The 57,671-nt window shown below is 60.7% G+C and carries 48 protein-coding genes and 3 tRNA genes (1 of these 51 running past the window's edge); 36 read left to right on the top strand and 15 right to left on the bottom strand.

Translation table 11 applies throughout. The features are described 5' to 3' along the window. From dnaK to ACZYR5_RS28020, 7 genes are all read left to right on the top strand, one after another. Positions 1 to 154, top strand: the final stretch of a protein-coding gene (gene dnaK, locus ACZYR5_RS28050; protein WP_489092450.1) for a molecular chaperone DnaK. It extends 1,763 nt beyond the left edge of the window; 154 of the gene's 1,917 nt are visible here — the last part of the coding sequence; its start codon lies off the left edge, out of view; its stop codon occupies positions 152 to 154. A 318-nt stretch (positions 155 to 472) separates the two neighbouring features. Further along, positions 473 to 1,597, top strand: coding sequence for a molecular chaperone DnaJ (gene dnaJ, locus ACZYR5_RS28045; RefSeq protein ID WP_489092449.1), 1,125 nt, complete (start codon positions 473 to 475; stop codon positions 1,595 to 1,597). Between the two features lie 10 nt (positions 1,598 to 1,607). After that, the gene (gene dapB / locus ACZYR5_RS28040) at positions 1,608 to 2,414 is read left to right on the top strand and encodes a 4-hydroxy-tetrahydrodipicolinate reductase (RefSeq protein ID WP_489092448.1); all 807 of its coding nucleotides are present in this window, start codon (positions 1,608 to 1,610) and stop codon (positions 2,412 to 2,414) included. A 260-nt stretch (positions 2,415 to 2,674) separates the two neighbouring features. Further along, positions 2,675 to 3,811, top strand: a complete 1,137-nt coding sequence (gene carA / locus ACZYR5_RS28035; protein WP_489092447.1) for a glutamine-hydrolyzing carbamoyl-phosphate synthase small subunit — start codon at positions 2,675 to 2,677, stop codon at positions 3,809 to 3,811. Positions 3,812 to 3,926: 115 nt separating this feature from the next. Beyond that, positions 3,927 to 7,148: a carbamoyl-phosphate synthase large subunit gene (carB, locus tag ACZYR5_RS28030; RefSeq protein WP_489092446.1), complete on the top strand. Its 3,222-nt coding sequence runs from the start codon at positions 3,927 to 3,929 to the stop codon at positions 7,146 to 7,148. Further along, positions 7,145 to 7,621, top strand: coding sequence for a transcription elongation factor GreA (gene greA, locus ACZYR5_RS28025; protein ID WP_003221530.1), 477 nt, complete (start codon positions 7,145 to 7,147; stop codon positions 7,619 to 7,621). Before carB ends, greA begins: the two co-directional genes overlap by 4 nt. Positions 7,622 to 7,649: 28 nt before the next feature. Continuing rightward, positions 7,650 to 8,054 (top strand): MFS transporter, encoded by a 405-nt coding sequence (locus ACZYR5_RS28020; protein WP_489092531.1) that lies wholly within the window; start codon positions 7,650 to 7,652, stop codon positions 8,052 to 8,054. 9 nt (positions 8,055 to 8,063) lie between these two features. On the opposite strand, the gene ACZYR5_RS28015 is transcribed toward ACZYR5_RS28020, so the two are convergent. After that, a complete protein-coding gene (locus ACZYR5_RS28015) occupies positions 8,064 to 8,372 on the bottom strand; it encodes a YhbY family RNA-binding protein (RefSeq protein WP_007942889.1) in 309 nt (102 codons plus the stop codon). A 101-nt stretch (positions 8,373 to 8,473) separates the two neighbouring features. On the opposite strand from ACZYR5_RS28015, the gene rlmE reads away from it, so the two are divergent. The 18 genes from rlmE (at position 8,474) to ACZYR5_RS27925 (ending at position 27,047) form a co-directional block, all read left to right on the top strand. Further along, a complete protein-coding gene (rlmE, locus tag ACZYR5_RS28010) occupies positions 8,474 to 9,103 on the top strand; it encodes a 23S rRNA (uridine(2552)-2'-O)-methyltransferase RlmE (RefSeq protein ID WP_489092445.1) in 630 nt (209 codons plus the stop codon). A 202-nt stretch (positions 9,104 to 9,305) separates the two neighbouring features. Further along, positions 9,306 to 11,216, top strand: coding sequence for an ATP-dependent zinc metalloprotease FtsH (ftsH, locus tag ACZYR5_RS28005; protein ID WP_489092444.1), 1,911 nt, complete (start codon positions 9,306 to 9,308; stop codon positions 11,214 to 11,216). Positions 11,217 to 11,224: 8 nt separating this feature from the next. Next, positions 11,225 to 12,076, top strand: a complete 852-nt coding sequence (gene folP, locus ACZYR5_RS28000) for a dihydropteroate synthase (RefSeq protein WP_489092443.1) — start codon at positions 11,225 to 11,227, stop codon at positions 12,074 to 12,076. A 16-nt stretch (positions 12,077 to 12,092) separates the two neighbouring features. Then, positions 12,093 to 13,430, top strand: coding sequence for a phosphoglucosamine mutase (gene glmM, locus ACZYR5_RS27995; protein ID WP_489092442.1), 1,338 nt, complete (start codon positions 12,093 to 12,095; stop codon positions 13,428 to 13,430). Between the two features lie 66 nt (positions 13,431 to 13,496). Further along, positions 13,497 to 14,252 carry a triose-phosphate isomerase gene (tpiA, locus tag ACZYR5_RS27990; RefSeq protein WP_489092441.1) on the top strand — a complete coding sequence of 252 codons (756 nt, stop codon included), beginning with the start codon at positions 13,497 to 13,499 and terminating at the stop codon, positions 14,250 to 14,252. A 4-nt stretch (positions 14,253 to 14,256) separates the two neighbouring features. Further along, positions 14,257 to 14,640 carry a preprotein translocase subunit SecG gene (secG, locus tag ACZYR5_RS27985; protein ID WP_489092440.1) on the top strand — a complete coding sequence of 128 codons (384 nt, stop codon included), beginning with the start codon at positions 14,257 to 14,259 and terminating at the stop codon, positions 14,638 to 14,640. A gap of 22 nt (positions 14,641 to 14,662) precedes the next feature. Then, positions 14,663 to 14,748, top strand: a tRNA-Leu gene (locus ACZYR5_RS27980). A gap of 97 nt (positions 14,749 to 14,845) precedes the next feature. Beyond that, positions 14,846 to 14,922, top strand: a tRNA-Met gene (locus tag ACZYR5_RS27975). A 137-nt stretch (positions 14,923 to 15,059) separates the two neighbouring features. Beyond that, positions 15,060 to 15,518, top strand: a complete 459-nt coding sequence (rimP, locus tag ACZYR5_RS27970) for a ribosome maturation factor RimP (protein ID WP_489092439.1) — start codon at positions 15,060 to 15,062, stop codon at positions 15,516 to 15,518. Between the two features lie 59 nt (positions 15,519 to 15,577). Beyond that, a complete protein-coding gene (nusA, locus tag ACZYR5_RS27965) occupies positions 15,578 to 17,059 on the top strand; it encodes a transcription termination factor NusA (RefSeq protein WP_489092438.1) in 1,482 nt (493 codons plus the stop codon). A 26-nt stretch (positions 17,060 to 17,085) separates the two neighbouring features. Then, a complete protein-coding gene (gene infB / locus ACZYR5_RS27960) occupies positions 17,086 to 19,605 on the top strand; it encodes a translation initiation factor IF-2 (RefSeq protein WP_489092437.1) in 2,520 nt (839 codons plus the stop codon). Between the two features lie 159 nt (positions 19,606 to 19,764). Continuing rightward, the gene (rbfA, locus tag ACZYR5_RS27955) at positions 19,765 to 20,166 is read left to right on the top strand and encodes a 30S ribosome-binding factor RbfA (RefSeq protein ID WP_489092436.1); all 402 of its coding nucleotides are present in this window, start codon (positions 19,765 to 19,767) and stop codon (positions 20,164 to 20,166) included. Between the two features lie 3 nt (positions 20,167 to 20,169). Next, complete coding sequence (gene truB, locus ACZYR5_RS27950; RefSeq protein ID WP_489092435.1) at positions 20,170 to 21,087, top strand: tRNA pseudouridine(55) synthase TruB; 918 nt, start codon at positions 20,170 to 20,172, stop codon at positions 21,085 to 21,087. Between the two features lie 143 nt (positions 21,088 to 21,230). After that, positions 21,231 to 21,500 carry a 30S ribosomal protein S15 gene (gene rpsO / locus ACZYR5_RS27945; RefSeq protein ID WP_003197723.1) on the top strand — a complete coding sequence of 90 codons (270 nt, stop codon included), beginning with the start codon at positions 21,231 to 21,233 and terminating at the stop codon, positions 21,498 to 21,500. Between the two features lie 195 nt (positions 21,501 to 21,695). Beyond that, complete coding sequence (gene pnp, locus ACZYR5_RS27940; protein ID WP_489092434.1) at positions 21,696 to 23,801, top strand: polyribonucleotide nucleotidyltransferase; 2,106 nt, start codon at positions 21,696 to 21,698, stop codon at positions 23,799 to 23,801. A gap of 138 nt (positions 23,802 to 23,939) precedes the next feature. Continuing rightward, a tRNA-Thr gene (locus ACZYR5_RS27935) sits at positions 23,940 to 24,015 on the top strand. A 516-nt stretch (positions 24,016 to 24,531) separates the two neighbouring features. Further along, positions 24,532 to 26,340: a hypothetical protein gene (locus ACZYR5_RS27930; protein WP_489092433.1), complete on the top strand. Its 1,809-nt coding sequence runs from the start codon at positions 24,532 to 24,534 to the stop codon at positions 26,338 to 26,340. Between the two features lie 401 nt (positions 26,341 to 26,741). After that, complete coding sequence (locus ACZYR5_RS27925; RefSeq protein ID WP_489092432.1) at positions 26,742 to 27,047, top strand: DUF6388 family protein; 306 nt, start codon at positions 26,742 to 26,744, stop codon at positions 27,045 to 27,047. Between the two features lie 88 nt (positions 27,048 to 27,135). Here the strand turns inward: ACZYR5_RS27925 and nadC are convergent, their stop codons facing one another. Continuing rightward, on the bottom strand, positions 27,136 to 27,984 hold the full coding sequence (gene nadC / locus ACZYR5_RS27920; RefSeq protein WP_489092431.1) for a carboxylating nicotinate-nucleotide diphosphorylase: 849 nt from the start codon (positions 27,982 to 27,984) through the stop codon (positions 27,136 to 27,138). 107 nt (positions 27,985 to 28,091) lie between these two features. Between nadC and ampD the strand changes: the two genes are divergently transcribed. The 4 genes from ampD to ACZYR5_RS27900 all read left to right on the top strand — a co-directional run bounded on the left by ampD (position 28,092) and on the right by ACZYR5_RS27900 (position 32,244). Further along, on the top strand, positions 28,092 to 28,652 hold the full coding sequence (gene ampD, locus ACZYR5_RS27915) for a 1,6-anhydro-N-acetylmuramyl-L-alanine amidase AmpD (protein WP_489092430.1): 561 nt from the start codon (positions 28,092 to 28,094) through the stop codon (positions 28,650 to 28,652). Next, positions 28,649 to 29,485, top strand: a complete 837-nt coding sequence (ampE, locus tag ACZYR5_RS27910) for a regulatory signaling modulator protein AmpE (protein ID WP_489092429.1) — start codon at positions 28,649 to 28,651, stop codon at positions 29,483 to 29,485. Before ampD ends, ampE begins: the two co-directional genes overlap by 4 nt. Positions 29,486 to 29,665: 180 nt before the next feature. Next, positions 29,666 to 31,696, top strand: coding sequence for a methyl-accepting chemotaxis protein (locus tag ACZYR5_RS27905; RefSeq protein ID WP_489092428.1), 2,031 nt, complete (start codon positions 29,666 to 29,668; stop codon positions 31,694 to 31,696). Positions 31,697 to 31,842: 146 nt separating this feature from the next. Continuing rightward, positions 31,843 to 32,244 carry a hypothetical protein gene (locus ACZYR5_RS27900; RefSeq protein WP_489092427.1) on the top strand — a complete coding sequence of 134 codons (402 nt, stop codon included), beginning with the start codon at positions 31,843 to 31,845 and terminating at the stop codon, positions 32,242 to 32,244. Here the strand turns inward: ACZYR5_RS27900 and ACZYR5_RS27895 are convergent. Both ACZYR5_RS27895 and cra read right to left on the bottom strand, forming a co-directional pair. Next, positions 32,234 to 33,010: a TatD family hydrolase gene (locus ACZYR5_RS27895; protein WP_489092426.1), complete on the bottom strand. Its 777-nt coding sequence runs from the start codon at positions 33,008 to 33,010 to the stop codon at positions 32,234 to 32,236. The genes ACZYR5_RS27900 and ACZYR5_RS27895 overlap by 11 nt on opposite strands. A 3-nt stretch (positions 33,011 to 33,013) precedes the next feature. Further along, complete coding sequence (gene cra, locus ACZYR5_RS27890; protein ID WP_489092425.1) at positions 33,014 to 34,009, bottom strand: catabolite repressor/activator; 996 nt, start codon at positions 34,007 to 34,009, stop codon at positions 33,014 to 33,016. A gap of 301 nt (positions 34,010 to 34,310) precedes the next feature. Here cra and ptsP point away from each other — a divergent pair, with 301 nt between their 5' ends. Genes ptsP through ACZYR5_RS27875 form a run of 3 tightly spaced genes read left to right on the top strand, consistent with a single transcriptional unit; the run spans position 34,311 to position 39,864 of the window. Further along, positions 34,311 to 37,172 carry a phosphoenolpyruvate--protein phosphotransferase gene (gene ptsP / locus ACZYR5_RS27885; protein ID WP_489092424.1) on the top strand — a complete coding sequence of 954 codons (2,862 nt, stop codon included), beginning with the start codon at positions 34,311 to 34,313 and terminating at the stop codon, positions 37,170 to 37,172. Further along, the gene (pfkB, locus tag ACZYR5_RS27880; RefSeq protein ID WP_489092423.1) at positions 37,172 to 38,113 is read left to right on the top strand and encodes a 1-phosphofructokinase; all 942 of its coding nucleotides are present in this window, start codon (positions 37,172 to 37,174) and stop codon (positions 38,111 to 38,113) included. Before ptsP ends, pfkB begins: the two co-directional genes overlap by 1 nt. Before the next feature lie 11 nt (positions 38,114 to 38,124). Further along, positions 38,125 to 39,864 (top strand): PTS fructose-like transporter subunit IIB, encoded by a 1,740-nt coding sequence (locus tag ACZYR5_RS27875; protein ID WP_489092422.1) that lies wholly within the window; start codon positions 38,125 to 38,127, stop codon positions 39,862 to 39,864. 110 nt (positions 39,865 to 39,974) lie between these two features. On the opposite strand, the gene ACZYR5_RS27870 is transcribed toward ACZYR5_RS27875, so the two are convergent. Both ACZYR5_RS27870 and ACZYR5_RS27865 read right to left on the bottom strand, forming a co-directional pair. Continuing rightward, the gene (locus ACZYR5_RS27870; RefSeq protein ID WP_489092421.1) at positions 39,975 to 42,506 is read right to left on the bottom strand and encodes a PepSY domain-containing protein; all 2,532 of its coding nucleotides are present in this window, start codon (positions 42,504 to 42,506) and stop codon (positions 39,975 to 39,977) included. Positions 42,507 to 42,637: 131 nt separating this feature from the next. Beyond that, positions 42,638 to 44,953 (bottom strand): TonB-dependent receptor, encoded by a 2,316-nt coding sequence (locus ACZYR5_RS27865; RefSeq protein WP_489092420.1) that lies wholly within the window; start codon positions 44,951 to 44,953, stop codon positions 42,638 to 42,640. 207 nt (positions 44,954 to 45,160) lie between these two features. Here ACZYR5_RS27865 and ACZYR5_RS27860 point away from each other — a divergent pair, with 207 nt between their 5' ends. Further along, complete coding sequence (locus tag ACZYR5_RS27860; protein ID WP_105754829.1) at positions 45,161 to 45,841, top strand: Fe2+-dependent dioxygenase; 681 nt, start codon at positions 45,161 to 45,163, stop codon at positions 45,839 to 45,841. Beyond that, a complete protein-coding gene (locus tag ACZYR5_RS27855) occupies positions 45,842 to 46,600 on the top strand; it encodes a tetratricopeptide repeat protein (protein ID WP_489092419.1) in 759 nt (252 codons plus the stop codon). 72 nt (positions 46,601 to 46,672) lie between these two features. Here the strand turns inward: ACZYR5_RS27855 and ACZYR5_RS27850 are convergent, their stop codons facing one another. The 5 genes from ACZYR5_RS27850 to ACZYR5_RS27830 all read right to left on the bottom strand — a co-directional run bounded on the left by ACZYR5_RS27850 (position 46,673) and on the right by ACZYR5_RS27830 (position 51,963). After that, positions 46,673 to 47,836 (bottom strand): type III PLP-dependent enzyme, encoded by a 1,164-nt coding sequence (locus ACZYR5_RS27850; protein WP_489092418.1) that lies wholly within the window; start codon positions 47,834 to 47,836, stop codon positions 46,673 to 46,675. Between the two features lie 643 nt (positions 47,837 to 48,479). Beyond that, a complete protein-coding gene (locus ACZYR5_RS27845; protein ID WP_489092417.1) occupies positions 48,480 to 49,637 on the bottom strand; it encodes an osmoprotectant ABC transporter ATP-binding protein OsmV in 1,158 nt (385 codons plus the stop codon). Then, complete coding sequence (locus ACZYR5_RS27840) at positions 49,634 to 50,287, bottom strand: ABC transporter permease (RefSeq protein WP_489092416.1); 654 nt, start codon at positions 50,285 to 50,287, stop codon at positions 49,634 to 49,636. The genes ACZYR5_RS27845 and ACZYR5_RS27840 overlap by 4 nt, the downstream gene beginning before the upstream one ends. A gap of 12 nt (positions 50,288 to 50,299) precedes the next feature. After that, positions 50,300 to 51,193 (bottom strand): glycine betaine ABC transporter substrate-binding protein, encoded by an 894-nt coding sequence (locus ACZYR5_RS27835; protein ID WP_489092415.1) that lies wholly within the window; start codon positions 51,191 to 51,193, stop codon positions 50,300 to 50,302. A gap of 20 nt (positions 51,194 to 51,213) precedes the next feature. After that, positions 51,214 to 51,963: an ABC transporter permease gene (locus ACZYR5_RS27830; protein ID WP_489092530.1), complete on the bottom strand. Its 750-nt coding sequence runs from the start codon at positions 51,961 to 51,963 to the stop codon at positions 51,214 to 51,216. 296 nt (positions 51,964 to 52,259) lie between these two features. Here ACZYR5_RS27830 and ACZYR5_RS27825 point away from each other — a divergent pair, with 296 nt between their 5' ends. Next, the gene (locus ACZYR5_RS27825; protein ID WP_489092414.1) at positions 52,260 to 53,843 is read left to right on the top strand and encodes a peptide chain release factor 3; all 1,584 of its coding nucleotides are present in this window, start codon (positions 52,260 to 52,262) and stop codon (positions 53,841 to 53,843) included. Between the two features lie 199 nt (positions 53,844 to 54,042). Here ACZYR5_RS27825 and ACZYR5_RS27820 read toward each other — a convergent pair whose 3' ends face one another. Continuing rightward, positions 54,043 to 54,444, bottom strand: a complete 402-nt coding sequence (locus ACZYR5_RS27820; RefSeq protein ID WP_489092413.1) for a nuclear transport factor 2 family protein — start codon at positions 54,442 to 54,444, stop codon at positions 54,043 to 54,045. A gap of 140 nt (positions 54,445 to 54,584) precedes the next feature. Here ACZYR5_RS27820 and ACZYR5_RS27815 point away from each other — a divergent pair, with 140 nt between their 5' ends. Next, positions 54,585 to 54,842, top strand: coding sequence for a hypothetical protein (locus ACZYR5_RS27815; RefSeq protein ID WP_489092412.1), 258 nt, complete (start codon positions 54,585 to 54,587; stop codon positions 54,840 to 54,842). A 205-nt stretch (positions 54,843 to 55,047) separates the two neighbouring features. Here the strand turns inward: ACZYR5_RS27815 and ACZYR5_RS27810 are convergent, their stop codons facing one another. From ACZYR5_RS27810 to ACZYR5_RS27800, 3 genes are all read right to left on the bottom strand, one after another. Further along, positions 55,048 to 56,028, bottom strand: a complete 981-nt coding sequence (locus tag ACZYR5_RS27810; protein ID WP_489092411.1) for a peptide ABC transporter ATP-binding protein — start codon at positions 56,026 to 56,028, stop codon at positions 55,048 to 55,050. Next, entirely contained in the window at positions 56,028 to 56,996 is a 969-nt protein-coding gene (locus ACZYR5_RS27805; protein WP_105755057.1) for an ABC transporter ATP-binding protein, read from the bottom strand. Before ACZYR5_RS27805 ends, ACZYR5_RS27810 begins: the two co-directional genes overlap by 1 nt. A 10-nt stretch (positions 56,997 to 57,006) precedes the next feature. Further along, the coding region (locus tag ACZYR5_RS27800; RefSeq protein WP_489092410.1) for an ABC transporter permease subunit at positions 57,007 to 57,671 on the bottom strand (665 nt) is incomplete at its 5' end.

Raw genomic sequence — 57,671 nt, 5'->3', positions numbered from 1 at the left:
TGAAGAGCTGTCGAAAGTCTCCGCTCCAGTGGCGCAGAAGATGTACGCCGAACAGGCTCAGCCAGCTGAAGGCGCAGCCGCGCAAGGTGAGTCGGCTCAGAAGGCGGATGACGTTGTCGACGCCGAGTTTGAAGAAGTCAAAGACCAGAAGTAAGTAGTTGGTCGGCCGGTTGACTGCCTTTGTGCGGTGACTGGTAGGATGTCGCCGCGCGGGAGCTTGCTCCCGCGTTGGCGTGTCTGGAGTAGACGAATTTTTACAGCATGCGACAGTGTTCGGGTGCTGGCGGTGCGCTCGGGAATGCTCCTGCTTCCCGGCTCATGAGTACCGCACCTGCAGGGCGCTGACCCTGCAGCCATCAAAGACCAGGATCGTTGAATTGACGTGAGTTGGGTCCGGGCCTGTATTGGGGCTCAACGAGTTTGGCAAGGCTCAGGAGGGGTTTGCCGGACGTCCTTAAGAGTGCAAAGACTTATGGCAAAGCGTGACTATTACGAAGTGTTGGGTGTTGAGCGTGGCTCAAGCGAAGCAGACCTGAAGAAGGCCTACCGCCGCCTGGCGATGAAGCACCACCCGGACCGTAATCCTGACGACAAAGCGTCGGAAGAATTGTTCAAGGAGGCCAACGAGGCCTACGAAGTATTGTCCGATTCCAGCAAGCGCGCGGCGTACGACCAGTACGGTCACGCCGGTGTCGACCCAAGCATGGGTGGCGGCGGTGCCGGTTTTGGCGGGCAGAACTTCTCCGATATCTTCGGTGATGTGTTCAGCGATTTCTTCGGTGGCGGTCGCGGCGGTTCCCGTGGCGGCGCCCAGCGCGGCAGTGACCTGCGCTACACCCTGGAGCTGAACCTGGAGGAAGCGGTGCGCGGCACCACGGTAAATATCCGTGTGCCGACCCTGGTCAACTGCAATCCATGCGACGGTTCGGGTGCGAAGAAAGGCTCTTCGCCAGTGACCTGCCCGACCTGTGGCGGCATCGGTCAGGTGCGCATGCAGCAAGGCTTCTTCTCGGTGCAGCAGACCTGCCCGCGCTGCCATGGCCAGGGCAAGATCATTTCCGACCCGTGCAACTCCTGCAACGGCGAAGGGCGTGTCGAAGAGTACAAGACCCTGTCGGTGAAAGTGCCGGCTGGCGTCGATACCGGCGATCGTATCCGCCTGTCGGGCGAAGGCGAAGCGGGCACCCAGGGTGGGCCGACCGGCGACCTGTACGTGGTGATCAACGTGCGTGAGCACGCGATCTTCCAGCGCGACGGCAAGCACCTGTTCTGCGAAGTGCCAATCAGCTTCGTTGACGCGGCATTGGGTGGCGAGCTGGAAATTCCGACCCTGGATGGTCGGGTCAAACTGAAAATTCCTGAAGGCACTCAGACCGGCAAGCAGTTCCGTGTTCGCGGCAAAGGCGTTGCGCCGGTGCGTGGCGGCGGTGCGGGCGATCTGATGTGCCGCGTCGCGGTCGAGACGCCGGTCAACCTCAGCCGTCGTCAGCGCGAATTGCTGGAAGAATTCCGCAGCTCGCTGGCGGACGATAACAGCCACTCGCCGAAAACCACCGGCTGGTTCGAAGGCGTGAAGCGTTTCTTCGGCGACCTGTAAGGAAACTGGTATGCGACGTATAGCTGTGATGGGCGCCGCCGGGCGCATGGGCAAGATTCTGGTGGAGGCGGTGCAGCAACGCGCGCCGCTGACCGGCCTGACCGCGGCCATTGTGCGCCCCGGCAGCACCTTGATTGGCGTCGATGCCGGTGAGCTGGCCTCGCTGGGCCGTATCGGCGTGCCGCTGGTGGGTAACCTGGAAGCGGTGGCGGAGGAGTTCGATGTGTTGATCGACTTCACCCTGCCGGAAGTCATGCTGAAAAACCTCGCGTTCTGCCGCAAGGCGGGCAAGGCCATGGTCATTGGTACCACTGGCCTGGATGCCGCGCAGAAGCAGTTGCTGGCGGATGCGGGCAAGGACATTCCGATCGTCTTCGCCGCCAACTTCAGTGTCGGCGTCAACCTGTCGCTGAAGTTGCTCGACATGGCGGCGCGGGTCCTGGGTGACGAGGCGGATGTGGAAATCATCGAGGCTCATCACCGGCACAAGATCGATGCGCCGTCGGGTACTGCGCTGCGCATGGGCGAGGTCATTGCCGATGCCCTGGGGCGTGATCTGCAAGAGGTCGCGGTCTATGGTCGCGAAGGGCATACCGGCGCACGTGATCGCCAGACCATCGGCTTTGCCACGGTTCGCGGTGGTGATGTGGTGGGTGATCACACGGTGCTGTTCGCCTGTGAGGGCGAGCGCCTGGAAGTGACGCACAAAGCGTCGAGTCGCATGACCTTCGCCAAGGGTGCGGTGCGTGCAGCCCTGTGGCTGGATGCGCGCGAACCAGGCCTGTATGACATGCAAGACGTGCTCGAATTGCGGTAAGATGCGCCCGAAATCGGGCTCGAGCTCAGTGTTCGAGCCCGTTTTTACCTCGCCAAGCGACGACCTGTCGCATTCTCCGGCCTTTCAGGCTCATTGGCGGTAGACCAAAAGGCCCTTTTTCTGTAAGCTACAGCTTTAGTGTGTCCACTAAAAGCGCGCAGAATAATTCAGTGAAAAAAGCGGGGTGACGTGTCCATACGTCACTCCGCTTTTTTACAACCTGCGATCGCCCCTTCAGGCTTTATTTACGGGAGGTCTTCTTGACTAAGCCAGCCATACTCGCCCTTGCTGATGGCAGCATTTTTCGTGGCGAAGCCATTGGAGCCGACGGCCAGACCGTTGGAGAGGTGGTGTTCAACACCGCCATGACCGGCTATCAGGAAATCCTTACCGATCCTTCCTACGCCCAGCAAATCGTTACCCTGACTTACCCGCACATCGGCAACACCGGCACCACGCCGGAAGACGCCGAGTCCAACCGTGTGTGGTCTGCCGGCCTGGTCATCCGTGACCTGCCACTGGTTGCGAGCAACTGGCGTAACACGATGTCCCTGTCCGACTACCTGAAAGCCAACAACGTGGTGGCTATCGCCGGTATCGACACCCGCCGCCTGACGCGCATCCTGCGTGAGAAAGGCGCGCAGAACGGCTGCATCATGGCCGGTGACAACATTTCCGAAGAAGCGGCCATTGCAGCGGCGCGCGGCTTCCCGGGCTTGAAGGGCATGGACCTGGCGAAAGTCGTCAGCACCAAAGAGCAATACGAGTGGCGCTCGACTGTCTGGGATCTGAAGACCGACAGCCACGCCACCATCGATGCCAGCGAACTGCCGCACCACGTCGTGGCCTACGACTACGGCGTCAAGGCCAACATCCTGCGCATGCTGGTCGAGCGCGGTTGCCGCGTGACCGTGGTGCCGGCGCAGACGCCTGCTGCCGACGTGCTGGCGCTGAATCCGGACGGCGTGTTCCTGTCCAACGGCCCAGGTGACCCTGAGCCTTGCGACTACGCGATCCAGGCCATCAAGGAAGTGCTCGAGACCGAGATTCCGGTGTTCGGCATCTGCCTGGGTCACCAACTGCTGGCCCTGGCGTCCGGCGCCAAGACCCTGAAAATGGGTCACGGCCACCACGGTGCCAACCACCCGGTGCAGGACCTGGACTCCGGTGTGGTGATGATCACCAGCCAGAACCACGGTTTTGCCGTGGACGAAGAAACCCTGCCGGCCAACGTACGGGCGATCCACAAATCGCTGTTCGACGGCACCCTGCAAGGTATCGAGCGTACCGACAAGAGCGCCTTCAGCTTCCAGGGTCACCCTGAAGCCAGCCCTGGCCCGAACGACGTGGCGCCTCTGTTCGATCGCTTCATCAACGAGATGGCCAAGCGACGCTGATCGCTGGCCTTGATGGAATGAAGCTTGAGGGCGGTCCCGACAACGGCGGCCCCCTCAAGTCAAAGATTGAACAAGACGGCTTGCCGACTGACCTGCGGATTTGAGTGACAAACCCATGCCAAAACGTACAGACATTAAAAGCATCCTGATTCTCGGCGCTGGCCCGATCGTGATCGGCCAGGCCTGCGAATTCGACTACTCCGGCGCCCAGGCTTGCAAAGCCCTGCGCGAAGAGGGTTACCGCGTCATCCTGGTGAACTCCAACCCGGCCACCATCATGACCGACCCGGCCATGGCCGACGCCACCTACATCGAACCGATCAAGTGGCAGACCGTTGCCAAGATCATCGAGAAAGAGCGTCCGGACGCACTGCTGCCGACCATGGGTGGCCAGACCGCTCTGAACTGCGCCCTGGACCTGGAGCGCGAAGGCGTCCTGGAGAAGTTCGGCGTAGAGATGATCGGTGCCAACGCCGACACCATCGACAAGGCTGAAGACCGTTCGCGTTTCGACAAGGCGATGAAATCCATCGGCCTGGCGTGCCCGCGTTCCGGTATCGCCCACAGCATGGAAGAAGCCAACGCGGTCCTCGAGACCCTGGGCTTCCCGTGCATCATCCGTCCGTCCTTCACCATGGGCGGCACCGGTGGCGGCATCGCCTACAACCGTGAAGAATTCGAAGAAATCTGCTCCCGCGGCCTCGACCTGTCGCCGACCAAAGAGCTGCTGATCGACGAATCGCTGATCGGCTGGAAAGAATATGAAATGGAAGTTGTCCGCGACAAAAAGGACAACTGCATCATTGTCTGCTCGATCGAAAACTTCGACCCGATGGGCGTGCACACCGGTGACTCGATCACCGTGGCTCCGGCACAGACCCTGACCGACAAGGAATACCAGATCCTGCGTAACGCCTCGCTGGCGGTACTGCGCGAGATCGGCGTCGAGACTGGCGGTTCCAACGTGCAGTTCGGTATCTGCCCGGACACCGGCCGCATGGTCGTGATCGAGATGAACCCGCGGGTTTCCCGCTCCTCGGCCCTGGCTTCGAAAGCCACCGGCTTCCCGATCGCCAAGGTCGCGGCCAAGCTGGCTGTGGGTTACACCCTGGATGAGCTGTCGAACGACATCACCGGCGGCAAGACCCCGGCGTCCTTCGAGCCGTCGATCGACTACGTCGTGACCAAGCTGCCACGTTTCGCCTTCGAGAAATTCGCCAAGGCTGACGCGCGCCTGACCACCCAGATGAAATCGGTGGGCGAAGTCATGGCCATCGGCCGGACCTTCCAGGAATCCCTGCAGAAAGCGCTGCGTGGCTTGGAAGTGGGCGTTTGCGGCCTGGATGAGAAGCTCGATCTGAAAAACCCGGAAAGCATGAGCGTGCTCAAGCGCGAACTGACCGTGCCGGGCGCCGAGCGTATCTGGTACGTGGCGGATGCCTTCCGTGCCGGCATGACGGTCGAGCAGATCTTCGGCATGAACATGATCGACCCTTGGTTCCTGGTGCAGATCGAAGACCTGATCAAGGAAGAAGAGAAGGTCAAGACCCTGGGTCTGTCGGCCATCGACCGCGACCTGATGTTCCGCCTCAAGCGCAAGGGTTTCTCCGACCAGCGTCTGGCCAAGCTCCTGGGTGTGACCGAGAAGAGCCTGCGTGCTCACCGTCACAAGCTGGAAATCTTCCCGGTCTACAAGCGCGTCGACACCTGCGCGGCCGAGTTCGCCACTGACACCGCTTACCTGTACTCGACCTACGAGGAAGAGTGCGAAGCGGCGCCATCGGGTCGCGACAAGATCATGATCCTGGGTGGCGGTCCTAACCGTATTGGCCAGGGCATCGAGTTCGACTACTGCTGCGTACACGCGGCACTGGCGCTGCGCGACGACGGTTACGAGACCATCATGGTCAACTGCAACCCGGAAACCGTCTCCACCGACTACGACACCTCCGATCGCCTGTACTTCGAACCAGTAACCCTGGAAGACGTGCTGGAAATCGTCCGCGTCGAGAAGCCGAAAGGCGTGATCGTTCAGTACGGTGGCCAGACTCCGCTGAAACTGGCGCGTGCCCTGGAAGCCGCTGGCGTGCCGATCATCGGTACCAGCCCTGACGCGATCGACCGTGCCGAAGACCGTGAGCGCTTCCAGCAGATGGTTCAGCGCCTGAACCTGCGTCAGCCGCCAAACGCCACTGTGCGCAGCGAAGACGAAGCGATTCGTGCCGCCAGCAAGATCGGTTACCCGCTGGTGGTGCGTCCGTCCTATGTACTGGGCGGCCGTGCGATGGAAATCGTTTACGAAGAAGAAGAGCTCAAGCGCTACCTGCGTGAAGCGGTGCAAGTGTCCAACGACAGCCCGGTGCTGCTGGACCACTTCCTCAACTGCGCCATCGAAATGGACGTGGATGCGGTCTGCGACGGCAAGGACGTAGTGATCGGCGCAATCATGCAGCACATCGAGCAGGCCGGTGTTCACTCCGGTGACTCCGCATGCTCGCTGCCGCCGTACTCGCTGCCGGCGCACATCCAGGACGAGATGCGTGAACAGGTCAAGAAAATGGCCCTGGAGCTCGGCGTTGTCGGTCTGATGAACGTGCAGTTGGCACTGCAGGGCGAAGACATCTACGTCATCGAAGTCAACCCGCGCGCTTCCCGTACCGTACCGTTCGTATCCAAGTGCATCGGTGTTTCCCTGGCAATGATCGCTGCCCGCGTGATGGCCGGTAAAACCCTGCAGGAGCTGGGCTTCACCAAGGAAATCATCCCGAACTTCTACAGTGTGAAAGAGGCGGTGTTCCCATTCGCCAAATTCCCTGGCGTTGACCCGATCCTCGGCCCAGAGATGAAGTCGACCGGTGAAGTGATGGGCGTGGGCGACACCTTCGGTGAAGCATTCGCCAAGGCCCAGATGGGCGCCAGCGAAGTGCTGCCGACCGGCGGTACTGCGTTCATCAGCGTTCGCGATGATGACAAGCCGCTGGTTGCCGGTGTTGCGCGTGACCTGATCAACCTCGGCTTCGAAGTGGTTGCGACCGCGGGTACCGCCAAGCTGATCGAAGCTGCCGGCCTGAAAGTACGTCGTGTGAACAAGGTGACCGAAGGTCGTCCGCACGTGGTCGACATGATCAAGAATGACGAAGTCACCCTGATCATCAACACCACTGAAGGCCGTCAGTCGATCGCCGACTCCTATTCCATTCGTCGCAACGCCTTGCAGCACAAGATCTACTGCACCACCACCATTGCTGCTGGCGAAGCGATCTGCGAAGCGCTGAAGTTCGGCCCCGAGAAGACCGTGCGCCGCTTGCAGGATCTGCATGCAGGATTGAAGGCATGATCAAATACCCAATGACCGTCCAGGGCGCCAAAGCCCTGGAAGAGGAGCACGCCCATCTGACCAAGGTCGTTCGTCCGAAGCTCAGTCAGGACATCGGAACGGCCCGCGAGTTGGGTGACTTGAAGGAAAACGCCGAATACCACGCTGCTCGCGAGCAGCAGGGTATGGTCGAGGCGCGGATTCGTGACATTGAAGGCCGGATTCAGAATCAGGTCATCATCGATGTCACGACCATTCCTCATACCGGCAAGGTGATCTTCGGCACCACCGTCGAAATCGCCAACGTCGAGACTGATGAAAGCGTCACTTACCACATCGTGGGTGAGGATGAAGCTGACTTCAAACTCGGCAAGATTTCCGTCGGCTCCCCCCTGGCCCGTGCCTTGATCGGCAAGGAAGAGGGTGATGTGGTTGCGGTGAAAACGCCAAGCGGCGTTATCGAGTACGAGATTGTTGAAGTCCGCCATATCTGAAGGCTGGCGCTCGCTGCGTGCGGGCGCGATGCTTTGGCAGCTGGCCCAGATGTTGTGGGTCGGCGGCCTGTGGCTGCTGCATATCGGTCTGCTGCCGGTGCTGGGTCGAATTGGCCTGGCGCCGCTGCTGATCGACGAAATTTCAAGCATGCTGAGTGCGCTGCTGGTCGGTTTTTCAGCGGCGTGCGTGGTGTCTCAAATCCTGGTGCTGGTTCAGGCCAAGGGCCTTGTCAGTCTATGGCGCGATATTCGCGGGCAACTGCTGTTGATGGCGCTGTACGCAAGCACGATGTATTTCGTGGTGCGTGTCCAGTGGCCCGAGGCGCAGCAATGGGCACTGTTCAGCTATCTGGTGCTGGGTTTTTCCGGTTTGCTGCTGGTGTTGCAGCCGGTCCCGGGATGGGGTGGCAGGGTGCGCGAAGCACACCCTTGACCCGTTTCATCACTTGAAGCGGTGGACGTTCGACAGTTGCTTGTTTACGCTGAAGTTCTTGCGATAAATCAGTGCCATCTTGCCGATGACCTGAACCAGGTCCGCTTTGCCGACCTTGCACAGTTCGGCAATGGACGCCAGGCGCGATTCACGGTCGAGGATGTTGAGCTTGATCTTGATCAGCTCGTGATCCGCCAAGGCGCGTTCAAGCTCGGCTAATACACCTTCAGTCAAGCCGTTGTCTGCCACAATCAGAACTGGTTTCAGATGGTGGCCAATGGATTTGTACTGTTTCTTCTGCTCTTGAGTGAGCGGCATAATCTGACCCTTTCGTCTGGATTCTGTAAAATGGCGGCCATTTTACCCGAGGGCTCGTTGATCCGCCCAACTAATCACGACCCTAATCATCGAGGTGCCCAGTGGCGCGTTCCAAGACAAGCCTTGGTTGGCTGAAAAGACATGTCAACGATCCCTATGTGAAGCAGGCGCAGAAGGATGGCTACCGCTCGCGTGCGAGTTACAAGCTCCTGGAGATCCAGGAGAAATACAAACTGATCCGCCCAGGCATGAGCGTTGTCGACCTGGGGGCGGCCCCGGGTGGCTGGTCGCAGGTCACCAGTCGGCTGATCGGTGGTCAGGGGCGCCTGATTGCTTCGGATATCCTGGAAATGGACAGCATCCCGGATGTGACTTTCATCCAGGGTGATTTCACCGAGGACGCCGTGCTCGGGCAAATCCTCGAGGCCGTCGGTAATTCGCAGGTGGACCTTGTGATTTCCGATATGGCCCCCAATATGAGTGGTACGCCTGAGGTGGACATGCCAAAAGCCATGTTCCTCTGCGAGCTGGCGCTTGATTTGGCGGAGCGGATTCTCAAGCCGGGTGGCAATTTTGTGATCAAGATCTTTCAGGGCGAAGGCTTCGATGTCTACCTGAAGGATGCGCGCAAGAAGTTCGACAAGATCCAGATGATCAAGCCGGATTCTTCTCGTGGCAGTTCTCGCGAGCAATACATGCTGGCTTGGGGCTACCGCCGCGAAAGCGAGTAAGGCGAGGTTTTTTGGCGGGGCGATAGGTTTTTCATATTTCGCCTCGCGTGCATAAGCGAATATTGTGTAGGAAGTGTTTCACAAAGGGTTACAGACGGCGCCTGCCAGAGCTGTACGTAATGTAGTAAGTTAGGCCGGTGAATATCATGCGAAGCGCGCGCCAGTTGCGGAGCTTGCTTCAGAGGGTAGTTAATTGAACGATATGGCAAAGAATCTTATCCTGTGGTTGATCATCGCCGCGGTCCTGGTGACCGTGATGAACAACTTCTCCAGCCCTAACGAGCCGCAGACCCTCAACTATTCCGACTTCATCCAGCAGGTCAAGGATGGCAAGGTCGAGCGCGTAGCCGTTGATGGCTATGTCATTACTGGCAAGCGCACTGATGGCGACAGCTTCAAGACCATTCGTCCGGCGATCCAGGACAACGGTCTGATCGGCGACCTCGTGGACAATCACGTCGTTGTCGAAGGCAAGCAGCCTGAACAGCAAAGCATCTGGACTCAACTGCTGGTTGCCAGCTTCCCGATCCTGGTGATTATCGCCGTGTTCATGTTCTTCATGCGCCAGATGCAGGGTGGTGCTGGGGGCAAGGGCGGGCCGATGAGCTTCGGCAAGAGCAAGGCGCGCCTGCTCTCCGAAGATCAGGTGAAGACGACCTTGTCTGACGTCGCCGGTTGCGACGAGGCCAAGGAAGAGGTGGGTGAGTTGGTCGAGTTCCTGCGCGATCCGGGCAAATTCCAGCGCCTGGGTGGCCGCATTCCTCGCGGCGTGCTGATGGTCGGCCCGCCAGGTACCGGTAAAACCCTGTTGGCCAAGGCGATTGCCGGCGAAGCCAAAGTGCCTTTCTTCACCATCTCCGGTTCCGACTTTGTCGAAATGTTCGTCGGTGTCGGTGCCAGCCGTGTTCGTGACATGTTCGAACAGGCGAAAAAACACGCACCTTGCATCATCTTCATCGATGAAATCGACGCCGTCGGTCGTCATCGTGGCGCTGGCATGGGCGGTGGTCACGACGAGCGTGAGCAGACCCTCAACCAGTTGCTGGTAGAGATGGACGGCTTCGAAATGAATGACGGCATCATCGTCATCGCCGCGACCAACCGTCCGGATGTGCTGGACCCAGCATTGCTGCGTCCGGGCCGCTTCGACCGTCAGGTGGTCGTAGGTCTTCCGGATATCCGTGGTCGTGAGCAGATCCTCAAGGTTCACATGCGCAAAGTGCCAATGGGTGACGACGTTGCTCCAGCGGTCATCGCTCGTGGTACCCCTGGCTTCTCCGGTGCCGACCTGGCCAACCTGGTCAACGAGGCCTCGCTGTTCGCTGCCCGTGCCGGCAAGCGTATTGTCGAGATGAAGGAATTCGAACTGGCCAAGGACAAGATCATGATGGGCGCCGAGCGCAAATCCATGGTCATGTCCGAGAAAGAAAAACAGAACACCGCGTATCACGAAGCTGGTCACGCGATTGTCGGCCGAGTGGTGCCTGAGCACGATCCGGTCTACAAGGTCTCGATCATCCCGCGCGGTCGTGCGCTGGGTGTGACCATGTTCCTGCCTGAAGAAGATCGCTACAGCCTGTCCAAGCGTGCGTTGATCAGCCAGATCTGCTCGCTGTACGGTGGTCGTATCGCGGAAGAAATGACCCTGGGCTTCGATGGTGTCACCACCGGTGCCTCGAACGACATCATGCGCGCCAGCCAGATTGCGCGGAACATGGTGACCAAGTGGGGTCTTTCGGAAAAACTCGGACCATTGATGTACGCCGAGGAAGAAGGCGAGGTGTTCCTGGGTCGTGGCGGCGGTGGTCAACACGCCAGCTTCTCCGGCGAGACGGCCAAGCTGATCGACTCCGAAGTGCGCAGTATCATTGACCAGTGCTACGGCACGGCCAAGCAGATCCTCACGGACAATCGCGACAAGCTGGATGCAATGGCCGATGCGCTGATGAAGTACGAAACCATCGATGCCGAGCAAATCGATGACATCATGGCGGGTCGTCCGCCACGTGAGCCGCGTGACTGGTCGGGTGGTACGGGTACTTCCAGTACTCCGCCAGTGGTACAGGATGAGCGTCCGCAAACCCCTATCGGTGGCCCGGCTGCCGACGTATAAGGCTTGAAATGAACTCTGTTCAGTCCTCGACCCGGTTGCCTTGCGGCAACCGGGTTCTTGATTTGGCCCGTGCGCATGTCATGGGTATTCTCAATGTCACTCCCGATTCGTTCTCTGATGGTGGTCGTTTCAGTCAGCTTGATGCTGCCCTGAAACACGCCGAGGCGATGGTGTCCGCTGGCGCGACCCTGATTGATGTCGGGGGTGAGTCGACCCGGCCAGGTGCTCGAGCGGTCTCGCCGCTGGAGGAGCTGGAGCGCGTGGCGCCGATCGTCGAGCGGATCCATCGTGAACTTGATGTCATTATCTCGGTCGATACTTCCACGCCGGCGGTCATGCGTGAAACGGCGCGATTGGGTGCGGGCTTGATCAACGATGTTCGCTCTCTGCGTCGCGACGGTGCGCTGGATGCTGCTGCCGCCACCGGCCTGCCGGTGTGCCTGATGCACATGCTCGGCGAACCGGGCGATATGCAGGACAATCCCCACTATGCTGATGTAACACGCGAGGTCGGCGAGTTTCTTGCCGAGCGCGTTGCGCAGTGTGCTGCCGTGGGTATTCCCGCAGAGCGGATTATCCTCGATCCGGGGTTTGGCTTTGCGAAAACCCTGCAACACAACCTGAGCTTGTTCAAACACATGGAAGACCTGCATCAGCTTGGTCGTCCGCTGCTGGTAGGGGTGTCGCGCAAAAGCATGATTGGCCATGCGTTGAATCGCCCGGTTGGCGAGCGATTGCATGGAGGCCTGGCACTTGCCGCCCTGGCGTTGACCAAGGGTGCGCGCATCCTGCGGGTGCATGACGTGGCCGAAACAGTGGACGTAGTACGGATGATCGCAGCAGTAGAATCAGCCGAATAAGAATGATGGAGCACTTATGACTAAGAAATATTTTGGCACCGACGGCATTCGTGGTCGGGTCGGTACCTACCCAATCACTCCTGACTTCATGCTCAAGCTCGGTTGGGCTGCGGGCATGGCGTTCCGCAAGATGGGCGCCTGCAAGGTGCTGGTGGGCAAGGACACGCGTATTTCCGGCTATATGTTCGAGTCGGCTCTTGAGGCGGGTCTGACGTCTGCGGGTGCAGATGTGATGCTGCTCGGGCCAATGCCTACGCCTGCAATTGCCTACCTGACACGCACCTTCCACGCGGAAGCGGGCATTGTCATCAGCGCCTCGCATAACCCCCATGACGACAACGGCATCAAGTTCTTTTCCGGCCAGGGCACCAAGCTGCCGGACGAAATCGAGCTGATGATCGAAGAACTGCTGGATACCCCGATGACAGTGGTTGAGTCGAGCAAGATCGGTAAGGTGTCGCGGATCAACGATGCGTCGGGTCGTTACATCGAATTCTGCAAGAGCAGCGTGCCCACCGGCACCAGCTTTGCCGGGCAGAAAATCGTCATCGATTGCGCCCATGGCGCTGTCTACAAGGTCGCACCCAGTGTCTTTCGCGAGTTGGGGGCCGAGGTTGTCGTACTCTCCGCGCAGCCCAATGGCCTGAATATCAACGACAACTGTGGTTCGACCCATATGGGTCAGTTGCAGGCCGCGGTCCTGGCCGAGCAGGCCGATCTGGGTATCGCTTTCGATGGCGACGGCGATCGGGTGCTGATGGTTGATCATACCGGCGCCATCGTCGACGGTGACGAGTTGCTGTTCATCATTGCTCGCGACTTGCACGAGCGCGGCTCCCTGCAGGGCGGGGTGGTGGGCACCCTGATGAGTAACCTGGGCCTGGAGCTGGCGCTCGAGGACCTGAAGATTCCGTTTGTGCGGGCCAATGTGGGCGATCGTTACGTGATTGCCGATTTGCTGGAGCGCAATTGGAAGGTCGGCGGTGAGAACTCCGGTCACATCGTTTGCTTCAACCACACCACCACCGGTGACGCGATCATTGCGGCACTGCAGGTGCTGATGGCATTGAAAGATCGTGGCGAAGGGTTGGCCCAGGCGCGCCAGGCCTTGCGCAAATGCCCGCAGGTGTTGATCAACGTGCGCTTTGCAGGTGGTGTCAATCCTGTCGAGCATGCGTCAGTCAAGGAAGCCAGTGAGCGGGTGACCAAGGCCATGGCGGGACGTGGTCGGGTCTTGCTGCGCAAGTCCGGAACAGAGCCGTTGGTGCGGGTAATGGTCGAAGGTGAGGACGAAACTGTGGTTCGCGGCTACGCCGAAGAGCTGGCAAAACTGGTTGCTGAAGTTTCTGTTTGATTTCAGCTTGCCAGCGCAGATGTGGTTGGGTAACATCTGCGCCCACTTTGACCGACGAGGTAAAGCATGCGTCGCCCTATGGTAGCTGGTAACTGGAAGATGCACGGTACCCGCGCCAGCGTCGCTGAGCTGATCGACGGCCTACGTGACTTGGCCTTGCCGAGCGGTGTTGATGTCGCGGTATTCCCGCCTTTGTTGCATATCGGCCAAGTGGCTGATGGCTTGAAAGGCAAGTCGATTTCGATCGGCGCGCAGAATTCTGCGGTGGAATACGGGCAAGGCGCACTGACCGGTGAGGTCTCGCCAACTCAGTTGGTGGATGCAGGTTGTTCCCTGGTGCTTGTCGGGCACTCCGAGCGCCGCCAGATAATCGGCGAGCAGGACGAAGTGCTGATTCGCAAGTTTGCAGCGGCACAGGCAAGTGGTTTGATTCCGGTGTTGTGCATAGGGGAGACCCTGGAGCAGCGCGAAGCCGGCAAGACCCTTGAGGTTGTCTCGCAGCAGTTGGGTTGCATCATCGACGAGCTGGGTGTTGGTGTGTTTGCAAGTGCAGTAATTGCTTACGAGCCGGTCTGGGCCATTGGTACCGGGCTGACTGCTTCACCGCAACAGGCGCAGGATGTGCACGCAGCCATTCGCGCGCAGTTGGCGGCAGAGAATTCTGAAGTGGCACAAGGTGTGCGGCTTCTATACGGCGGCAGCGTGAAGGCGGCCAATGCGGTCGAACTGTTCGGCATGCCGGATATCGATGGGGGGCTCATTGGTGGAGCTTCCCTGAATGCAGATGAGTTCGGTGCGATCTGTCGCGCCGCGGGAAACTGAGAAAATGCTGGGAACAGTCGTAGTCGTTTTTCATCTGCTGGGTGCATTGGGCGTAGTAGCTCTGGTATTGCTGCAGCAGGGTAAGGGTGCGGACGCTGGCGCGTCTTTCGGAGCAGGTGCTTCAAATACTGTGTTCGGAAGCCAAGGTTCCTCTACCTTTCTTAGTAAGTTTACTGCTATACTTGCCGCAGGTTTTTTCATAACCAGCTTAGGGTTAGGTTACTTTGCTAAAGAGAAAGCTCATCAGCTGACTCAGGTAGGCTTGCCAAATCCAGCGGTTCTGGAAGTTCCAGTGCAAAAACCGGCTTCTGATGATGTACCGGTGCTTGAAGAGCAAAAGTCGGCAACCAATGCGACTGACGTACCTCCAGCTCAAGAGCAAAAGTAAGAAGGGTTTCAAACGTAGTATTGCCGAGGTGGTGGAATTGGTAGACACGCAACCTTGAGGTGGTTGTGCCCATAGGGTGTAGGGGTTCGAGTCCCCTTCTCGGTACCAATTAGTCAGGAGAGCCCGCTGTTGCGGGCTTTCTTGCAGGTGGAAGGTTACATTGACCCTGTAGGGGATCGGTCGTATACTTCCGCCCCAGCTTTGTCGCGGGGTGGAGCAGTCTGGTAGCTCGTCGGGCTCATAACCCGAAGGTCGTCGGTTCAAATCCGGCCCCCGCAACCAGTTTCAGGAGCCCCTTTTAAGGGGCTTTTTGTTAGCTGGACACTTTCAACGCCGCTATTCGGCGGCGTTTCAAGGATGGGCATTACGCCCATTTTTTTATTTTCATGGCATGCACATACATGCACTAGGGGGTTCAGGTGTCGAGCAAGCTAGAAGAGTTGCAGGCCTTGCTGGCCCCGGTGGTCGTGGCCCTAGGCTATGAATGCTGGGGTATCGAGTTTTCGGCTCAGGGTCGTCACTCGATGTTGCGCGTTTATATCGATAAAGAAGGCGGAGTGCTGGTGGACGATTGCGCCATTGTCAGCCGTCAGATCAGCGGCGTCCTGGATGTAGAAGATCCAATCTCCGTTGAATACACCCTTGAAGTTTCCTCGCCTGGCATGGAACGCCCGCTGTTCACTCTTGAGCAGTTTGCAAAATTTGCCGGTGAACAAGTGAAGATCAAGCTGCGCTCGCCTTTTGAAGGTCGACGCAACTTTCAGGGCCTTCTGCGCGGTGTAGAAGATCAGGATGTCGTGGTGCAGGTAGACGACCATGAGTTCCTGTTGCCGATCGATATGATCGACAAGGCCAACATTATTCCCAGTTTTGACTGAGACGTGCCAGAAACTGCGGATCCCGCGGATCCAATGGCTTGCGAAAGGCGAGGCGTACGATGAGCAAAGAAGTACTGCTGGTTGTTGAGTCGGTATCCAACGAAAAGGGTGTACCGGCAAACGTGATTTTTGAAGCGCTGGAGCTGGCTTTGGCCACGGCTACCAAGAAGCGTTTCGAGGACGAAGTCGATCTGCGTGTGGAAATCAATCGCCACACCGGTGCTTATGAAACATTCCGTCGCTGGACGGTAGTTGAAGAAGACGATCTGGACGATCCAGCCATTGAAACCTGGCCAAGCAAGGTTGCTGAAACGCATCCTGGCGCCAAGGTAGGTGATGTCGTCGAAGAAAAAATCGAGTCGATCGAGTTCGGCCGTATCGCTGCACAGACTGCCAAGCAGGTCATCGTGCAGAAAGTTCGCGAAGCAGAGCGCGCTCAAGTCGTCGATGCCTACCGCGAACGCCTGGGTGAAATCATCTCCGGCACCGTGAAAAAAGTCACCCGCGACAACGTGATCGTCGACCTGGGTAACAACGCCGAGGCGTTGCTGGCCCGTGAAGACATCATTTCTCGCGAAACTTTCCGGGTTGGCGTGCGTTTGCGTGCGCTGCTCAAGGAAATCCGCACCGAGAACCGCGGCCCGCAGTTGATCCTGTCGCGCACCGCGCCGGAAATGCTGATCGAGCTGTTCCGCATCGAAGTGCCGGAAATTGCTGAAGGCCTGATCGAAGTCATGGCTGCTTCCCGTGATCCGGGTTCGCGCGCCAAGATCGCCGTCCGCTCCAAGGACAAGCGCATCGACCCGCAGGGTGCCTGCATTGGTATGCGCGGTTCGCGCGTTCAGGCGGTATCCGGTGAATTGGGCGGTGAGCGTGTGGATATCGTCCTGTGGGATGACAATCCGGCGCAGTTCGTGATCAACGCCATGTCCCCGGCCGAGGTTGCGGCAATTATCGTCGACGAAGATGCCCATGCCATGGACATCGCCGTTGGCGCAGACAATCTGGCTCAGGCCATCGGTCGTGGTGGTCAGAACGTGCGTCTGGCGAGCCAGTTGACTGGCTGGACCCTGAACGTGATGACCGAATCGGACATCCAGGCTAAACAAGAAGCAGAGACAGGCGACATCCTGCGTCACTTCATGGACGAACTGAACGTCGATGAAGACCTGGCACAGGTGCTGGTTGCTGAAGGCTTCACCAGCCTGGAAGAGATTGCCTACGTACCGTTGGAAGAAATGCTCAACATCGACGGCTTTGACGAAGACCTCGTCAACGATCTTCGTGATCAAGCCAAGGATCGCTTGTTGACCAAAGCCATCGCTACTGAGGAAAAGCTGGCAGACGCCCATCCGGCCGAAGACCTGCTCTCGCTTGAGGGTATGGACAAGGATTTGGCGATGGAACTGGCGGTGCGCGGCGTAGTTACCCGCGAAGACCTGGCCGAGCAGTCTATTGACGACCTGCTCGACATCGACGGCATTGACGATGATCGTGCCGGCAAGTTGATCATGGCCGCCCGAGCCCATTGGTTCGAGTAATAGGCGCGGCCTGAGGAGAGAAGTGCATGACGCAAGTCACGGTGAAACAACTGGCCTTTGAGGTCAAAACACCGGTAGAGCGCCTGCTGCAGCAGATGCGTGAGGCAGGTCTGCCGCACACCGCCGCCGATGAACATGTGACCGACAGTGAGAAGCAGTCTCTGCTGACTCACTTGAAAAGCAGCCACAAGGCGAAAGTGGAAGAACCACGCAAGATCACGTTGCAGCGTAAAACCACCAGCACCCTGCGTGTTGCTGGCAGCAAAAGCATCAGCGTTGAAGTGCGCAAGAAGAAAGTCTTCGTGCAACGCAGCCCGGAAGAAATCGAAGCCGAGCGCAAGCGCGAGCAGGATGAACGTCGCGCAGTAGAAAATGCTGCCCGTCAGAAGGCTGAAGAAGAAGCCAAGCGCAACGCTGAAGAAGAAGCACGTCGCCAGCCAGCCGCTGCGCAACCTGCTCCGGTTGCAGCGGTAGCCGCCCCTGCTCCAGTGGCAGAGCCTGTGCGTGAAGCGCCGGTAGCTGCTCCTGCACCTGCAGCCGACGCTCGCAAGCGTGACGAACAGCGCCGTCCGGACAAACCACGTGCCGACGATAACAATCGTCGTGGCGGCGGTGGCGATGGCGAGCGCAAAAACGCTCCGCATCGTGCTTCGGTCAAAGAGAAAGCGCCGGCACCGCGCGTTGCGCCACGTACTACCGACGAAGAAAGCGATGGCTTCCGTCGTGGTGGTCGCGGCAAGGCCAAGCTGAAAAAACGCAACGCCCACGGTTTCCAGAGCCCAACCGGCCCTGTCGTGCGTGAAGTGAAGATCGGCGAGACCATCACTGTGGGCGATCTGGCCCAGCAGATGTCGGTCAAGGCTGCTGAAATCATCAAGTTCATGTTCAAACTGGGTACCCCAGCGACCATCAACCAGGTACTGGACCAGGAAACTGCCCAGCTGGTGGCTGAAGAGCTGGGCCACAAAGTGACCCTGGTCAGCGACACCGCCCTGGAAGATTCCCTGGCCGAGTCCCTGAAGTTTGAAGGTGAAGCTGTTTCCCGTGCGCCGGTTGTGACCGTGATGGGCCACGTTGACCACGGTAAGACATCCCTGCTCGACTACATCCGTCGTGCCAAGGTGGCTGCTGGCGAAGCCGGTGGTATTACCCAGCACATCGGTGCCTACCACGTTGAAACCGACCGTGGCATGGTGACGTTCCTCGATACCCCTGGTCACGCCGCGTTTACCGCAATGCGTGCTCGTGGTGCCAAGGCGACCGACATCGTGATCCTGGTGGTTGCAGCGGACGACGGCGTGATGCCGCAGACCGTTGAAGCCGTTCAGCACGCAGTCGCTGCCGGTGTTCCACTGGTGGTTGCGGTGAACAAGATCGACAAGCCGGGTGCCGACCTCGATCGCATCCGTAGCGAACTGTCGGTTCACGGCGTGACCTCGGAAGAGTGGGGCGGCGACACTCCATTCGTACCGGTCTCGGCGAAACTGGGTACCGGCGTCGACGAACTGCTCGAAGCTGTCCTGCTGCAAGCCGAAGTTCTGGAACTGACCGCCACGCCTTCGGCTCCTGGCCGTGGTGTTGTAGTTGAGTCCCGCCTGGACAAGGGTCGTGGCCCGGTTGCAACCGTGCTGGTTCAAGACGGTACCCTGCGCCAGGGCGACATGGTTCTGGTCGGTTCGAACTACGGCCGCGTGCGTGCCATGCTCGACGAGAACGGCAAGCCAATCAAGGAAGCCGGTCCGGCCATTCCGGTCGAGATCCTCGGCCTGGACGGTACCCCGGACGCTGGCGACGAGATGAGCGTGGTTGCCGACGAGAAGAAAGCCCGTGAAGTGGCTCTGTTCCGTCAAGGCAAGTTCCGCGAAGTCAAACTGGCTCGCGCTCACGCCGGCAAGCTGGAAAACATCTTCGAAAGCATGGGCCAGGAAGAGAAGAAGACGCTTAACATCGTCCTCAAATCCGACGTCCGTGGTTCGTTGGAAGCTCTGCAAGGCGCTCTGAACGGCCTGGGCAACGACGAAGTGCAAGTGCGCGTTGTCGGTGGCGGTGTCGGTGGTATCACCGAGTCCGACGCCAACCTGGCACTGGCTTCCAACGCTGTACTGTTCGGCTTCAACGTGCGTGCCGATGCCGGCGCGCGCAAGATCGTCGAGCAGGAAGGTCTGGATATGCGTTACTACAACGTGATCTACGACATCATCGAAGACGTCAAGAAAGCCCTGACCGGTATGCTGGGCAGCGACGTTCGCGAGAACATCCTCGGTGTGGCCGAAGTGCGTGACGTGTTCCGTTCGCCGAAGTTCGGTGCGATCGCCGGTTGTATGGTCATCGAAGGTACGGTTCACCGTAACCGTCCGATCCGTGTACTGCGTGAAGACATCGTTATCTTCGAAGGCGAGCTGGAATCCCTGCGCCGCTTCAAGGATGACGCTTCCGAAGTACGTGCCGGCATGGAATGCGGTATCGGCGTGAAGAGCTACAACGACGTCAAGGTCGGTGACAAGATCGAAGTCTTCGAGAAGGTTCAGGTTGCTCGCAGCCTCTAACTCGCGCACTTCAAGAGCCGTGATGGGCAGCCGCATGCAAATGCACGGCGCATCGCCCGGCCTCTAAACGCAACGCCCGGTCTGGCATCTGTCAGGCCGGGCGTTTGCCGCTTTCAGACCACACGGGTTTCACCGTGAGGCAGTAACAGGTAACAAGACATGGCAAAAGAATACAGCCGTACCCAACGTATCGGCGATCAGATGCAGCGTGAGCTGGCCCAACTGATCCGTCGCGAAGTCAAAGACCCGCGCGTCGGCCTGGTCACCATCACCGCAGTTGAAGTCAGCCGTGACGTCGGTCACGCGAAGATCTTCATCACGGTGATGGGCCAGGATGGCGCCGAAGAAATCAGCCAGAGCATCAAGGTGCTGAACGCTGCCGCCGGTTTCCTGCGCATGCAGCTGGCGCGTGAAATGAAGCTGCGCAGCGTTCCCCAGTTGCACTTCCACTACGATGAAAGCGTCGTGCGCGGTGCGCACCTGTCGGCCTTGATCGAGCGTGCAGTGGCTGAAGACAGCCAGCATTCGGTTGCGGCAGAAGCCGAAGACACCAAGGAGTAATCGGTGGCTCAGGTCAAGCGTATCCGTCGTAACGTCAGCGGCATCATCCTGCTCGACAAGCCGCTGGGGTTCACCTCCAATGCGGCCTTGCAGAAAGTCCGCTGGCTGCTCAATGCTGAAAAGGCCGGGCACACCGGCAGCCTCGATCCATTGGCGACTGGCGTTCTGCCGTTGTGCTTCGGTGAGGCCACCAAGTTCTCGCAATACCTGCTCGATTCCGACAAGGGCTATGAAACCCTGGCGCAATTGGGCAAGACCACCACCACGGCGGACGCCGAGGGTGAGGTTTTGCAGGAGCGCCCAGTGACCGTTGGTCGCACCGAAATCGAAGCGGTTTTGCCAGGTTTTCGTGGGCAAATCAGTCAGATACCGCCGATGTACTCTGCCCTCAAGCGTGATGGCCAGCCGTTGTACAAGCTGGCACGCGCAGGCGAAGTGGTGGAGCGCGAACCGCGATCTGTTACTATTGCGCGCTTGGAATTGCTGGCCTTTGAAGGTGACACTGCGCGCTTTGCCGTGGATTGCAGCAAAGGCACCTATATCCGCACCCTGGTGGAAGATATTGGTGAACAGCTCGGTTGTGGCGCTTACGTTGCAGAACTGCGACGTACCCAGGCCGGTCCCTTCAGCCTGGCCCAGACGGTCACGCTGGAAGAGTTGGAAGCGGTACATGCCGAAGGCGGCAACGAGGCGGTCGATCGCTTCCTGATGCCATCGGACAGCGGCCTGCTGGATTGGCCACTGTTGCAGTTCTCGGAGGCAAGCGCGTTCTACTGGCTCAACGGCCAGCCGGTACGCGCCCCGGATGCACCGAAATTTGGCATGGTACGCGTACAGGATCACAATGGTCGCTTCATCGGTATCGGTGAAGTGAGCGAAGACGGGCGCATTGCGCCGCGTCGCTTGATTCGGTCGGAATGACCGAAAACCGGTCTGTGTAACAGCAGGCTGGCGAGTGTGGCTGTTAACAGGCACGGTCAACACTCATTTATAGATACAGGGATTTGTCCCTGGCCTGTTGAAACTGTTTTTCTGAAACAGTTTCCTGATAAAAGGATTGCCTCATGGCTCTCGACGTTCAAGAAAAAGCTCAAATCGTAGCTGACTACCAGCAAGCTGTTGGTGACACTGGTTCTCCAGAAGTGCAAGTTGCACTGCTGACCCACAACATCAACAAGCTGCAAGGTCACTTCAAGGCCAACGGTAAAGATCACCACTCCCGTCGTGGTCTGATCCGCATGGTAAACCAGCGTCGCAAGCTGCTGGACTACCTGAAAGGCAAGGACGTGAGCCGTTACAGCGCTCTGATCGCTCGCCTGGGTCTGCGTCGCTAATCAGCGATTGCGCTAGAGGTTGGTTGTCTGTCTTGCGTCGGTGGGTTTCCCACGGGCGCAGGGCAGGCTCCCAGCCTCAAGTTTTATCTGGACACACGTTTTACCAGGACAATACAGGCCGGGCCGATTCCCGGGGTTGCCCAAGAATTCGCAAGAAACCAGTTCCCCCAAGAGCCACAAAGAAGGTAGGACACCGTGAACCCGGTAATCAAAAAATTCCAGTTCGGTCAGTCGACCGTTACCCTCGAGACTGGCCGTATCGCCCGTCAGGCCTCCGGCGCAGTATTGGTCACCGTTGACGACGACGTCAGCGTATTGGTGACCGTGGTTGGCGCCAAGCAAGCTGATCCAGGCAAGGGCTTCTTCCCTCTGTCTGTTCACTACCAGGAAAAAACCTACGCCGCCGGCAAGATCCCTGGTGGTTTCTTCAAGCGTGAAGGCCGTCCTTCCGAGAAAGAAACCCTGACTTCCCGACTGATCGACCGTCCGATCCGTCCGCTGTTCCCAGAAGGTTTCATGAACGAAGTGCAGGTTGTCTGCACCGTCGTTTCCACCAGCAAGAAGACCGATCCGGACATCGCTGCGATGATCGGTACTTCGGCTGCCCTGGCTATCTCGGGCATTCCGTTCGACGGCCCGATCGGTGCCGCCCGCGTTGCTTTCCACGAAAGCACCGGCTACCTGCTGAACCCGACTTACGAGCAGCAAGCTGCTTCGAGCCTGGACATGGTCGTTGCCGGTACTTCGGATGCCGTGCTGATGGTTGAATCGGAAGCCAAAGAGCTGACCGAAGACCAGATGCTTGGCGCCGTACTGTTCGCTCACGACGAGTTCCAGGTGGTGATCAACGCCGTCAAGGAACTGGCCGCTGAAGCTGCCAAGCCAACCTGGACCTGGGCCCCGGCTCCAGAAGCCACCGAGCTGCTGGGCGCTATCCGTGCCGAGTTCGGCGAAGCGATCTCCCAGGCCTACACCATCACCATCAAGGCCGACCGCTATGCGCGTCTGGGCGAGCTGCGTGACCAAGTGGTTGCCAAGCTGTCCGGCGAAGAAGGCCAGCCTTCTTCCAGCGAAGTCAAAGCGGCTTTCGGTGAAATCGAATACCGCACCGTCCGCGAAAACATCGTTAACGGCAAGCCACGTATCGACGGTCGCGACACCCGCACCGTGCGTCCGCTGAACATCGAAGTCGGCGTTCTGCCGAAGACCCACGGTTCGGCACTGTTCACCCGTGGCGAAACCCAGGCCCTGGTCGTTGCAACCCTGGGCACCGCCCGTGACGCGCAACTGCTGGACACCCTGGAAGGCGAAAAGAAAGACCCGTTCATGCTGCACTACAACTTCCCTCCGTTCTCGGTGGGCGAGTGTGGTCGCATGGGTGGTGCTGGTCGTCGTGAAATCGGTCACGGCCGTCTGGCCCGTCGTTCGGTTTCGGCCATGCTGCCAGCCGCTGACGTGTTCCCGTACACCATCCGTGTGGTGTCGGAAATCACCGAATCCAACGGTTCGAGCTCGATGGCTTCCGTGTGCGGCGCTTCCCTGGCCCTGATGGACGCGGGTGTGCCGATGAAGGCGCCAGTGGCCGGTATTGCCATGGGTCTGGTGAAAGAAGGCGAGAAATTCGCCGTCCTGACCGACATCCTGGGTGACGAAGACCACCTCGGCGACATGGACTTCAAGGTAGCCGGTACCGCCAAAGGCGTCACCGCGCTGCAGATGGACATCAAGATCAAGGGCATCACCGAAGAGATCATGGAAATCGCTCTGGGCCAAGCCCTGGAAGCGCGCCTGAACATCCTCGGCCAGATGAACCAGATCATCGGCCAGTCGCGTACCGAACTGTCGGCCAACGCTCCGACCATGATCGCGATGAAGATCGACACCGACAAGATCCGTGATGTCATCGGTAAAGGCGGCGCGACCATTCGTGCGATCTGTGAAGAAACCAAGGCTTCGATCGACATCGAAGACGACGGTTCGATCAAGATCTTCGGCGAAACCAAGGAAGCGGCTGAAGCAGCACGTCAGCGCGTCCTGGGCATCACCGCTGAAGCCGAGATCGGCAAGATCTACGTCGGCAAGGTTGAGCGCATCGTCGACTTCGGCGCATTCGTCAACATCCTGCCTGGCAAGGACGGCCTGGTTCACATCTCGATGCTGAGCGACGCTCGTGTTGAGAAAGTGACCGACATCCTGAAAGAAGGCCAGGAAGTGGAAGTGCTGGTACTGGACGTGGACAACCGTGGCCGTATCAAGCTGTCCATCAAGGACGTAGCAGCAGCTAAAGCGTCGGGCGTTTAATTAACCCCAACGTTTGAGCGCTACAACCTTGTAAAAAATGCCCCGCAGCGAAAGCTGCGGGGCATTTTTTTGTGCGCAGGAAATTGTCATCCGCGGGAAGTTGCCTGACCCCAAGGTCAGTGCTAGGTTTAGCCCACCGCCCGTGTAGCTCAGCCGGTAGAGCAGCGCACTCGTAACGCGAAGGTCGCAGGTTCGATTCCTGTCTCGGGCACCAATCAATGAATTCAGCTGTTGCCTGAACCCTCCGCAAGTCCAAGTTATCCGCATCGAGTGGCTTTCTGGTTGTCCGTCATTTGCCAAGCCCCCGCTTTATGGCGCCTTCCTCATGATGACTCGCAGCTCACCCGCATCTGGGGGGATGGCCCCCCCTAGTTGGGCGATCCAACGCACCATCGTTTGCGCCATTCTTCGGCGGACCGCTCTGCGACAAGTGCTTGCGTCTAATTGTATCTAATTGTTTCAGTCTGGCACGAAAGCGGCTCTGCACCCCACAGGCTCAGGATTTCTGTTTGGCGACTGTGTCCAAAACCGGCCAGCACAGCGCCTTCCGGATATCTGGAGGTTGAAGGGGTGATTGCGTACCGACGGTACTCATCTGAATCGTTCATCCCTCTTCATCGAGCCCATGCAATGCTCGCCCTGCTCTGAGTGTGTTGAGCGGGACCCAGTGCATGACCCCCTAGACGAGCAAATGACCGGTATCTGATCCCGTCCACTCTCGGAGAGCACCATGGGCTTATTTGCACAATCCAGATCGCTTGCCGCGCCTCCAATCCCTAAACACTCGACAGGCGCCATCATTCGTCCCGCACTGATTGTCAGTGCGCTCGCCTTGGCAATGCTCCTTGCCGGCGGCGGCGCTGCTTATGCCGCCAAAGGGGCACCTGGTGGCGGGGGAGGAGGGGGCGGCGGAGGGACCGCCAAACCCCCAACCAAGGGCTTAACAGCGCCCAATCCAGTCGCCACGCTTCCTGACCCGGTATTCACGGATCCCAAGGCCATTCACGGGTTTGACGTGACCGGCTTCATTCAAGACATGACCGTGGCCGTGGATGCCACCCAAGCAGGCTGCCCAAAAACCACCGACCCCAGCCGATATGGCGGTACGGTCCAGGTCAACGGTGTCACGATAAAAGTACCTTGCAACACTATCATCCAGATGCCGGCCAACACCTTGACCTGGGCCGAATTCGTCAATGGAGGAAGGGCGTCGCCGCTTGGCCTGGTTCTCAATAAATTCCCTGCGCCCTACCCGTCGTACGAGATTCATGTGATTGGCAATACGGTGCTGCGAAAAGCACCGCCCAGTACCGAACTCGATAAAGTCGCCGGGCTGATCTTTGTCTCTCAGCAGTCAGCCAACTCCGGCCAAGGCTATATCAGCCGAATCGACTATGTGAACGGCAACATCGAAGTTGACAGTGGCGATCCGTTGAAGCCGACGATCATTCAGATCAACGACCCGTTTGGGCGCTTCGGCATGGCCCATACCCCGGATGCGCGATTCTCCGTCGATGATGCCAACCCGACCATCCATGCCGCCACGGGCTACCCGATGTGCGTACCTCGCTCGGCGGATGGCGACCCACTTTGCCCGCAGAAAAACCGGCCACTTGCCGCGACTGCGACAACCACCAACAACTGCCGCAACTTCGCGCAGGCCGGCGTACCGATACCCAGTTCCGGAGACCTTACACCTCCGAGCGTGGGCCAGACCTATTGCAGCCAGTACGTCATGAAGGAACCCACCAACGCAATAATCGCCTCAGCGACGGAACCCGATGCGACCCAGCAGGCGCCGTTCGAGGTCGGCGACTTCATCACCTATTCCGGCACGTTGGTCAAATCGAACAACGGCGCTGCGGACCTTATTTCGGCGCACACCATTGAGGCCAACGTCGGTATCTATACCCAGCCCGGTACCAAACCGAGCTATCTGGCTATCGGTGAGTTCGGCATTGGCACGGCCGACCCTTCGCCGACCGCAGTCAATGGCGCACTTCAGGAAACCCAGGATCGTATGTTCCTGGAAACCTCGACGACCGACGTGCGGACACCCGTCGACATCTACCTGGTGGACGTCGACGCGAGCGGCAAGCAAACCAACCGCTGGGTGACACCTTATGAAATGACGGGTGAGTGCAACCCCGCGACGTTGCCGCTTGCTGCCAATTGCCTGGGCTTCACGGGTGGCATCACGACACAGTTCTCGGGAGCCCAGCCGCAGCGTGCCAGGCTGCGGGCGACCAAGGCGCCCCTCGGCCTTCTCAGCCAGCCAACCCGTACCCTGCGTGTCGTGGCGCGTTCCATGTGCACACCGGATAACATCGACGCGTGTCTTGTAGCGGCCAGTGCCGACAACCAGAAAGTGGCTAACGGTCTGATTCCAGGACAGTATCTGGCGCCAGTCTTTGAATTCATCTTTCCGGAAAATGTCATGCCAGGCGATCCGATCGTCCCTAATGATTTCTGGCACCTGCCATTCCTGCGAAACGGCGAAGGTGCCGGCGTCGGCCCGCTGGAGCCTACTCCATGGTGATAGGCACCTGACTTCTCCTGGGTCAAATCTGGACAGCCCGGATCGCAAGATCCGGGTTTTTTATTGTGCAGGGCAATCGCAGCCAGGTTTGCGCCACTCATGACTTATCCGCCATTTACTGGTATTCATTGGCACTGGTTGGGTACAGTTGGAAGCCCTTCCGATAGGGTAGTTTTCAGTTGGGAAGGCTTTGCCTTGATACAGCCTCGAAGGAAGCCGACAAACGCGGGTGTTTGAAGGTGCCGTTCGATTCCAGTCCAGGCACCAGGCACCGCTTGTTTTCAAATGATCCCGAATGGTTCCGAAGGCCAGGTAAGCCAGATAGCACGCGGTTTATTTGCGTCAGAGAGATCCTTGATGATCCACATCCATCTTCCATTCCCCAGATCAACGAGAACGTCATGACCGACAAGACATTGAGCCAAGAAGCCAGGCACGAAAAAGCACTCAAGCAGTACGCACTGGAAACGCCAGATTTGATTGAAGAGATCAAGGACTTGAGTCCTGACGATCAGAAAGATCAGATCCAGTGGGCGTTCGAGGATGAAGCCGAAGCCCAGGGCTTGCAGCCGTGGGAGCTGACCCTCAAGTACACTTCGACGCCAGAAGAGTTCGAAGCGCAGCGCCTTGTCTTGCACAAGGAAGCGGCAGAAGTGCTGGGCGTCGAGTGGGAAGAGTACTGCGAGATGAACAATCTTGTAGTTTAGATGCAGTTGCGAGCGGCAAGCTTCAAGCTACAAGACGCGGCAAGTCTGCCTTGACTTGCCGCTTGTAGCTTGCAGCTTCTAGCTGTTCTCAAATCGCCAGACGCATCGAAAGATCGACTGCTTTGACATCCTTGGTCATCGCCCCAATCGAGATGTAGTCCACGCCGGTTTCGGCGATCGGCCGCAAGGTGCTTTCGTTGACCCCGCCGCTGGCTTCCAGCTTGGCCTTGCCCGCATTCAGGCGTACGGCTTCGCGCATGTCATCCAGGCTCAGTTCGTCGAGCATGATGATATCGGCGCCTGCAGCCAGAGCTTCCTTGAGCTCCGACAGATTCTCCACTTCGACTTCCACCGGCTTGCCCGGGGCGATCTTGTGCGCGGCGGCGATGGCCTGGGCGATGCCACCGCAGGCGGCGATGTGGTTTTCCTTGATCAGGAACGCGTCATACAGGCCGATGCGATGGTTGTGGCAGCCGCCGCAGGTCACCGCGTATTTCTGCGCCAGGCGCAGTCCCGGCAGGGTCTTGCGGGTGTCGAGCAGTTTGACCTGGGTGTCGGCGACGAAGTCGGCCAGGTATTGCGCGCGGGTGGCCACGCCGGAGAGCAACTGCATGAAGTTCAACGCGCAACGCTCGCCGGTCAGTAGCGAGCGAGCCGGGCCTTCGAGGTGAAACAGCACTTGATTGGGATTGACCCGCTCACCGTCGCGCACCTGCCAATGCACGGCAACGCGGGGATCGAGCTGGCGAAACACCGCATCGACCCACGCGGTACCGCTGATGACCGCGGCGTCACGGGTGATGATGGTGGCCTTGGCCAGGCGCTCGGCGGGGATCAGCTGCGCAGTGATGTCGCCGCTGCCGATGTCTTCCAGCAACGCACGGCGCACGTTGGCTTCGATTTCGGCGGTCAGGTCGGCGAGGCGTAGATTCGGCATAACGTGCTCCACAAACAAAGTGGCCCGATTATAGGGCAAGTGATCGCAACCGGGGGGGCGATCACGGCATACTGAAAGCTGTCAAAGCCGTTGTCGAAGGAACCCGTATGCAGTTGGACCGCGCGAGCGGTTGGTTTGATGGGGTGCAGCACTGCCCGTCACCCAACTTCAATGCCCGCCCCTCAGGTGAAGTTTCCCTGCTGGTGATCCACAACATCAGCCTGCCCCCGGCGCAATTCGCCACGGGCAAGGTGCAGGAATTTTTCCAGAATCGCCTGGATGTCACCGAACATCCCTACTTTGCAGGGATTGCAGACCTGCGCGTGTCGGCGCACTTTCTGATCGAGCGTGACGGTGCCATCACCCAGTTTGTCTCCTGTCTCGAGCGCGCCTGGCACGCCGGTATCTCGCTGTTTGACGGGCGCGAAGGTTGCAATGATTTTTCCCTGGGCATTGAGTTGGAGGGCACCGATGATCTGCCGTTCACCGACGCCCAGTATCGGGCGCTGTCGGCCCTGACCCGGCAGTTGCAGGCTGCGTACAGCGCCATCACCACCGAGCGTATCCAGGGCCACAGCGACATCGCCCCGGGACGCAAGACCGACCCTGGGCCGGCATTCGACTGGGCGCGCTATCGTGCTGCGCTGGAGCAAGGAGAAACACAATGAGTTTTGTGGTGTTGTTGCTGGCTGTATGGATCGAGAAATTCTCGGCGCTGCGCCATCGACTGCAGCGTGATGGCGGCTGGCTACGGGAGCTGGGCAAGTTGGAAAGCAGTCCGCGCCTGGCCAATCGGCCCTGGCTGGTAGTGGTGCTGTTGATTGTGCTGCCGGTGGCCTTGCTCGGCCTGTTGCTGCTGGTGCTGGAACCAGTGGCCTATGGCTTGCTGGCATTGCCCGTGCACTTGTTGGTGGTGATCTACAGCCTGGGGCGTGGCGACCTGCTCGGCGAACTGGGGCCATTTCGGGACGCCTGGCGCCGCGAAGACCTGCAAGCGGCGGCGCATGTCGCCCAGCGTGACCTGAGTATCTGCGCCGACAGTGGCGAACAGCTGCTGCAGCAAGTCCAGAGTCATTTGTTGTGGCAGGCCTACCAGAGCTTTTTCGCGGTGATTTTCTGGTACTTCCTGCTCGGACCGGTGGCGGCCCTGAGCTATCGCTTGCTGGCCCTTGCGGCTGAGCACAGCCAGAATCCTGCGGTCGCCGAGCGCGCGGGCCAGCTCCGGCACGCCTTCGACTGGTTGCCGGTGCGCCTGTTGGCGGCGAGTTTTGCCTTGGTCGGCAACTTCGTCGCGGTCAGCCGGGTCATGCTCCACGAGCTGTTGAACTGGAACATCAGCGCCGCGCAACTGATCGACAAGGCCGGCAAGGTCGCCGGCGAGATACCGCCGCCGGTCACAGGGCCCGAAGGCATCAACAGCCTGGATCAGCTCTGGGAGTTGCTGTTGCGCGCGGCCGTGGTCTGGTACGCCGGCTTTGCCCTGTGGACAGTACTGCTCTGAAGGATTGTTAGCCTCCCGTTGGTCAGCGAGACGGTCCATTCGACGTCTCGCGCCGACCGTTAACCTTAAGTTACAAAAACTCCCGCCGATTTAAGTTATACAGAAGCAGCGCGCCGTAGTGGCTATCTGCCGTGTCTGCGCGCCTGCTCATAAAAATAAGAAACGAAAGGGGGACTTCTTGTGAAGAGTTTGCTCTATCCCGCCGTGGCCCTGATGAATCGCCTGAGCTTCGGCATGAAGTTCAGCCTGATCAGTGTGCTGTTCCTGGTACCCATGCTGGTCACCAACTTCTATCTGGTGCGCGACTCCTATCGTGAATTCCACGGTACCCGGGTAGAGCTGCAGAGTCTCGACCTGCTCGGCAGCGGCCTGGCCCTGCGCCACGACCTGGAAACCTTGAACAATCTGGTGCAGATCAACACCACCCTGGGCCAGTCCGGCAAGGCCGGGGCGATCGAAGCGACCATCCGCACCCTTGAGCAGAAAATCCTCGAACGTCTGCAAAATCTGTCAGCGATGAGCAGCGATCCGGAGCAGGTCCGCGTCTTCGAGAGCAAGCGCGACGAAATGCTCGCCGCGTTCAAGGCGCAACAGGCGGAGACTTCCCTGCAAAGCAAAAGCGCGCTGATCGGCAAGCTGCTGGGCAATGCACAAATCTTCGGGCAATTGATCGCCAGCCAGGCCGGCCTCAGTCGAGACAATCAAAGTGATATTCGCCAACTCAGTGAGCTGCTGACCACGGTCACCCCGCGTATCACCCAGATCATCGGCGATGGCCGCGCCATGGGCGCGTACTCCCTGGGCCAGGGCTTCCTCAATTCGGCCTCCTCGACGCGCTTCGATGAATTGCTGGCGCAGATGGAGAAGCTCCAGGCCGAGTATGGGCTCAAGGTTCAGGACGCATTGGGTGCCAGCACTGCCGCACGCCAGGCTCTGGAGTCGGTGGCCAATGCCAGCCAGGCCACCCTCAAGCAAGCCAGCGAGCTGTTTGAAGAGCAGGTGGTGATGGCTGACACCCTCGATGCGCCCTGGCAGGGGTTCTACGACCAGGCCACCGGCCTGATGGACAAGACCTACCAGCTCAACGAGGCGACGCTGCAGTTTCTTGCCGTGCAACTGCAGCAGCGCCTGGAGCAGAACCGCACGCATATGGTCCTGCAGGCGGTAGCGTTGTCTGTGGTGTTCGTGCTGATTTTCTACCTGTATGGCGGTTTCTACGCCTCCACCCGCACCACCCTCAAACGCCTGGGTGGGGTGATGGACAAGGTGGCGGGCGGTGATATGACGGTGACCTTCAACGCTCACAGTCGCGATGAACTGGGGGAGTTGGGCAATGTGTTCAATGGCACCGTGGCGAAGATTCATGACCTGATCGAGCTGGTGGGCAAAACCGTCAACGAGGTCGAGCGTCAGGCCGGACAAGTGCAGAGTGTGTCGGCCCAGAGTAACCAGGCGGTGGCCGGCCAGCGCTCGCAGATTGAACAGGTGGCCACGGCCATGAACCAGATGTCGGCTACCGCTCAGGAGGTCGCGCGCAGTGCTGCAGCCGCAGTGAGCAGTGCGCAGAGCGTCAATGATGAAACCATCAGCGGTCGCGGCCTGGTTGAGTCCCAGCAAGGCAGCATCGCCCAACTGGCCCAGGAAATCGACGCCTCGGTGCTGGTGATCAATCAACTGGCCAGCGACAGCCAGTCCATCAGCCGCGTGCTGGAGGTGATCAAGAGCATTGCCGAGCAGACCAACCTGCTCGCCCTCAACGCGGCCATCGAGGCGGCGCGGGCCGGTGAGCAGGGTCGCGGTTTTGCGGTGGTGGCCGATGAGGTGCGGACCCTGGCCAAGCGCACCCAGCAGTCGACCGAAGAAATCGAGCAAATGATCGGCAAATTGCACGGTGGCGTAGGCGCGGCGGTGAAAGCCATGGGCATCAGTCATCAGATGGCCAGTGGCACGGTTGGGCAGTCGGAAAAAGTCCAGAAAGCCCTGGAAAACATCCTCGGCGCGGTGGGCATGATCGTCGATCAGAACCAGCAAATTGCCGCCGCCGTCGAGCAGCAGACTGCCGTCGCCCATGACATCGACCAGAACATCGTCGAGATCAATCACGCCGGTGAGCGTACTGCCGAAGGTGCGCACCAGACCGAAGATGCCAGCCGCGCCTTATCGGCCCAGGTAGTGCAATTGAAGCAGTTGATTAGTGCATTTCGGGTATGAACCCATGAAGCGTCTGTAGTACAAGTTACTTGTACGAGTAGTCCCGATCCTGTTTTGCGGCAGGATCGGGATTGTTGTCTTCAATAAAAGGGTGTTCACCGCTCTACTTGCGCTGACAAAACCATAAGCCTATGAAGGACACGGCCATGACAGCTGCATCTCTGGGTATCAAGGGGCGTTGCGCTCACTGCCAGTCCACCCTGGAACTCAAGCCGTGGGAACTCAATGCCATGGCCATCAATGAGAGCTTCACTTGCAGTCACTGCCGGAAAGCCCTGCGCCTCAGTTGTCCGACCCAGATCAAGCGACTCAGGGGCCTCGACTCATTGGCAATGCTGCGGGCAAGCTTGCGGGTGATGATCGCCACGGCGCTATTGGTGGCGCTGGTCATGGAGTGGATCGGACTGCTGACGGTGATCGAGCAACTGAATTTTTCGCTGATCGCGGTGTTCATCTACTTTGTGGTCATGCTCATTGCCCGGCGGCGCCAGCACCTGACCTTGATCCTGCAAGCCGCCAAGGCTCACACCGACACCTCTACCAGTTGAATAACTGACAGGCGTTGACGGTACTGGTGGCGGCCAGCTGCTGCGGGCTGATACCGATGATTGCGGCCAGGGCGGCGCAAATCGCCGGCAGGTGGGCAGGGCTGTTGCGTTGCCCGGGGTACATGGCCGGCGCCATGTCCGGTGAATCGGTTTCCAGCACCACCGCGTCCAGCGGCAAATTGGCGATCACCTTGTGCATGCGCAAGGCTTGCGGCCAGGTGGCAGCACCGCCCAGGCCCAGTTTGAAGCCGAGCTTGATGTACTCCAGCGCTTCCTCCCGGCTGCCGGCGAAGGCGTGGATGATCCCACCGCGTTGCAGCTTGAAGCGTTTCAAGGTGGCAATGACCTGAGCATGACTGCGCCGTACGTGCAGCAGCGCCGGTAGCTGGAAATCGCTGGCCAGTTGCAGTTGCGCTTCGAACAGCGGTTGCTGGCGCTGGCGATCCAGGGTTGGCAGGTAGTAATCGAGGCCGAACTCTCCCACCGCGCACAGCTGCCGATGACCGGCCAGGCGGCTTAACCAGTCCGCCAACTGCGTGAGGTCGTCGGGCTGGTGTTCGTCGAGATAGACCGGGTGCAGGCCGAAGGCGGCGTGCAGGTCCGGATCACTTTGCACCAGCTCCCACACCCGCTGCCAATTGCGCTGATAAACCCCCAGCACCACCATGCGCCGCACCCCCAGGGCGCGGCTTTGGGCGAGCAGCGCGGGGCGGTCTTCATCGAAATCGGCGAAATCCAGATGGGTGTGGCTGTCGATCAGCTCCACGGCTCAGTCCTGGTGAATGCGCTGCTTGAACGTCCGGCCGATGGCTTGCACACCCGGCTGGTAATGATCTTCTTCGACCGCGGCGAGGGCCAGTTGCAGGGCCTTGTCGGCGATCAGTTGATGCTGTTGCGCCATGGCGTTGACCGGCAGCGGCAGGAAGTCCAGCAATTGCGTATCACCGAAGGTACCCAGGCGCAGCGGGCGGTTTTTCAGCGGGTAATCGTGCAACGCATCGAACACCCCCTGCAGCAGCACGTAGGACGTGGTCACCAGCGCATCCGGCAAATGCCCGAGGCGTTGCAGCAGCTCTTCCATCATCTGGCGGCCGCCTTCACGGCTGAACGACTCGCCATGTTCGACCAGCACCTGGCCCTTGAAGTCGACCAGTGCCTGCTGGAAGCCGGCGGCGCGGTCCTGGCTGATGCTCAGTTCGGGGCGCGCGCCCAGCAGTACAATCTGCCGCGGTTCGGGTTGCAACAGGCTGCGTGTGAGTTGCAGGCTGGCTTCACGGTCGTCGCTGATCACCGAGCAGAAATGCTCGGGTTCCATGACCCGGTCGATGGCAATGATCGGCAAGCCCTTGGCCTGCAGCTGGCGATAGCTGTCGTCGCTGGCCGGCAGGCAACTGGCGACGAACAAGGCATCGCAGCGCCGGGCGCGGAACAGCTTGAGCAACTGGCGCTCGCTGTCCGGGGCGTCATCGGAGCTGGCGATCAGCAATTGATAGCCACGGGCCCGGGCGCCCTGTTCCAGCAGCTTGGCAATACGCGCGTAACTGGGGTTTTCCAGGTCGGGCAGGATGAAGCCCAGGGTGCGGGTGTGCCGGCTGCGCAGCCCGGCCGCCTGGGGATTGGGCGTGAAGCCATGTTGCTCGACCACGGCGCGAACCCGCTCGACCGTGGCGTTGCTGATGCGCTGCTGTTCGGCCTTGCCATTGATGACGTAGCTGGCGGTGGTCACGGACACACCGGCCAACTGGGCGATATCACTGAGTTTCAACTCGGGAATTCCTTGTTTTTTCGAGCTTGCCCCGACATTTTCGCCAATCCTACCTGATTAAGGCAGCAGACCAATGTCGCACGCATCCGACCGGTTGGGCTTCATGCCTGAAAGATTATCGAGTAACGTGCGCACTTTGCTAGATTAAACGATTCAGCAGGCGTATTTTCTACAGTATTCGTCCTTTTGCCGGTGCTGCCGCGAAACCGCCAAAGGATGCCTTGAAAAACTGTTCGTATAAAAGCCTAAGCTGATTCATTCAAAACAATACCTGGTGCCCCGGCACCAAAAAGGAGAAAGCATGCTCGAGCTCACCATAGAGCAGATATCCATGGGCCAGAGCGCTGTGGATAAAGCCGCTGCATTGCACCTGCTGGCCGATAAACTGGTTGCCGACGGCCTGGTGGCCGAGGGTTACCTCGCGGGTTTGCAGGCGCGTGAAGCCCAGGGCTCGACCTTTCTCGGCCAGGGCATCGCCATTCCCCACGGCACCCCCGACACCCGCGACCTGGTACACACCACCGGCGTGCGCCTGCTGCAATTCCCTGAAGGTGTGGACTGGGGCGACGGGCAGATCGTCTACCTGGCCATCGGCATCGCTGCCAAATCCGACGAACACCTGCGTCTTTTGCAATTGCTCACCCGCGCCCTCGGTGAAACCGACCTCGGCCAGGCGTTGCGCCGCGCCAGCAGCGCCGAAGCCTTGCTCAAATTGTTGCAGGGCGCACCCCAGGAACTGGCGCTGGATGCGCAGATGATCGGCCTGGGCGTGTCCGCTGACGATTTCGAGGAACTGGTGTGGCGCGGCGCCCGTCTGCTGCGCCAGGCCGATTGCGTGAGCAACGGTTTCTCGGCGGTGCTGCAACAGGTCGAGGCGTTGCCCCTGGGCGATGGCTTGTGGTGGTTGCACAGCGAACAGACGGTCAAACGTCCGGGTCTGGCCTTCGTCACGCCGGACAAACCGATCCGCTACCTGGGCCAGCCGTTGAGCGGCCTGTTCTGCCTGGCCAGCCTGGGTGAAGCTCATCAAGCCTTGCTCGAACGCCTGTGCGCGCTGCTGATCGAAGGCCGTGGCCACGAATTGGGGCGCGCCACCAGCCGCCGTGCGGTGCTGGAGGTGCTCGGTGGTGAGCTGCCGGCCGATTGGCCCAGCGCGCGGATCGCCCTGGCCAACGCCCATGGCCTGCATGCGCGGCCGGCGAAAATCCTCGCGCAGTTGGCGAAAAGTTTTGAAGGTGAGATTCGCCTGCGCATCGTTGACGGCCAGGACAGTGCGGTCTCGGCAAAAAGCCTGAGCAAGCTGCTGAGCCTCGGCGCTCGGCGTGGCCAGGTGCTGGAGTTGATTGCCGAGCCGAGCATTGCCGCCGACGCACTGCCGGCGTTGTTGGCGGCGATTGAAGAGGGGCTGGGCGAGGAAATCGAACCGCTGCCGGCATTCAGCGAGCCGCGCGAAACCCTGACCGAAATGGCCGAAGTCCTCCTTGCACCGGCTTCCGGTAGCCAGATTCCGGCGATTGCCGCGGCCCCTGGCATTGCCATCGGCCCGGCGCATATCCAGGTCCAGCAGGCGATCGATTACCCGTTGCGCGGCGAATCCACGGCGCATGAGCGCGAGCGTCTGCATGGCGCGCTGGCTGAGGTGCGCAGCGACATCGAAGGGCTGATCCAGCGCAGCAAGGCCAAGGCGATTCGGGAGATTTTCATCACTCACCAGGAGATGCTCGACGACCCGGAGTTGACGGACGAAGTCGACACCCGCCTCAAGCAGGGCGAGAGTGCCGAGGCCGCGTGGATGGCGGTGATCGACGCCGCGGCGCGTCAGCAGGAATCCTTGCAGGACGCCTTGCTCGCCGAACGCGCGGCGGACTTGCGTGATATCGGGCGGCGGGTGCTGGCGCAACTGTGCGGGATCCAGACCCCGAGCGAGCCGGACCAGCCGTACATCCTGGTAATGGACGAGGTCGGCCCTTCCGACGTCGCGCGCCTCGACCCGACCCGCGTGGCCGGCATTCTCACCGCCCGCGGCGGCGCCACTGCCCACAGCGCCATCGTCGCCCGGGCCCTGGGTATTCCGGCGCTGGTCGGCGCCGGTGCCGCTGTGTTGTTGTTGGCCCCGGGCACGCCGCTGTTGCTCGACGCGCAGCGCGGTCGCCTGCATGTGGATGCCGATGCCGCGACCCTGCAGCGAGCCAGCGAGGAGCGTGATACCCGTGAGCAACGCCTCAAGGCCGCCGCCGAGCAGCGTCATCAACCGGCGGTGACCCGTGACGGACATCCTGTCGAAGTGTTTGCCAACATTGGTGAAAGCGCCGGCGTGACGGGCGCGGTGGAGCAGGGCGCCGAAGGCATCGGCCTGCTGCGCACCGAACTGATCTTCATGGCCCATCCGCAGTTGCCGGACGAGGCCACCCAGGAAACCGAGTACCGTCGGGTGCTCGATGGCCTCGCTGGGCGGCCGCTGGTGGTACGCACCCTGGATGTGGGTGGCGACAAACCGCTGCCGTATTGGCCGATTGCCAAGGAAGAAAACCCGTTCCTCGGCGTGCGCGGCATTCGCCTGACCCTGCAACGTCCGCACGTGATGGAAGCGCAATTGCGTGCTTTGCTGCGCGCCGCCGACAATCGTCCGCTGCGGATCATGTTTCCCATGGTCGGCAGCGTTGAAGAATGGCGTCAGGCGCGGGACATGACCGAGCGTCTGCGCCAGGAAATACCGGTGACGGACCTGCAACTGGGGATCATGATCGAGGTGCCGTCGGCGGCCTTGCTGGCGCCGGTGCTGGCCAAAGAGGTGGACTTTTTCAGCGTCGGCACCAATGACCTGACCCAGTACACCCTGGCCATCGACCGTGGTCATCCGACCTTGTCGGCCCAGGCCGATGGCTTGCATCCGGCGGTCCTGCAACTGATCGACATCACCGTGCGCGCCGCCCATGCCCATGGCAAGTGGGTCGGTGTGTGTGGCGAGCTGGCGGCCGATCCGCTGGCGGTGCCGGTGCTGGTCGGGTTGGGTGTGGATGAGTTGAGCGTCGGCGCGCGCAGTATCGGGGAGGTCAAGGCCCGGGTGCGCGAGTTGAGCCTGACCCAGGCACAAGAATTGGCCCGCCAGGCTTTGGCCGTGGGCAGCGCGCAGGAAGTGCGCACGCTAGTGGAGACGCAGTAATGGCCCGTATTTTAACCCTGACCCTCAACCCGGCCCTGGACCTCACGGTGCAGTTGCCGCGCCTGGCGGCCGGTCAGGTCAATCGCAGCACGGCGATGCACACCCATGCTGCCGGCAAGGGGGTGAACGTCGCCCAGGTGCTGGCCGATCTGGGGCATCAGGTGACCGTCAGTGGCTTTCTCGGCGCGGACAACCTGCAGGCGTTCGAGGCGCTGTTTGCCCGGCGCGGATTTGTCGATGCCTTCATCCGGGTCGCCGGGGAAACCCGCAGCAACATCAAGTTGGCCGAGGACGATGGACGCATCACCGACCTCAATGGTCCTGGGCCGGTGATCAGCGCCGTCGCCCAACAGGACTTGCTCGATCGGCTGGAGCAGATAGCCCACGGCCATGACGCCGTTGTGGTTGCCGGCAGCTTGCCCCGCGGTGTCAGCGCGCAGTGGTTGCAGGCGTTGGTGCTGCGGCTCAAGGCCAAGGGCCTGAAGGTTGCCCTCGACACCAGCGGCGAAGCGCTGAAGGCATGCCTTGGCGCCGGGCCGTGGCTGATCAAACCCAACACCGAAGAGCTGGCCGACGTGCTCGGTAGTGCCGTGGTTTCGTCCGCGGCCCAGGCCGAAGCGGCGAGCCGCCTGCATGCCCAGGGCATCGAGCATGTGGTGATTTCCAATGGCGCCGAGGGCGTGAACTGGTTCAGCGTCGGCTCGGCGCTGCATGCCACACCGCCGCGGGTCAGCGTCGCCAGCACGGTCGGTGCCGGTGACTCGTTGCTGGCGGGCATGCTCCACGGTCTGCTGAGTGCTGACACGCCGGAGCAGACGTTGCGCACCGCCACCGCAATCGCCGCCCTGGCGGTGACCCAGATCGGTTTCGGCATCAACGACACCGCGCACCTGGCGCAGCTCGAACAGGGGGTGCGCGTGCGTCCCCTGACAGAACAATAAGAGGCTTGGTCATGAAGTTAGCCATTGTTACTGCCTGCCCCAACGGCATGGTCACCAGTGTGCTCTGCGCGCGCTTGCTGGATGCAGCAGCGCAGCGCCAGGGCTGGAGCACCAGCGTTGAAGTGCACGACGCGGCGCACCCGGAGCGCCAGTTATCAGCCGCCACGCTCGACGAAGCCGAGTGGGTGTTGCTGGTCAGCACCGGGACGCTGGACCTGTCGCGCTTCGTCGGCAAGCGCCTGTTCCAGAGCACGCCATCCCAGGCCCTGCAGGACGTCGATGCGGTGTTGCGCCGGGGCGCTGAAGAGGCGCAGATCTACAGCCCGCCGCAGCTACAAGTCGAGCCGGTCGCTACGGCTCAGAGCGCACCACGGCTGGTCGCGGTCACTGCCTGCCCGACCGGCGTCGCCCACACCTTCATGGCCGCCGAAGCCTTGCAGCAAGCCGCGAAACGCCTGGGCTATGAGCTGCAGGTGGAAACCCAGGGCTCGGTCGGCGCGCGCAATCCGTTGAGCGCCGAGGCCATCGAAGCGGCCGACGTGGTGCTGTTGGCGGCAGACATTGAAGTGCCGACCGAGCGTTTCGCCGGCAAGAAAATCTATCGCTGTGGCACCGGCATCGCCCTCAAGCAGGCCGAGGCGACGCTGAACAAGGCGCTGGCCGAAGGCAAGCAGGAGAGCGCCGCCAGCGCTGGCAAGGTGGCGTCCAAGCAAGAGAAGACCGGGGTCTACAAGCACCTGCTGACCGGCGTGTCGTTCATGCTGCCGATGGTGGTGGCGGGCGGTTTGATGATCGCCTTGTCGTTTGTGTTCGGCATCGAGGCGTTCAAGGAGCAGGGCACGCTGGCTGCGGCGCTGATGCAGATCGGTGGCGACAGCGCCTTCAAGTTGATGGTGCCGTTGCTGGCCGGCTACATCGCCTATTCGATCGCCGACCGCCCTGGCCTGGCGCCGGGGATGATTGGCGGGCTGCTGGCGAGCACCCTCGGCGCCGGGTTTATCGGCGGGATCATTGCCGGCTTCCTCGCCGGCTACGCGGCGCAGGCGATCAATCGTTATGCGCGGTTGCCGCAAAGCCTGGAAGCGTTGAAGCCGATCCTGATCATCCCGCTGCTGGCGAGTCTGTTCACCGGTCTGGTGATGATCTATGTGGTGGGTAAACCGGTGGCCGGGATGCTTGCCGGCCTGACCCACTTCCTCGACAGCATGGGCACCACCAACGCGATTCTGCTGGGGGTATTGCTCGGCGGCATGATGTGCGTCGACCTCGGCGGGCCGATCAACAAGGCCGCCTATGCGTTCTCGGTGGGACTGCTGGCCTCGCAGAGTTATGCGCCGATGGCCGCGACCATGGCCGCCGGTATGGTGCCGCCGATTGGCCTGGGCATCGCCACCTTCATCGCCCGCCGCAAGTTCGCCCAGAGCGAGCGCGAAGCCGGCAAGGCTGCCTTGGTGCTGGGGCTGTGCTTCATCTCCGAAGGGGCGATTCCGTTTGCCGCCAAGGATCCGCTGCGGGTGATTCCGGCGAGCATCGCCGGCGGCGCGTTGACCGGTGCGCTGTCGATGTACTTCGGCTGCAAACTGATGGCACCGCATGGCGGCCTGTTCGTGATGCTGATCCCGAATGCGATCAACCATGCGTTGCTGTATTTGCTGGCGATTGTTGCCGGCAGCCTGCTGACGGCGGTGGTGTATGCGCTGGTCAAGCGGCCGGAGGCGGTGGAGCTGGCGGCTGAACCCGCAAGCGCCTGACTCAATGACACCTGTAGGAGCGAGCTTGCTCGCGATGGCGGCCTCACATTCAACGATGAATGTGCTGGCCTCATCGCGAGCAGGCTCGCTCCTACAGGTTCATGAGTGGATCAGTACACGTCCCGGCGATAGCGCCCTTGCTCGATCAACCGTTCGACCTCGTCAGGGCCCAGCACCTCGTTGAGCACCTGATCCACCCCCGACGCCATCCCCTGCAAACTGCCGCAGATGTAGATCACTGCGCCGTCGGCCAGCCACGTTTTCAATAGCGACGCCGATTCGCGCAATCGATCCTGGACGTAGATTTTCTCAGCCTGATCCCGAGAAAAGGCCAGGTCGAGCCCTTCCAGGTCACCCTCGATCAACCAGCTCTCCAACTCCTCGCGGCACAAGTAGTCGTGCTCACGATTGCGCTCGCCAAACAGCAGCCAGTTACGCGTCTGGCCGTCGGCGATCCGCGCTTTCAGCAGGCTGCGCAGACCCGCCAGGCCGGTGCCGTTGCCCAGCAGAATCATCGGCACCGGGGAGGGCGGCAGGTGGAAGCTGCTGTTGCGCCGTACCCGCAGGCTGATGGGTGAACCCAGTGGTGCGTGCTCGGTCAGCCAGCCGGAGCCGATGCCCAGGCTACCGTCGGCGTGGCGCTCCTGGCGCACGATCAGCTCCAGCACGCCGTCGGCGGCAATCGAGGCGATCGAGTATTCGCGCATGGCCAGCGGCACTAGCGCATCGACCAGCGCCTGGGCGTGCAGGCCCACCAGATGTGCGCGGTTGTCCGGCAACTGACGGCTGGCAAGGGCCTGTTCCAGGGTTTCCTGCAGGCCATCGAGTTGCACCGAGGCTTTACCGGCGATGCCCAGGCCATCGAGGAAATGCTCGACCGCCCACGGGCAATTGCGTGGCAGCACTTCCACCAGATCACCCGCCAGCCAACTGCTGTTATCAGGTGCGCTCAAGCCCAGCATGTACACGCCGGAACCGCTGCTGTCGGGGTTCATCAGCTCGCGGCGCGCCAGGGTCCAGTTGTTATAGCTCGGGGCCTGCCAGAGTTCGGCCGGGGCCTGCCCGGTCAATTGAGCGAGTTGCTGTTGCCAGTGGCGCAGGGCGTAGGGATCGCCGCTGTCGACTTCCACCGGGGCGAACAGCGTGGTGCCGCCGTGCTGCGCCAGCCACTGGTGCAGGCGCCGAGCGAAGCCGCAGAAGTGCTGGTACTGGCGATCACCCAGGCCGAGCACCGCATAGTTCAGGCTGCTCAGGCTGGCTGCGCGGCCCAGCACCTTGCGCTCGAAACTGCGGGCGCTGTCCGGCGCTTCGCCGTCGCCGAAGGTGCTGACCACGAACAATGCGTGGTTCGATTCACGTAGATCTTGTTCGCTGACGGCCGCCAGCGGTTGCACCTTGACCGGCATGCCGGCCGCCTGCAGTTGGCTGGCGGTCTGCCAGGCCAGTTGCTCGGCAAACCCGCTCTGGCTGGCGAAGCCGATCAACCAGGCCGGCGTGTTGCTGGCGCTGGGTGCGAGGTCTTTACGCGCCTGTTTGATCTGGCGTTTCTTGCGTCGACGGTCAAGGTAGAGCAGCCAGCCGGTGATGAAGAACAGCGGCATCAGCAACGAGGTGACCATCAGGATGATGCGGCCGGCGAGGCCGAAATAACTGCCGACGTGCAGCGCGTAGACGCTGGTCAACAGTTGCGCCTTGAAGCTCTTGTCGCTGTAGCGATCGTGACGCTTGATCACCCCGGTGGCCGGGTCGAGGCTGATCTGGTTCAGCGCGCGCTCGTGAGGCGAGGTTTTCAGCAGGTAGAACACGGTCGCCGGTTGGCCGGCCACCGGCGGCATGCGCACGTTGTAGGCGCTCAGGTCCGGGCCGGCGGCGCTGTAGATGCTGCTCCAGATCGCGTTGTAATCAGCCACCGGAGCTGGCCCGGTCGGTGGTGGGCCGCCGCGACCCTGGCGCACGCGCTCGTTTTGCGGGGCGTCGGACAGCAGTCGGGTCACGCCCTTGTTGTACCACTCGTAGGACCAGGTCAAGCCGGTCAGGGCCGCCAGCAGGTAGGCCAGCAGGCACCAGGTGCCCGCTACCGAGTGCAGGTCCCAGTTGAAGCTGCGGCCTTTTTTCTTCCAGTCCAGGGTCAGCCAGGCGCGCCAGCTTTGCCACTGGCGCGGCCAGCGCAGGTACAGCCCGGACAGGCAGAAGAAGATCAGGATCAGGGTGCAGGCGCCGGTGATCTGCCGACCGGTATCGCCCATCGCCAGGAAACGGTGCAACTGCAGCATCAGGCCGAAGAAGTCCTGGCCCACGGCATCGCCGGTGAATTCGCCGGTGTACGGGTTGACGTAGCGCATCTGCCCGCGCCGTTCCCCCGGCGGCGGGGTGAAGAACAGGCGCGCGGCATAGCCGCTGTCGGTGTCGACCCAAAGCATCGCGACTTTCTTGCCCTCGCGCGCTTCGGCCTTGGCCACCAACTCAACCGGCGGCAACACCCCGGCCGGGAGCTTTTCCACCCGCAGCACCTGGGGGTTGATGGCCCGCATGATCTCGTCCTGAAACGACACCGTGGCACCGGTAAAGCCCATCAAGGCCAGAACCAGGCCTGCGCTGATGCCGAAGAACCAGTGCAGCTGGAACAGGGTTTTCTTCAACACATCGACCGCCTTGTTTCGTTCAGAGAATTTTCACGGCGCGCATTATGCCGTGGGTTGCCGGCAGGCTTTGCCTTTTACGCACAAAGGCCCCGCTCATCGAGATGAACGGGGCCTGGGTGTTCAGACTTCCATCAGAAGTGGAAGTTGGTGCTCAGCAACGCCGTACGGCCCGCCGCCTGGTTGGCGAAGTGGGTCGAGAAGGCTTTGTCGTAGTAGGTCTCGTCGGTCAGGTTCTGCACGTTCAGTTGCAGGTCGATGTTTTTGGTCAGCTTGTAGGCGGCCATTGCATCGTAGCGAACGTAGGAATCGACCATGGTGGTGTTGGCGACGCTGCCGAACACGTCGTCGACATAGAACGCGCCGCCACCGACGGTCAGCTTCGGCGTGATCTGGTAGGTGGTCCAGACGCTGGCGCTGTTTTTCGGGGTGTTCGGCAGTTCGTTGCCGTCGGTCACGCTGAGCGGGCCGCCGTCGACTTGCTCGCTGTCCATGTAGGCGTAGCCGGCGAACACTTGCCACTTGTCGGTGAGCTTGCCGGTGGCCGACAGCTCGATACCCTGGACGCGGGTCTTGCCGGCGTTTTCATAGGTGGTCGAGTCAACCTGGACGCGGGCGTTGTCTTTCTCGGTGCGGAAGATATCGGCGGTCAGCGACAGGCGATCGTTCAGCAGGTCCCACTTGGTACCGATTTCGTAGTTCTTGGTGGTTTCCGGCTCCATGTCGCTCTTGATCTGGTTGCCAGCGCGGTCCGGTGTGCCGCCCAGCGCGTTACCTTCCATGCCTTCACCGACGTAGTTACCCGGCGGCGTGGCGGAGGTGGCGTAGGACGCATAGATGCTGCCGTTTTCCGCCGGTTTGTAGACTACGCCGAACTGGCCAGTGATGAACTCGCTGGTGTCCTTGCCTTTGTAAGTGGTGGCGCCGGCAGCGTTGTAGGATTTGTATTGGGTGTCGAAGTGGTCGTAGCGCAGGCCCATGTTCACCAGCCATTGTTCCGACAACTCGAGGGTGTCGAACAGGTAGATGGCGCGGGTGTTGGCATCGGTGTCGGTGCCGGCGTAGTTGCGCGAGATCGCGCCGTTCCACGGATCGCTCGGGGTCGGGTTGGACAGCGAGGTGCAGTTGTAGCCGCTTGGTGCGCCGACCATCGACGGGGTGCAGTTGGTGTTGGCGCTGCCGCCTGGCACGGTGTCGGTGTCGACGTTGTAGCCGGACTTTTCGTTTTCTTCACGGCTGAACTCGATGCCGGTGGAGAAGCTGTTCTTGAAGCCGGCGATGTACACGTCACCAAACAGATCGGTCTGGTTGGTGGTGGTGTCGGTGTTGTTGACACGGGTGTTGGCGCGGCGCCACACGGTACCGTTGTTGACGTTGCCCTTGCTGTCGTCCGGCTGGGTCAGGATGTAGTCCTGCATGCTGCTGCCGTGGCGCAGGGTGTTCTTCACGGTCAGCGCGTCGCTCAGGTCGTGCTCGATGGCGAAGGTCGCGGTGTCGGTACGGGTCTTGCGGAAGTCGCGGTCGGTCAGGCCGTAGAAGTTGCTGCTGTCACCGCCGGCGTACGGCTTGTCCGGATTGGACTTGGTGCGATCAGCCGACTTGCCCGACGCTGGCATGGTGTACGGAATGCCCGAATCCGGCGTGTCGTTGCTTTCCAGGTGGTAGAAGTCGAGGTTGACGCGGGTGTCGGTGCCCAGGCCGAAGACCAGGGAAGGCGCCACGCCCCAGCGGTCGTAGTCGACGCTGTCACGGCCGGCCACATTGCTTTCGTGGCTCATCAGGTTCAGGCGGCCAGCGGCGCTGTCGCTGAACTGGTAGTTGCCGTCCAGGGTGTAGCGGCGGGTCTGGTCGGAGCCGTAGGTGAAGCCACCGTCGAACGAATCGCCCAGGTGCGCCTTCTTGCTCACCAGGTTGACGGTGCCGCCCGCTGCGCCACGCCCGCCAATGGCGGAGTTCGGGCCCTTGCTGACTTCGATCGATTCAACGGCGAAGATTTCGCGGCTCTGCGAGCCGGTGTCGCGCACGCCGTCCAGGTAGGTATCACCCTGGGCGTCGAAGCCACGGATGAACGGACGGTCGCCTTGCGGGTTGCCGCCTTCGCCAGCGCCGAAGGTGATGCCGGGCACGGTACGCAGGGCGTCCTGCATGTTCAGGGCACCGGTGTCCTTGAGCACTTGTTGCGGGATCACGGTCACGGAACGTGGGGTGTCAATCAACGGCGCGGTGTACTTGGGCGAGGATGCCTTTTCAACCTGATAGGACGTCGAGTCCTGCGCTTCACCGGTCACGCTGGTGGCGTCCAGCGCGATCGCATTGCCGGAAGTCTTCGCGTCGGTCTTTTCTGCGGCGAAAACCATGTGGCCGGCGGAGCTGGCGGTGATCGCCACGCCAATGGCAGAAGCGAGCAAACGCGGCGTGCTGACCGGTGATTGTGGTAGTTGACGTGACATGGTGAATTCCCCTCCCCAAGGATTTGAGGACGCGGAATATAGGGTAAACAGGTATTTCTAACAATTGCGATTTATTGCTATTTGCACTTAATTTACATTCTTTACAATTTGTCCTTACGGTTTTTACGTTCTCGTTCGTCATGCCGGTTTTACATCATCAATAAGAATCAATACCATTGCGATCCCTTGACTTTCAGGTATCGCGCCATGCTGCTGCACATTCCCGGCTTGTTCTCCCGTGAGGAGGTGCAGCGCATTCGCGAGGCTCTGCAACAGGCCGATTGGGCGGATGGCAAGATCACCGCCGGGTTCCAGTCGGCGAAGGCCAAGCACAATCTGCAATTGCCCGAGGGGCATGCGCTGGCCCAGGAAATCGGCGCGGCGATGCTCGACCGGCTGTGGAAAAATCCGCGCTTCATGTCAGCCGCGCTGCCGCACAAGGTGTTTCCGCCGCTGCTCAACTGCTACACCGCCGGCGGCAGCTTCGACTTTCATATCGACAACGCCGTGCGCCAGCCCAAAGGCAGCGTCGAGCGGGTGCGCACCGATCTGTCGTCGACCCTGTTCTTCAGTGACCCGGACGAATACGACGGCGGCGAACTGGAGATCCAGGACACCTTTGGCACCCAGCGGGTGAAGTTGCCCGCCGGCGACATGGTGCTCTACCCGGGCACCAGCCTGCACAAGGTCAATGCAGTCACCCGCGGCACCCGTTATGCCTCGTTCTTCTGGACCCAGAGCCTGGTCCGCGAGGACAGCCAGCGCGCCTTGCTGTTCGAGATGGACGAGGCGATCCAGCAATTGACCGCCGACATGCCCGATCACCCGTCGTTGATCCGCCTGACCGGCACCTACCACAACCTGCTGCGGCGCTGGGTCGAGGTGTAAGTGGCCGACTTTCGTTTACGCCGCGAAGAAACCCTCGACGCCGAGCGCCTGCGCGCCATGCTCGACGAAAGCCCGGCCCGCGCGGCCCAGGCGATCCTGATCGCCGCCGGCGAAGGTGAGCTCGAGGCCCAGGCCTTGCTCGGGCAAATTCTGCTCGACGGCCAGGGCATCGCCCAGGATCAGGCGCTGGCCGTGCGCTGGTTCGGCATCGCCGCACAGCAGGGCCACTTGATGGCGCGCAACATGCTCGGCCGTTGTCATGAGCACGGTTGGGGATGTGGGTTGGATGCTGCGGTTGCTGCGCGGCACTATCGAGTCGCCGCCGAGGCCGGGTTGGACTGGGCGATGTACAACCTCGCCAATCTGCTGGCAACCGGGCGCGGCGTGGTCGAGGATCAGCCCCAGGCATTGGGTTTGTATCGTCGAGCCGCTGAGCTGGGGCATGCCAAGTCGATGAACCTGGTGGGGCGCTATCTGGAGGAAGGGCGGTTTTGTCCGGCCGATCCGGCGGGCGCGGTCGAGTGGTACCGGCGTTCGGCGCAGGGCGGGGATTTTCGCGGGCAGTTCAGCTATGCCGCGGTGCTGGCCGGCCAGGGGCAGATCGAGGCAGCGTTGGACTGGCTGCGCAGGGCGTTGGCGGGTGGCAACCTGAAGTTTCTCACGGTGGCGAGTCAGGCGCTGGAGAGTGCGCAGGATGTGCGGATTCGGGCGATGGCGGGGGATTACAGGCTGCGTATGGGGCAGTTGCAGGGCGCGTAGCAACGCGTTCAGTTTGGGTGAACGCGTTGCCCTCGGGTTTTTCGCGAGCGGGCTCGCTCCTACAGACGGGCTTTAAACGTAGAAGGATTTCAGTGGCGGGAAGCCGTTGAACTCAACTGCGCTGTAGCTGGTGGTGTAGGCGCCGGTGGACAGCCAGTACAGGCGGTCGCCGATGGCCAGGTTCAGCGGCAGGCCGTACTTGTAGTTCTCGTACATGATATCGGCGCTGTCGCAGGTCGGGCCGGCGATGACCACTTCTTCCATCTCGCCTTTCTTCTCGGTCCAGATCGGGAACTTGATGGCTTCGTCCATGGTTTCGATCAGGCCGGAGAATTTGCCCACGTCGGTGTACACCCAGCGCTCGACGGCGGTGCGCGATTTCCGAGCGACCAACACCACTTCGCTGACCAGGATGCCGGCGTTGGCGATCAACGAACGGCCTGGCTCGAGGATGATTTCCGGCAGGTCGTCGCCGAAGTCTTCCTTGAGGAAGCGGATGATTTCTTCAGCGTAGGTTTCCAGGCTGTTGGTGCGGGTGATGTAGTTGGCCGGGAAGCCGCCGCCCATGTTGATCAACTTCAGGACGATGCCGTCTTCTTCTTTCAGGCGCTCGAAGATCACTTTGACCTTGGCGATTGCCGCGTCCCAGACGCTGATGTCGCGCTGTTGCGAGCCGACGTGGAACGACACGCCGTATGGCACCAGGCCGAGGTCACGGGCGAGGATCAGCAGGTCCATGGCCATGTCGGTCTGGCAGCCGAATTTGCGCGACAGTGGCCAGTCAGCAGTGGTCGAGCCTTCGGTGAGGATGCGCACATAGACTTTCGAGCCCGGTGCGGCCTTGGCGATGTTGCGCAGGTCGGCTTCGGAGTCGGTGGAGTACAGGCGCACGCCCTTGTCGTAGAAGTAGCGGATGTCCTTGGACTTCTTGATGGTGTTGCCGTAGCTGATGCGGTCGGCGCTGACGCCGCGCTCCAGGACCTTGTCCAGTTCGTAGATCGAGGCGATGTCGAAGCTAGAACCCTTTTCCTTGAGCAGGTCAATGATCTCGACGGCCGGGTTGGCCTTGACCGCGTAGTAGACCTTGGCGAATTCGAAACCGGCGCGCAGGTCGTCATAGGCCTGGGCGATCATTGCGGTGTCGATCACCACGAATGGGGTTTCTTGCTTGTCGGCGAACGCCTTCATCTTCTGAAAGGTATCGCGCGCGAAATAGTCTTCGACCTGGATCGACATATCGGGAAGCTCCTACTGGCAAACGTTAGAAATCAATGGGTGCAAATGAACGTCCTCCGTATCCCCACTTTGGTTCGCCTACTTCCCAAGGCATGTCGCCGAAAGCAAAAAGGCCATGGGATGTGCAGCTTTTCCCTTGGCCTTGCTGTCTCGTCGTCAGTACTTGAGCCGGATGGATCGTTTCCAGCATGGACGTTCGGCGCGAACTTTAGGGCGTGAGGGGCTCGAGAGCAACAAAAAATGTCGCGTTTTTGCACGCTTCTGACGTGCGTCCTCGACAGCACTCTTTGTAGCCGACCGAGATGACGGGCAGATGTTCCGGGATTATTTTCGAGTGTTAAAAATACCTGCACGTTCGCGGCTTATATGCGCTTGATCGTGGGTAAGTGCGATGGGCGCAACATCGGCGACGTTGGCGGCTAGAAGGTTTTCTGTGGGGGATTTTGCGGGTGAAATTGTCGTCTCTTGCAGTAGCAAGTGTTGAGATTTCTTTCCGGTAGGTGATATGTGGAAAACTGCATCACACCTGTAGGAGCGGCCCGGGCGGCGCTCCGCTGCTCGCGATAGCAATTTCATAGCCGACACCTTATTCGACTGACACTGCCTCATCGCGAGCAGGCTCGCTCCTACAAGTTTTATGTGATCAGGCGACTACCGCCTCAGCCGGCGACACGATATTGGTCTTCATCCCCCGCGAACGCCCCGAACTCAGATAAGCCGCAATCGACTCCTGCGTTACCTCGCCGAGGAACACCCGCTCGGCATCCAGCACCGGCAGCCACGAGCGGTTGAATTCGTACATGCGCGACAACAGGATGCGCAGGTGCTCGTCGTAGGCCGCCGTGGCGTTGAACTCGCGCAGGTACTGGCCGCAGGTGCCGGTCTGACGGTGCAGGTCGCGACGTCGTACATAACCCAGGGCCTTGTTCTCGGCACAGGTGACCACCACGTAGCGGCGGTCATGCTCGTCCATCAGTTCCAGGGCATCGGCCACCGGGGTCTCGGGGCTGACGGAGGGCGCGTTGTCCGCCGCGTCTTCGGCCTTGACCAGCAGCAGACGCTTGAGGGTGCTGTCCTGGCCGACGAAGTTGCTGACGAAGTCATCCGCCGGATGCGCCAGCAGGGTGTCCGGGTGATCGATCTGCAGCAGTTTGCCAGCGCGGAAGATGGCGATTTTGTCGCCGAGCTTGATTGCTTCGTCGATGTCATGGCTGACCATGATCACCGTCTTGTTCAGCGCCCGCTGCATTTCGAAGAACTCGTTCTGGATCATCTCGCGGTTGATCGGGTCGACCGCGCCGAAGGGTTCATCCATCAGCAACAGCGGCGCATCGGCGGCGAGGGCACGAATCACCCCGATCCGCTGTTGCTGGCCGCCGGACAATTCACGGGGGTAGCGATGCAGATACTGCTTGGGTTCGAGCTTGATCATGCTCATCAACTCGCGGGCGCGCTCGTGGCATTTCTGCTTGTCCCAACCCAGTAGCTTGGGCACCACCACAATGTTTTCTTCGATGGTCATGTTGGGAAACAGGCCGATCTGCTGGATCACGTAGCCGATGTTGCGGCGCAGGGTCACGGCGTCGAGGTCGGTAGTGTCTTCGCCGTTGATCAGGATCTTGCCCGAGGTCGGTTTGATCAGGCGATTGATCATCTTCAGCGTGGTGCTCTTGCCGCAGCCCGACGGGCCGAGGAATACGCAAATCTCGCCTTCGTTGACGGTCAGGCTCACGTCGTTGACGGCGGATACGGTCTTGCCGTTGCTTTGAAACGTCTTGGTCAGGTTCTGAAGTTCGATCATTTGAGCAGTCCTTTTGGAGTCAGCGAGCGTTGCAGCCATTGCAGGAGCAGGTCGGCGAAAATGGCCAGGAGACTGACCAGCAGCGCGCCGACGATCAGCATCGACATGTCGCTGCGACTGATGGAGGCGAGGATCAGCACGCCGAGGCCGCCGGCGCCGATGGTGGCGGCGATGGTCATCACGCCAATGTTCATCACCACGGCGGTGCGTACGCCGGCGAGGATCACCGGCACCGCGATCGGCAGTTCGACCATGCGCAGGCGCTGGCCGAAGGTCATGCCGATGCCGCGCGCGGCTTCGCGAATCCCCGGTTCGACGCCGGTCAGCGCCAGGTAGGTGTTGCGCATGATCGGCAGCAGGGAATAAAGGAACACCGCGGTAATCGCCGGCATCGGCCCCAGGCCCTGGCCGAATTTCGAGTAGAACGGCAGCAGCAGGCCGAACAGGGCAATCGACGGCACGGTCAGCAACACCGTGGCGCTGGCCTGCAGCGGTCCGGCGAGGGTCGGAAAGCGGGTCATCAGGATGCCCAGCGGCACGCCGACGACAATCGCCAGGGTCACGGCGATGCCGACCAGGGTGATGTGTTGCCAGGTCAGGTGCAGGACCTGTTGCCAGTCGAGGTGGGAAAAAGCGTTGAAGAAGTCCATGACGTTTTCTCCTCAGTTGATCGGGTGTTGGCGCAGGAAGTCCGCGGCAACCACCGAAGGGCTTTGGTGGTCGACGTCGACCCGGGCGTTGAGCTGGCGCATGGTCTCGTCGTCGAACAGTTCGGCCAGCGGCTTGAGTTGTGCGGCGAGTTGCGGGTGCTGGTCGAGAAACGCCTGACGCACCACCGGGGCAGCGGTGTAGTCCGGGAAGTAGTGTTTATCGTCTTCCAGCAACTTCAGGCCGAACGCATTCAGGCGACCGTCGGTGGTGTAGACCAGGCCGGCAAATACTTGACCGTTACGCAGTGCGGTGTAGACCAGGCCAGCGTCCATCTGGCGGATGTTCTTGCGCGTCAGGTCCATGTCGTAGAGCTTGACCATTCCCGCCAGACCGTCGGAGCGGTTGGCGAACTCGGTGTCCAGTGCCACCAGGTTGTTGCTTTTGTTCTCCTGGCGCAGGACCTGGTTGAGGTCGCTGATGCTGTTGACCTGCGGGTATTGCTCCGCGACATTTTTCGGCAATGCCAGGGCGTAGGTGTTGCTGAATTTCGATGGCGTCAGCCAGACCAGGCCTTTTTTCGCGTCGAGTTCTTTCACTCGGGCGTAGGACTGCTCGCTGTCGAGTTTCTCAGTGACATGGTTGTAGGCCACCAGCGAAACGCCGGTGTATTCCCAAAGCATGTCCAGCTGGCCGCTTTCGTGGGCACTGCGCGCCAGATTACTGCCCAGGCCGCCGGTGACGTGCACCTCGTAGCCCTTGGTGCGCAGGTATTGCGAGGTGATTTCGGCGAGCAGGGTCTGTTCGGTGAACACCCGGGCGCCGATGCGGATCAGCGGTTTTTCCGCGGCTTGGGCAAATCCTGCGAACAGCAGGACGCAGCCTAATAAAAAGCGAGTGGTTTTCATGTCGATTCCTTTGCCGGGGCTTAAGACGGGCGCAAGCCGCGTTCGAGCCAGAGACGGCTGGCAAGTGTCACCAGGCCATCGAGCAACAATGCCAGCAGGGCGGTGCAGGCCGCGCCGAGCAGCAGTTGCGGCTGATTGTTCAGGGCGATGCCGGGGAAAATCAGGCTGCCCAGGCTGTTGGCGCCGATCAGGAACGCCAGTGGCGCGGTCCCGACGTTGATCGCCAGCGCGACGCGCACGCCACCGATGATGATCGGCACGGCGTTGGGCAATTCGACCTGCCACAGCACCTGGCGCGGGGTCATGCCGATGCCGGTGGCGGCTTCCTTGAGTGAACCCTGGACGTTTTTCAGGCCTTCGTAGGTGTTGCGCACGATGGGCAGCAGGGAGGCGAGGAACAGGGCGAAGATGGCCGGGCCGCTGCCGATCCCGAGGATCCCCAGGGCAATGGCCAGGACGGCCAGGGGCGGCACGGTGTTGCCGATGTTGAACACTTGCATGAAGCGTTCGGCGCGGCTGGCCATGCGCGGGCGGCTGAGCCAGATACCGGCGGGAATGCCCACTACGAGGGCGGCCAGCATGGAAGCGAGAACCAGGATCAAATGAGCTTGCAGGTAAAACAACAAATCGTCGCGGTACAGTTCGATCGTGTTGATGCCGATCCAGTGGATCAGCAGGGCCAGAAGGGCGATTACCAGCGCGCCTCCTATCAGCCCTTTGCCATAGCGAATAGCCACAGGCGGACTCCTTTTTTCAGTCGGCGGACACATTCCCGTGTGGCAACGCCATGCCTGGCTGCCGGGAAAAATGTTCGCGAAGAGCAGCTCGCCAACGCCGCCAGGAACGGCAGGAGGTCGAGCCATGAGCACAGCCTCGTCAGGCCGAATTGCAGATGTTTCAAGCCCTGACGAATGGTCGTAACAGGGGAGTGGACGTCTCTACGCTTTAAAAGGTTCCCATCTCAGGCAGCATTTGGCCACCCCTGATGTGCTCAACGGTTCGGTTATTGATTCAAGTTGGGCTATAATCTGCGCCCTTTTTTGAATCACCTGCCAGGCGATTTCCCATGACCAAACAGGCCGCCGAAGTCGCGAAACGCCGCACTTTCGCCATTATTTCCCACCCCGATGCGGGTAAAACCACCATCACCGAGAAACTCTTGCTGATGGGCAAGGCGATTGCGGTTGCCGGCACGGTGAAATCTCGCAAGTCCGACCGCCATGCCACCTCCGACTGGATGGAAATGGAAAAGCAGCGGGGTATCTCGATTACCACGTCGGTCATGCAGTTCCCGTATCGCGAGCACATGATCAACCTGCTCGACACCCCGGGCCACGAAGACTTCTCCGAAGATACCTACCGCACCCTGACCGCGGTCGACTCGGCCTTGATGGTCCTCGACGGCGGTAAGGGTGTAGAGCCACGGACCATCGCGCTGATGGACGTTTGCCGTCTGCGTGACACGCCGATCGTCAGCTTCATCAACAAACTCGACCGCGATATCCGTGACCCGATCGAACTGCTCGACGAAATCGAAGCGGTCCTCAAGATCAAGGCCGCGCCTATCACCTGGCCGATTGGTTGCTACCGTGATTTCAAGGGTGTCTATCACCTCGCCGACGACTACATCATTGTCTACACCGCCGGTCACGGTCACGAACGCACCGAAACCAAGATCATCGAGAAGCTCGATTCCGCCGAAGCCCGCGCTCACCTGGGTGACGAGTACGAGCGTTTCGTCGAACAACTGGAACTGGTGCAGGGCGCTTGCCATGAGTTCAACCAGCAGGAGTTCCTCGACGGTCAACTGACCCCGGTGTTCTTCGGTACCGCATTGGGCAACTTCGGCGTCGACCATGTGCTCGACGCAGTGGTCGACTGGGCGCCGCAACCGCTGGCACGGGTGGCCAACGAGCGTACCGTGGAGCCGGTGGAAGAGAAGTTCTCAGGCTTCATCTTCAAGATCCAGGCGAACATGGACCCGAAACACCGCGACCGCATCGCCTTCATGCGTATCTGCTCCGGCAAGTACGAGAAAGGCATGAAGATGCGCCACGTGCGCACCGGCAAGGACGTGCGGATCGGTGACGCGCTGACCTTCTTCTCCTCCGAGCGTGAGCAGTTGGAAGAGGCCTACGCCGGCGACATCATCGGCCTGCACAACCACGGCACCATTCAGATCGGCGACACCTTCAGCGAAGGCGAAGTCCTCGGTTTCACCGGCATCCCGCACTTCGCCCCGGAACTGTTCCGCCGCGTGCGCCTGCGCGATCCGCTGAAATCCAAGCAACTGCGCCAGGGCTTGCAGCAACTGGCCGAGGAAGGCGCGACCCAGGTGTTCTTCCCGGAGCGCAGCAACGACATCATCCTCGGTGCTGTCGGTGTGCTGCAGTTCGACGTGGTCGCCAGCCGCCTGAAAGAGGAATACAAGGTCGAATGCTCCTACGAGCCGATCACCGTTTACTCGGCGCGCTGGGTCGATTGCAGCGACAAGAAGAAGCTTGAGGAATTCTCCAACAAGGCTGTGGAAAACCTCGCGGTCGACGGCGGTGGTCACCTGACCTACCTGGCCCCGACCCGGGTCAACCTGGCGCTGATGGAAGAGCGCTGGCCGGACGTGAAATTCCGCGCGACCCGTGAGCATCATTAAGCGCTGAGCAGCAACACCCGAAACTCCGTATGCGAGAGCTGCGGGGTTTTTCATGAGCGCTGATTTTCCCTCTGTAGGAGCGAGCTTGCTCGCGAAAAATTGGAGAGGCGCCGCGAGTAATCAGGATGTGCGCGTCATCGTTGACGCTCTTCGCTGCGATGCGGCGTCCCGACAAGCCAGCTCCTACAGGGGATTGAGATCAACCAGTTTGATCACAGCCAACGAGTTTCGGTGTGGTCGGTGTGCCCTGATGGAAAATCATCTGCCATTGCTCGCCTTCTCGGCGCCAGATCGAACTGCGCAGGCTGTGGGAATCAGGGCCGTTTGTGCAGTGGTAGGTCACCAGTACGGTGTCATCCGACAGCGGCTTGACCCGAAATTGGCTGATGACCCGTTGGCTGAAAGGCTGTTGAGGCAAATGCTCCAGCACATCAACCTTGCTCCAGATCCCACCGCTGGCGCCGAATTCTCTGAAGTCGTCGGCGATCAGGCGGGAGATTTCTTTGACGTCGCAGCGGGTCTGTTGAGACAGCAGGCGTTGCTCGAGTTCCAGCAGTATTTGTCCCAGTTCCATGTCCAGATCTCCGACCTTCGGGGTCATAACCATTCGCCATAACCATTATGCGAAACCGGTCTTCAGTTCAAGGGCATTTGCTGCACTTGCATAGCGTCCTACCTGATGAACCGCGCTAGATTTTACTCAGCGCCAGTCAGGCACTTTACGAAAGGAAGGGATCGGCTATGAACAGGTTGCTGCGGGTGTTGTTGATGTTGAAGGTATGGGTGATGTTGTCATTCGGGACGTCGATGGCCTGGGCCGAATGCACGCAGCACGACACCCAGGCGTCGAGTGGGCAGGTCGGGCACAGTGGGTTGATGCTGGCCAAGTCGGAATCGGAGCCGGGGGATCAGGGGCAGGGTGGTGCGGGCAATGATGATGACTCGACCACTGACGAGCCGGATTCCGATGATTCGGATGAGGGCGATAGCCAGACGTAGATGGCTGATAAAAGAAAACCCCGTCGCTGCCGATTGATGCGCAATCGGCAGGGACGGGGTTGTAGAGCATTTGAATCTTGTGCAAACCCTTGTAGGAGCTAGCCTTGCTAGCGAAGGCGGTATGTCAGTCGATATAAATTTTGACTGACACACTGCCTTCGCTGGCAAGCCAGCTCCTACAGGTTGTATTTCAATTCAGGCGTCTTTACGCCACCCCCTCCACAAACTGCTCCGCGTAATGACACGCCACCTGCCGGCTGTCCACCAGCCGCAACGCCGGTTCTTCACTGCTGCAGCGCTCCGTGGCATACGGGCAGCGCTTGTGAAACGCACAACCCGGTGGCGGGTTGAGCGGGTTGGGGAGTTCGCCGACGATTTTGATTTTCGGCTTGTCCGGGTCCGGGTGGATGGTTGGGGTCGCCGACAGCAGCGCCTGGGTGTAGGGGTGCAGGGGGCGGGCGTAGATGTCGTGCTTCGGGCCGATTTCCACCGGGCGGCCGAGGTACATGACCATCACGTCGTCGGCCACGTGTTGCACCACGGCCAGGTTGTGGGAGATGAACACGTAGCCGGTGTTGAATTCCTGCTGCAGGTCCATGAACAGGTTGAGCACCTGGGCCTGGATCGACACGTCCAGCGCCGAGGTCGGTTCATCCGCCACCAGCACTTTCGGTTGCAGCATCATTGCCCGGGCGAGGGCGATGCGTTGGCGCTGGCCGCCGGAGAACATGTGCGGGTAACGCTGGTAGTGCTCGGGACGCAAGCCGACCTGCTTCATCATTGCCTGGACTTTTTCCCGGCGTTCGGCGGCCGACAAGTTGGTGTTGATCAACAGCGGCTCCGCCAGTTGATCGCCGATTTTCTGCCGTGGATTGAGCGAGGCGTACGGGCTCTGGAACACCATCTGCACGTCTTTGCGCAATTGCTTGCGCTGGGCCTTGTCGGCGCCGGCGACTTCCTGGCCGGCGATTTTCAGCGAGCCGGAAGACGGCTCTTCGATCAGCGTCAGGGCGCGGGCCAGGGTGGATTTGCCGCAGCCCGACTCGCCGACCACGGCCAGGGTTTTGCCGGCCTCCAGCTCGAACGACACGCCATTCAGCGCACGCACCGTGGCGTGGCCCTTGAACAGGCCACGGGAGACTTCGTAGTGACGGGTCAGGTCACGGGCGGTAAGGACGACGGCCATTACGCCACCTCCTGATTCAGGGGATAGAAGCAGCGGGCGAGGCTGTGGCTTTTCGGGTCGAGGGTCGGCCGTTGGGCGCGGCAGCTGTCTTGTACGTAGGGGCAGCGCGGCGACAGCAGGCAGCCGTGGGGACGGTCGTAGCGCCCTGGAACGATACCGGGCAAGGTCGCCAGACGCGTCGAGCCGAGGCTGTGCTCGGGAATCGCCTTGAGCAGCGCCTCGCTGTACGGGTGCGCCGGAATGTCGAACAGCTGCGGCACCTGGCCGACTTCCACGGCCTGGCCGGCGTACATCACGCACACGCGCTGAGCGGTTTCGGCGACGACCGCGAGGTCGTGGGTGATCAGCACCAGGCCCATGTCCTGCTCTTTTTGCAGGGCCAGCAGCAGGTCCATGATCTGCGCCTGAATGGTCACGTCGAGGGCGGTGGTCGGCTCGTCGGCGATCAGCAGTTTCGGTTCGCCGGCAATCGCCATAGCGATCGCCACGCGCTGGCTCATGCCGCCGGACAGCTGGTGCGGGTAGGCGTCCATGCGGCTGGCGGCGCCGGGGATCTCGACTTTTTCCAGCAATTCGATGGCGCGTTTACGGGCGGCGCGGCCGGACATTTTCAGGTGCAGGCGCAGCACTTCTTCGATCTGGAAACCGACGGTGTAGCTCGGGTTGAGCGCGGTCATCGGGTCCTGGAAGACCATGGCCAAGTCCTTGCCGACGATCTTCCGGCGTTGGCGGTTGCTCAGTTTGAGCATGTCCTTGCCGTCGAAGCTCAGGGCGTCAGCGGTGACGATGCCGGGGTGCTCGATCAGGCCCATCAGCGCCATCATGGTCACGGATTTGCCCGAGCCCGACTCGCCAACGATGGCCAATACTTCGCCCTTGTCGACATTGAGGTCGAGGCCATCAACCACCGGCACGGCGGTCTTGTCGCCAAAGCGCACGTTGAGATTCTTGATTGCTAACAGTGACATGGGAATCTCCTCAGGCGGCATTCTTGAGCTTCGGATCCAGCGCATCGCGCAGGCCGTCGCCCATCAGGTTGATTGCCAGCACGCTGAGCAAAATGGTCAAACCCGGCAGGCTCACCACCCACCAGGCGCGTTCGATGTAGTCGCGGGCCGAGGCCAGCATGGTGCCCCACTCAGGGGTTGGCGGTTGCACGCCGAGGCCGAGGAAGCCCAGTGCCGCAGCATCGAGAATTGCCGAAGAAAAGCTCAAGGTGGCCTGGACGATCAGCGGCGCCATGCAGTTGGGCAGCACGGTGATGAACATCAGGCGCGGCAAGCCGGCACCGGCCAGGCGCGCGGCGGTCACGTAGTCGCGGTTCAACTCGCCCATCACCGCGGCGCGGGTCAGGCGCACGTAGGACGGCAAGGAGACGATGGCGATGGCGATCACGGTGTTGATCAGGCCAGGGCCGAGGATGGCGACGATGGCCACGGCCAGCAGCAGCGACGGCAGGGCGAGCATGATGTCCATCAGGCGCATGATGGTCGGGCCGAGCAGGCGCGGGAAGAAACCGGCGAACAGGCCCAGCAGGATCCCCGGGATCAGCGACATCACCACCGACGACAAACCGATCATCAACGACAGGCGCGAACCCTGGATCAGTCGCGACAGCAAATCACGACCGAGCTCGTCGGTGC

The sequence above is a fragment of the Pseudomonas sp. F007 genome, from assembly GCF_057814275.1.
Note: the sequence above shows the minus strand (reverse complement) of the source record. Positions and strands in the feature narration are given on the sequence as shown.

What these genes read in the sequence shown, in the direction of transcription:
- ACZYR5_RS28020 (WP_489092531.1), top strand. Translation starts at nt 7,650, where the DNA reads ATGCTTTGGCAGCTGGCCCAGATGTTGTGGGTCGGCGGCCTGTGGCTG.
- nusA (WP_489092438.1), top strand. Translation starts at nt 15,578, where the DNA reads ATGAGCAAAGAAGTACTGCTGGTTGTTGAGTCGGTATCCAACGAAAAG.
- rbfA (WP_489092436.1), top strand. Translation starts at nt 19,765, where the DNA reads ATGGCAAAAGAATACAGCCGTACCCAACGTATCGGCGATCAGATGCAG.
- ampE (WP_489092429.1), top strand. Translation starts at nt 28,649, where the DNA reads ATGAGTTTTGTGGTGTTGTTGCTGGCTGTATGGATCGAGAAATTCTCG.
- ampD (WP_489092430.1), top strand. Translation starts at nt 28,092, where the DNA reads ATGCAGTTGGACCGCGCGAGCGGTTGGTTTGATGGGGTGCAGCACTGC.
- infB (WP_489092437.1), top strand. Translation starts at nt 17,086, where the DNA reads ATGACGCAAGTCACGGTGAAACAACTGGCCTTTGAGGTCAAAACACCG.
- greA (WP_003221530.1), top strand. Translation starts at nt 7,145, where the DNA reads ATGATCAAATACCCAATGACCGTCCAGGGCGCCAAAGCCCTGGAAGAG.
- ACZYR5_RS27850 (WP_489092418.1), bottom strand. Translation starts at nt 47,836, where the DNA reads ATGTCGATCCAGGTCGAAGACTATTTCGCGCGCGATACCTTTCAGAAG.
- ACZYR5_RS27930 (WP_489092433.1), top strand. Translation starts at nt 24,532, where the DNA reads ATGGGCTTATTTGCACAATCCAGATCGCTTGCCGCGCCTCCAATCCCT.
- ACZYR5_RS27840 (WP_489092416.1), bottom strand. Translation starts at nt 50,287, where the DNA reads ATGGACTTCTTCAACGCTTTTTCCCACCTCGACTGGCAACAGGTCCTG.
- secG (WP_489092440.1), top strand. Translation starts at nt 14,257, where the DNA reads ATGCTGGGAACAGTCGTAGTCGTTTTTCATCTGCTGGGTGCATTGGGC.
- ACZYR5_RS27835 (WP_489092415.1), bottom strand. Translation starts at nt 51,193, where the DNA reads ATGAAAACCACTCGCTTTTTATTAGGCTGCGTCCTGCTGTTCGCAGGA.
- ACZYR5_RS27845 (WP_489092417.1), bottom strand. Translation starts at nt 49,637, where the DNA reads ATGATCGAACTTCAGAACCTGACCAAGACGTTTCAAAGCAACGGCAAG.
- dapB (WP_489092448.1), top strand. Translation starts at nt 1,608, where the DNA reads ATGCGACGTATAGCTGTGATGGGCGCCGCCGGGCGCATGGGCAAGATT.
- folP (WP_489092443.1), top strand. Translation starts at nt 11,225, where the DNA reads ATGAACTCTGTTCAGTCCTCGACCCGGTTGCCTTGCGGCAACCGGGTT.
- ACZYR5_RS27925 (WP_489092432.1), top strand. Translation starts at nt 26,742, where the DNA reads ATGACCGACAAGACATTGAGCCAAGAAGCCAGGCACGAAAAAGCACTC.
- ftsH (WP_489092444.1), top strand. Translation starts at nt 9,306, where the DNA reads ATGGCAAAGAATCTTATCCTGTGGTTGATCATCGCCGCGGTCCTGGTG.
- ACZYR5_RS27805 (WP_105755057.1), bottom strand. Translation starts at nt 56,996, where the DNA reads ATGTCACTGTTAGCAATCAAGAATCTCAACGTGCGCTTTGGCGACAAG.
- ACZYR5_RS28015 (WP_007942889.1), bottom strand. Translation starts at nt 8,372, where the DNA reads ATGCCGCTCACTCAAGAGCAGAAGAAACAGTACAAATCCATTGGCCAC.
- rpsO (WP_003197723.1), top strand. Translation starts at nt 21,231, where the DNA reads ATGGCTCTCGACGTTCAAGAAAAAGCTCAAATCGTAGCTGACTACCAG.
- ACZYR5_RS27900 (WP_489092427.1), top strand. Translation starts at nt 31,843, where the DNA reads ATGACAGCTGCATCTCTGGGTATCAAGGGGCGTTGCGCTCACTGCCAG.
- pfkB (WP_489092423.1), top strand. Translation starts at nt 37,172, where the DNA reads ATGGCCCGTATTTTAACCCTGACCCTCAACCCGGCCCTGGACCTCACG.
- dnaJ (WP_489092449.1), top strand. Translation starts at nt 473, where the DNA reads ATGGCAAAGCGTGACTATTACGAAGTGTTGGGTGTTGAGCGTGGCTCA.
- ptsP (WP_489092424.1), top strand. Translation starts at nt 34,311, where the DNA reads ATGCTCGAGCTCACCATAGAGCAGATATCCATGGGCCAGAGCGCTGTG.
- ACZYR5_RS27820 (WP_489092413.1), bottom strand. Translation starts at nt 54,444, where the DNA reads ATGACCCCGAAGGTCGGAGATCTGGACATGGAACTGGGACAAATACTG.
- ACZYR5_RS27825 (WP_489092414.1), top strand. Translation starts at nt 52,260, where the DNA reads ATGACCAAACAGGCCGCCGAAGTCGCGAAACGCCGCACTTTCGCCATT.
- nadC (WP_489092431.1), bottom strand. Translation starts at nt 27,984, where the DNA reads ATGCCGAATCTACGCCTCGCCGACCTGACCGCCGAAATCGAAGCCAAC.
- ACZYR5_RS27860 (WP_105754829.1), top strand. Translation starts at nt 45,161, where the DNA reads ATGCTGCTGCACATTCCCGGCTTGTTCTCCCGTGAGGAGGTGCAGCGC.
- ACZYR5_RS27810 (WP_489092411.1), bottom strand. Translation starts at nt 56,028, where the DNA reads ATGGCCGTCGTCCTTACCGCCCGTGACCTGACCCGTCACTACGAAGTC.
- glmM (WP_489092442.1), top strand. Translation starts at nt 12,093, where the DNA reads ATGACTAAGAAATATTTTGGCACCGACGGCATTCGTGGTCGGGTCGGT.
- ACZYR5_RS27875 (WP_489092422.1), top strand. Translation starts at nt 38,125, where the DNA reads ATGAAGTTAGCCATTGTTACTGCCTGCCCCAACGGCATGGTCACCAGT.
- tpiA (WP_489092441.1), top strand. Translation starts at nt 13,497, where the DNA reads ATGCGTCGCCCTATGGTAGCTGGTAACTGGAAGATGCACGGTACCCGC.
- ACZYR5_RS27865 (WP_489092420.1), bottom strand. Translation starts at nt 44,953, where the DNA reads ATGTCACGTCAACTACCACAATCACCGGTCAGCACGCCGCGTTTGCTC.
- ACZYR5_RS27815 (WP_489092412.1), top strand. Translation starts at nt 54,585, where the DNA reads ATGAACAGGTTGCTGCGGGTGTTGTTGATGTTGAAGGTATGGGTGATG.
- carB (WP_489092446.1), top strand. Translation starts at nt 3,927, where the DNA reads ATGCCAAAACGTACAGACATTAAAAGCATCCTGATTCTCGGCGCTGGC.
- ACZYR5_RS27830 (WP_489092530.1), bottom strand. Translation starts at nt 51,963, where the DNA reads ATGTGTCCGCCGACTGAAAAAAGGAGTCCGCCTGTGGCTATTCGCTAT.